At 43.0% G+C, this 57,441-nt stretch carries 55 protein-coding genes, 2 tRNA genes, 1 other RNA gene and 3 pseudogenes (2 of these 61 running past the window's edge); 39 read left to right on the top strand and 22 right to left on the bottom strand.

The genetic code is table 11. The features are described from left to right. Positions 1-1,127, top strand: the end of a protein-coding gene (locus tag H3V01_RS07665) for a two-partner secretion domain-containing protein (RefSeq protein WP_198186397.1). It extends 8,395 nt beyond the left edge of the window; only the last 1,127 of its 9,522 coding nucleotides appear in the window; its start codon lies off the left edge, out of view; its stop codon occupies positions 1,125-1,127. 18 nt (positions 1,128-1,145) lie between these two features. Beyond that, complete coding sequence (locus tag H3V01_RS07660; RefSeq protein WP_198186396.1) at positions 1,146-1,322, top strand: hypothetical protein; 177 nt, start codon at positions 1,146-1,148, stop codon at positions 1,320-1,322. A 1,129-nt stretch (positions 1,323-2,451) separates the two neighbouring features. On the opposite strand, the gene H3V01_RS07655 is transcribed toward H3V01_RS07660, so the two are convergent. Next, complete coding sequence (locus H3V01_RS07655) at positions 2,452-2,964, bottom strand: ClbS/DfsB family four-helix bundle protein (protein ID WP_198186395.1); 513 nt, start codon at positions 2,962-2,964, stop codon at positions 2,452-2,454. Between the two features lie 339 nt (positions 2,965-3,303). On the opposite strand from H3V01_RS07655, the gene ubiU reads away from it, so the two are divergent. From ubiU to ubiT, 3 genes are read left to right on the top strand one after another with little or no spacing between them, the layout of a single operon-like run. Beyond that, positions 3,304-4,314 (top strand): ubiquinone anaerobic biosynthesis protein UbiU, encoded by a 1,011-nt coding sequence (gene ubiU, locus H3V01_RS07650; protein WP_078475417.1) that lies wholly within the window; start codon positions 3,304-3,306, stop codon positions 4,312-4,314. A gap of 16 nt (positions 4,315-4,330) precedes the next feature. Further along, on the top strand, positions 4,331-5,254 hold the full coding sequence (locus tag H3V01_RS07645; protein WP_198186460.1) for a U32 family peptidase: 924 nt from the start codon (positions 4,331-4,333) through the stop codon (positions 5,252-5,254). Further along, positions 5,241-5,678, top strand: coding sequence for a ubiquinone anaerobic biosynthesis accessory factor UbiT (gene ubiT, locus H3V01_RS07640; protein ID WP_037391978.1), 438 nt, complete (start codon positions 5,241-5,243; stop codon positions 5,676-5,678). Before H3V01_RS07645 ends, ubiT begins: the two co-directional genes overlap by 14 nt. A gap of 75 nt (positions 5,679-5,753) precedes the next feature. Here the strand turns inward: ubiT and ubiG are convergent, their stop codons facing one another. The 4 genes from ubiG to H3V01_RS07620 all read right to left on the bottom strand — a co-directional run bounded on the left by ubiG (position 5,754) and on the right by H3V01_RS07620 (position 11,079). Further along, the gene (gene ubiG, locus H3V01_RS07635) at positions 5,754-6,503 is read right to left on the bottom strand and encodes a bifunctional 2-polyprenyl-6-hydroxyphenol methylase/3-demethylubiquinol 3-O-methyltransferase UbiG (RefSeq protein WP_198186394.1); all 750 of its coding nucleotides are present in this window, start codon (positions 6,501-6,503) and stop codon (positions 5,754-5,756) included. 5 nt (positions 6,504-6,508) lie between these two features. After that, positions 6,509-8,173 (bottom strand): ArnT family glycosyltransferase, encoded by a 1,665-nt coding sequence (locus H3V01_RS07630; RefSeq protein WP_037391980.1) that lies wholly within the window; start codon positions 8,171-8,173, stop codon positions 6,509-6,511. Between the two features lie 112 nt (positions 8,174-8,285). Further along, entirely contained in the window at positions 8,286-9,698 is a 1,413-nt protein-coding gene (locus H3V01_RS07625) for an amino acid permease (protein WP_219999562.1), read from the bottom strand. A 310-nt stretch (positions 9,699-10,008) separates the two neighbouring features. Next, positions 10,009-11,079: a metallophosphoesterase gene (locus tag H3V01_RS07620; RefSeq protein ID WP_198186393.1), complete on the bottom strand. Its 1,071-nt coding sequence runs from the start codon at positions 11,077-11,079 to the stop codon at positions 10,009-10,011. A gap of 306 nt (positions 11,080-11,385) precedes the next feature. Between H3V01_RS07620 and H3V01_RS07615 the strand changes: the two genes are divergently transcribed. Beyond that, positions 11,386-11,461 (top strand) — tRNA-Arg (locus tag H3V01_RS07615). Positions 11,462-11,774: 313 nt separating this feature from the next. Beyond that, positions 11,775-12,668, top strand: a complete 894-nt coding sequence (locus tag H3V01_RS07610) for a DMT family transporter (RefSeq protein WP_198186392.1) — start codon at positions 11,775-11,777, stop codon at positions 12,666-12,668. Positions 12,669-12,763: 95 nt separating this feature from the next. On the opposite strand, the gene H3V01_RS07605 is transcribed toward H3V01_RS07610, so the two are convergent. From H3V01_RS07605 to H3V01_RS07595, 3 genes are all read right to left on the bottom strand, one after another. Then, positions 12,764-13,087: a rhodanese-like domain-containing protein gene (locus tag H3V01_RS07605; protein WP_198186391.1), complete on the bottom strand. Its 324-nt coding sequence runs from the start codon at positions 13,085-13,087 to the stop codon at positions 12,764-12,766. 794 nt (positions 13,088-13,881) lie between these two features. Beyond that, on the bottom strand, positions 13,882-14,109 hold the full coding sequence (locus tag H3V01_RS07600; RefSeq protein WP_025331461.1) for a ChaB family protein: 228 nt from the start codon (positions 14,107-14,109) through the stop codon (positions 13,882-13,884). Positions 14,110-14,446: 337 nt separating this feature from the next. Continuing rightward, positions 14,447-15,103, bottom strand: coding sequence for a protein-L-isoaspartate O-methyltransferase family protein (locus H3V01_RS07595; protein WP_037393349.1), 657 nt, complete (start codon positions 15,101-15,103; stop codon positions 14,447-14,449). Between the two features lie 590 nt (positions 15,104-15,693). On the opposite strand from H3V01_RS07595, the gene tpiA reads away from it, so the two are divergent. The 12 genes from tpiA (at position 15,694) to H3V01_RS07535 (ending at position 27,771) form a co-directional block, all read left to right on the top strand. Next, positions 15,694-16,449, top strand: coding sequence for a triose-phosphate isomerase (gene tpiA, locus H3V01_RS07590; protein ID WP_198186390.1), 756 nt, complete (start codon positions 15,694-15,696; stop codon positions 16,447-16,449). A 14-nt stretch (positions 16,450-16,463) separates the two neighbouring features. Next, the gene (gene secG / locus H3V01_RS07585; RefSeq protein ID WP_025331458.1) at positions 16,464-16,826 is read left to right on the top strand and encodes a preprotein translocase subunit SecG; all 363 of its coding nucleotides are present in this window, start codon (positions 16,464-16,466) and stop codon (positions 16,824-16,826) included. A 19-nt stretch (positions 16,827-16,845) separates the two neighbouring features. Continuing rightward, positions 16,846-16,931: transfer RNA gene (locus tag H3V01_RS07580), tRNA-Leu, on the top strand. Positions 16,932-17,167: 236 nt separating this feature from the next. Beyond that, positions 17,168-19,192, top strand: coding sequence for a prolyl oligopeptidase family serine peptidase (locus tag H3V01_RS07575; RefSeq protein WP_198186389.1), 2,025 nt, complete (start codon positions 17,168-17,170; stop codon positions 19,190-19,192). A 248-nt stretch (positions 19,193-19,440) separates the two neighbouring features. Next, positions 19,441-19,680, top strand: a complete 240-nt coding sequence (gene acpP / locus H3V01_RS07570) for an acyl carrier protein (RefSeq protein WP_025331393.1) — start codon at positions 19,441-19,443, stop codon at positions 19,678-19,680. A 95-nt stretch (positions 19,681-19,775) separates the two neighbouring features. Next, the gene (gene fabF / locus H3V01_RS07565; protein WP_025331392.1) at positions 19,776-21,023 is read left to right on the top strand and encodes a beta-ketoacyl-ACP synthase II; all 1,248 of its coding nucleotides are present in this window, start codon (positions 19,776-19,778) and stop codon (positions 21,021-21,023) included. Positions 21,024-21,349: 326 nt separating this feature from the next. Next, positions 21,350-22,327, top strand: a complete 978-nt coding sequence (locus H3V01_RS07560; protein WP_198186388.1) for an NAD(P)H-dependent glycerol-3-phosphate dehydrogenase — start codon at positions 21,350-21,352, stop codon at positions 22,325-22,327. A 94-nt stretch (positions 22,328-22,421) separates the two neighbouring features. Continuing rightward, positions 22,422-22,754: a hypothetical protein gene (locus H3V01_RS07555; protein ID WP_037393362.1), complete on the top strand. Its 333-nt coding sequence runs from the start codon at positions 22,422-22,424 to the stop codon at positions 22,752-22,754. Next, positions 22,747-23,049: a cell division protein ZapA gene (locus H3V01_RS07550; RefSeq protein WP_025331389.1), complete on the top strand. Its 303-nt coding sequence runs from the start codon at positions 22,747-22,749 to the stop codon at positions 23,047-23,049. The genes H3V01_RS07555 and H3V01_RS07550 overlap by 8 nt, the downstream gene beginning before the upstream one ends. Before the next feature lie 6 nt (positions 23,050-23,055). After that, positions 23,056-23,235: non-coding RNA, 6S RNA (gene ssrS, locus H3V01_RS07545), on the top strand. Positions 23,236-23,692: 457 nt separating this feature from the next. After that, positions 23,693-27,139, top strand: coding sequence for a DNA polymerase III subunit alpha (gene dnaE, locus H3V01_RS07540; protein ID WP_198186387.1), 3,447 nt, complete (start codon positions 23,693-23,695; stop codon positions 27,137-27,139). Positions 27,140-27,462: 323 nt separating this feature from the next. Continuing rightward, positions 27,463-27,771: a GIY-YIG nuclease family protein gene (locus tag H3V01_RS07535; protein WP_025331387.1), complete on the top strand. Its 309-nt coding sequence runs from the start codon at positions 27,463-27,465 to the stop codon at positions 27,769-27,771. 38 nt (positions 27,772-27,809) lie between these two features. Here H3V01_RS07535 and H3V01_RS07530 read toward each other — a convergent pair whose 3' ends face one another. Next, positions 27,810-28,826, bottom strand: a complete 1,017-nt coding sequence (locus H3V01_RS07530) for a L,D-transpeptidase (protein ID WP_198186386.1) — start codon at positions 28,824-28,826, stop codon at positions 27,810-27,812. A 116-nt stretch (positions 28,827-28,942) separates the two neighbouring features. Between H3V01_RS07530 and rlmD the strand changes: the two genes are divergently transcribed. The 3 genes from rlmD to H3V01_RS07515 all read left to right on the top strand — a co-directional run bounded on the left by rlmD (position 28,943) and on the right by H3V01_RS07515 (position 31,760). Further along, positions 28,943-30,256, top strand: a complete 1,314-nt coding sequence (gene rlmD, locus H3V01_RS07525) for a 23S rRNA (uracil(1939)-C(5))-methyltransferase RlmD (RefSeq protein WP_198186385.1) — start codon at positions 28,943-28,945, stop codon at positions 30,254-30,256. 166 nt (positions 30,257-30,422) lie between these two features. Continuing rightward, positions 30,423-30,998, top strand: coding sequence for a YceI family protein (locus tag H3V01_RS07520; RefSeq protein WP_084587169.1), 576 nt, complete (start codon positions 30,423-30,425; stop codon positions 30,996-30,998). 315 nt (positions 30,999-31,313) lie between these two features. Then, a complete protein-coding gene (locus H3V01_RS07515) occupies positions 31,314-31,760 on the top strand; it encodes a GNAT family N-acetyltransferase (RefSeq protein ID WP_025331383.1) in 447 nt (148 codons plus the stop codon). A gap of 97 nt (positions 31,761-31,857) precedes the next feature. On the opposite strand, the gene H3V01_RS07510 is transcribed toward H3V01_RS07515, so the two are convergent. The 5 genes from H3V01_RS07510 to H3V01_RS07490 are packed head-to-tail and all read right to left on the bottom strand — an operon-like array spanning position 31,858 to position 34,678. Continuing rightward, positions 31,858-32,619: a peptidylprolyl isomerase gene (locus H3V01_RS07510; RefSeq protein WP_041881155.1), complete on the bottom strand. Its 762-nt coding sequence runs from the start codon at positions 32,617-32,619 to the stop codon at positions 31,858-31,860. A 55-nt stretch (positions 32,620-32,674) separates the two neighbouring features. Then, on the bottom strand, positions 32,675-33,541 hold the full coding sequence (locus H3V01_RS07505; RefSeq protein WP_025331381.1) for a peptidylprolyl isomerase: 867 nt from the start codon (positions 33,539-33,541) through the stop codon (positions 32,675-32,677). A 39-nt stretch (positions 33,542-33,580) separates the two neighbouring features. Next, positions 33,581-33,856, bottom strand: a complete 276-nt coding sequence (locus H3V01_RS07500) for a BolA family protein (RefSeq protein ID WP_025331380.1) — start codon at positions 33,854-33,856, stop codon at positions 33,581-33,583. Continuing rightward, the gene (locus tag H3V01_RS07495) at positions 33,849-34,142 is read right to left on the bottom strand and encodes a YciI family protein (protein WP_025331379.1); all 294 of its coding nucleotides are present in this window, start codon (positions 34,140-34,142) and stop codon (positions 33,849-33,851) included. The genes H3V01_RS07500 and H3V01_RS07495 overlap by 8 nt, the downstream gene beginning before the upstream one ends. Next, positions 34,142-34,678: a septation protein A gene (locus tag H3V01_RS07490; RefSeq protein ID WP_025331378.1), complete on the bottom strand. Its 537-nt coding sequence runs from the start codon at positions 34,676-34,678 to the stop codon at positions 34,142-34,144. The genes H3V01_RS07495 and H3V01_RS07490 overlap by 1 nt, the downstream gene beginning before the upstream one ends. Positions 34,679-35,109: 431 nt before the next feature. Here H3V01_RS07490 and H3V01_RS07485 point away from each other — a divergent pair, with 431 nt between their 5' ends. The 10 genes from H3V01_RS07485 (at position 35,110) to accD (ending at position 46,178) form a co-directional block, all read left to right on the top strand. After that, positions 35,110-37,476 (top strand): FimV/HubP family polar landmark protein, encoded by a 2,367-nt coding sequence (locus H3V01_RS07485; RefSeq protein ID WP_198186384.1) that lies wholly within the window; start codon positions 35,110-35,112, stop codon positions 37,474-37,476. Positions 37,477-37,946: 470 nt separating this feature from the next. Beyond that, positions 37,947-38,798 (top strand): tRNA pseudouridine(38-40) synthase TruA, encoded by an 852-nt coding sequence (truA, locus tag H3V01_RS07480; RefSeq protein WP_198186383.1) that lies wholly within the window; start codon positions 37,947-37,949, stop codon positions 38,796-38,798. 37 nt (positions 38,799-38,835) lie between these two features. Beyond that, positions 38,836-39,459, top strand: coding sequence for a phosphoribosylanthranilate isomerase (locus H3V01_RS07475; RefSeq protein ID WP_198186382.1), 624 nt, complete (start codon positions 38,836-38,838; stop codon positions 39,457-39,459). A 701-nt stretch (positions 39,460-40,160) separates the two neighbouring features. Beyond that, positions 40,161-41,363: a tryptophan synthase subunit beta gene (gene trpB / locus H3V01_RS07470; RefSeq protein WP_174830623.1), complete on the top strand. Its 1,203-nt coding sequence runs from the start codon at positions 40,161-40,163 to the stop codon at positions 41,361-41,363. 18 nt (positions 41,364-41,381) lie between these two features. After that, positions 41,382-42,560, top strand: coding sequence for an MFS transporter (locus tag H3V01_RS07465; RefSeq protein ID WP_084548352.1), 1,179 nt, complete (start codon positions 41,382-41,384; stop codon positions 42,558-42,560). A gap of 89 nt (positions 42,561-42,649) precedes the next feature. Further along, positions 42,650-42,925, top strand: a complete 276-nt coding sequence (locus H3V01_RS07460) for an ACT domain-containing protein (protein ID WP_025331370.1) — start codon at positions 42,650-42,652, stop codon at positions 42,923-42,925. 9 nt (positions 42,926-42,934) lie between these two features. Next, positions 42,935-44,296 (top strand): PFL family protein, encoded by a 1,362-nt coding sequence (locus H3V01_RS07455; RefSeq protein ID WP_078475379.1) that lies wholly within the window; start codon positions 42,935-42,937, stop codon positions 44,294-44,296. Positions 44,297-44,330: 34 nt separating this feature from the next. Continuing rightward, entirely contained in the window at positions 44,331-44,453 is a 123-nt protein-coding gene (locus H3V01_RS11165; RefSeq protein WP_255516605.1) for a hypothetical protein, read from the top strand. Continuing rightward, complete coding sequence (trpA, locus tag H3V01_RS07450; protein ID WP_198186381.1) at positions 44,453-45,238, top strand: tryptophan synthase subunit alpha; 786 nt, start codon at positions 44,453-44,455, stop codon at positions 45,236-45,238. The genes H3V01_RS11165 and trpA overlap by 1 nt, the downstream gene beginning before the upstream one ends. Before the next feature lie 67 nt (positions 45,239-45,305). Continuing rightward, the gene (gene accD / locus H3V01_RS07445) at positions 45,306-46,178 is read left to right on the top strand and encodes an acetyl-CoA carboxylase, carboxyltransferase subunit beta (protein ID WP_025331368.1); all 873 of its coding nucleotides are present in this window, start codon (positions 45,306-45,308) and stop codon (positions 46,176-46,178) included. 110 nt (positions 46,179-46,288) lie between these two features. Here accD and H3V01_RS07440 read toward each other — a convergent pair whose 3' ends face one another. Together H3V01_RS07440 and H3V01_RS07435 are read right to left on the bottom strand one after the other, a co-directional pair. After that, positions 46,289-46,636 (bottom strand): DUF488 domain-containing protein, encoded by a 348-nt coding sequence (locus tag H3V01_RS07440; protein WP_037393389.1) that lies wholly within the window; start codon positions 46,634-46,636, stop codon positions 46,289-46,291. 219 nt (positions 46,637-46,855) lie between these two features. Continuing rightward, complete coding sequence (locus H3V01_RS07435) at positions 46,856-47,710, bottom strand: DsbC family protein (protein WP_037393391.1); 855 nt, start codon at positions 47,708-47,710, stop codon at positions 46,856-46,858. A 299-nt stretch (positions 47,711-48,009) separates the two neighbouring features. On the opposite strand from H3V01_RS07435, the gene H3V01_RS07430 reads away from it, so the two are divergent. The 4 genes and pseudogenes from H3V01_RS07430 (at position 48,010) to H3V01_RS07420 (ending at position 50,723) form a co-directional block, all read left to right on the top strand. Next, positions 48,010-48,807 (top strand): 3'-5' exonuclease, encoded by a 798-nt coding sequence (locus H3V01_RS07430; RefSeq protein WP_084548356.1) that lies wholly within the window; start codon positions 48,010-48,012, stop codon positions 48,805-48,807. 58 nt (positions 48,808-48,865) lie between these two features. After that, positions 48,866-49,729 (top strand): prephenate dehydrogenase, encoded by an 864-nt coding sequence (locus H3V01_RS07425; RefSeq protein WP_037393395.1) that lies wholly within the window; start codon positions 48,866-48,868, stop codon positions 49,727-49,729. Positions 49,730-50,378: 649 nt separating this feature from the next. Then, a pseudogene (locus tag H3V01_RS11160) lies at positions 50,379-50,519 on the top strand (ACT domain-containing protein); the annotation flags it as partial. Further along, positions 50,511-50,723: an ACT domain-containing protein gene (locus H3V01_RS07420; RefSeq protein WP_255516630.1), complete on the top strand. Its 213-nt coding sequence runs from the start codon at positions 50,511-50,513 to the stop codon at positions 50,721-50,723. The pseudogene H3V01_RS11160 and the gene H3V01_RS07420, both read left to right, overlap by 9 nt. Positions 50,724-50,848: 125 nt before the next feature. Here the strand turns inward: H3V01_RS07420 and H3V01_RS07415 are convergent, their stop codons facing one another. The 5 genes and pseudogenes from H3V01_RS07415 to H3V01_RS11075 all read right to left on the bottom strand — a co-directional run. Next, positions 50,849-51,118, bottom strand: a complete 270-nt coding sequence (locus tag H3V01_RS07415; RefSeq protein WP_025331362.1) for a hypothetical protein — start codon at positions 51,116-51,118, stop codon at positions 50,849-50,851. 60 nt (positions 51,119-51,178) lie between these two features. After that, the gene (locus H3V01_RS07410) at positions 51,179-52,387 is read right to left on the bottom strand and encodes an MFS transporter (RefSeq protein WP_198186380.1); all 1,209 of its coding nucleotides are present in this window, start codon (positions 52,385-52,387) and stop codon (positions 51,179-51,181) included. Between the two features lie 231 nt (positions 52,388-52,618). Then, positions 52,619-53,500, bottom strand: a complete 882-nt coding sequence (locus H3V01_RS07405; protein ID WP_025331360.1) for a LysR family transcriptional regulator — start codon at positions 53,498-53,500, stop codon at positions 52,619-52,621. A 245-nt stretch (positions 53,501-53,745) separates the two neighbouring features. Continuing rightward, positions 53,746-54,162 (bottom strand): annotated as a pseudogene (locus H3V01_RS07400) (IS4 family transposase); the annotation flags it as partial. Then, positions 54,163-54,432, bottom strand: a pseudogene (locus H3V01_RS11075) (transposase); the annotation flags it as partial. 376 nt (positions 54,433-54,808) lie between these two features. Here H3V01_RS11075 and H3V01_RS07390 point away from each other — a divergent pair. Further along, positions 54,809-55,195, top strand: a complete 387-nt coding sequence (locus H3V01_RS07390; RefSeq protein WP_000460651.1) for a hypothetical protein — start codon at positions 54,809-54,811, stop codon at positions 55,193-55,195. Positions 55,196-55,265: 70 nt separating this feature from the next. Then, positions 55,266-55,889: an ArsR/SmtB family transcription factor gene (locus H3V01_RS07385; protein WP_001280391.1), complete on the top strand. Its 624-nt coding sequence runs from the start codon at positions 55,266-55,268 to the stop codon at positions 55,887-55,889. Here the strand turns inward: H3V01_RS07385 and tetR(B) are convergent. Next, positions 55,867-56,490, bottom strand: a complete 624-nt coding sequence (tetR(B), locus tag H3V01_RS07380; protein WP_000088605.1) for a tetracycline resistance transcriptional repressor TetR(B) — start codon at positions 56,488-56,490, stop codon at positions 55,867-55,869. The two genes, H3V01_RS07385 and tetR(B), sit on opposite strands and share 23 nt — an antisense overlap. A gap of 81 nt (positions 56,491-56,571) precedes the next feature. Between tetR(B) and tet(B) the strand changes: the two genes are divergently transcribed. Next, on the top strand, positions 56,572-57,441 hold the 5' portion of the coding sequence (gene tet(B) / locus H3V01_RS07375; RefSeq protein WP_001089068.1) for a tetracycline efflux MFS transporter Tet(B). The gene runs 336 nt beyond the window's last position; only the first 870 of its 1,206 coding nucleotides appear in the window; it begins with the start codon at positions 56,572-56,574; its stop codon lies beyond the right edge, outside the window.

The raw sequence follows: 57,441 nt of genomic DNA, 5'->3' as shown, positions 1-57,441 counted from the left end.
ACACTAATTCCGATAAGAAGTGGTCTGACAGTAATAACACCTCACTTGGACTTGGTCATGATAGTGATCACGACAGTAGTACTACTCATAGTGGTATCAATACCAGCAATATCATCATTACAGATGAAACAGCTCAGCAGCAGAAAACTGGTAAAACCGTAGCAGAAGCCATAGCAGCTATTCATACTGACACCAGCAGCGAAGATTATGCCGGTAAGGCTGGCTATTTGACCAACAACTTTGACAAGGAAAAAGTGCTTAATGAATTAAATATTCAGGTAGAAGTTACTAAAGAATTCCGTCAGAACAGCCTTGGATTAATCAACTCTTATATCGATTCCAGACAGGCAGAGCTGAGGAAAAAAATCAAAGAAGAAACATCAGAAGAAAATAAAACAGAACTGTATAAAGAGATTTATAAACTGCAATATCAGCGGCGTTTACTGGAAACAGTAGTCAATATACTGGCCGCTGATCCAACTGCTGCCATTACTCAGGGTACTTTACAGCTGGCAGCCACTAAATTACGTGAAGAAAGTCTGGCTAATTCCAGAAAATCGCCTGGAATAGTAATTAACAAGGAAACTGGAGAAGTAATGAATAATGTTTCCTATGATAGTGGATATTTTGATGGTGTTAAGCTTGGTGGGGTACGATTGCATTTAGATATTATCTGTGGTAGCGATAATGGACGCTGTGAAACAGATGATATGAACAATCTGAAAAAAGATGAACATGGTAATTATATATTTAAAGGAGATTCTAAGTATCCGACTTTTGCTGATCTAATGAAGGATACAACAGAGGTGGGTGGTATGTTTGGTCTTACCGGCGGCTTCCAGCCGGTGCAAGGTGGCTGGTATCTGCCCGGACTGACGATTCCGTATAATAAGGGTGATTTCTCTGATGATTTGATAGAATCCTTTGCCGGAACACATGATTATCTTGGCGGACAGATATGGGGCTGGTATGGGGATGACGGAAATACTTCACGCAACCGTAATCCGTTTCAGAATATAGCATCAGATACGACAACATATGTGGCGATACCGGCCTCAGCACCGGCTGCTTTGGCTGACTTTCTGAATTCAGATATGTTTCAGTTATTATACAAATTAGGAAAATAACAATGAAACTTAAAAGATTTGTTATGTTTCTGGGGCTATCAGAAGATAGATGCTATTGGCCATACCAATGTACAACAACAGGAATCTGATGTGATCTGTGGTGTAAGAGATTTAAGGAGCGATAATCTGGATTTAAAAATTCTGTATCGTGATATGAAAGAGAATCGAGTTACACCACGTCAGCATGGTTTATAATTTGCTGATATATAAAAAATTCTGAAAAATTGTACAAATAAGGAAAGGCTATCCGGATTTTGTAATTAAAAAACATTTCCAATAAACTAACTAAGCATGATTATTGAAAGGATATCAATGAACAGATGCGAGGCTGAGAAAAAAATAGTAATGATGCCTCGCATAACCATAATGAATTTTAGAATGCTGAAGGATTCAAAAAAATATGCTAGAAATTTAGCAAAAAGATAATGCATGCAGTCTGTTACAGAAAGCTCTCGGTACAGGAGTAGCAGCTACGGTCTGTAATTGTAGTAAAGTGATCCGTATCTGGGATTTCCACAAAACTATATATGGGAATACAGTAGTAGCTTCTAATCCAGATATTTACCGTGACTAAGAAACGTCTTTAGAAATGTAGCAGAATAAAATCTGTAATCAGCCTACGGTAATTTGTATGTTGTTGTTAATAATTTTGCTTTAGAAGTTATATCCGGCTGGATAACGTAAAAAATAATCAGAACCATGCAGATACTGATTCATGAAATCAATGGCAAACATTATTTTGCATTTGAAGAAAAGCAACTTAGGCAGAAATGAATCGCTAAAATCTGTTTACTTATATTTGTCGGTATCAGTATATGTCTGAGCGATTGCCGTGTAATGAACTGACAGAATAGTGAATATGCAGAGAGAGCAGTAATAAAACAATTTAAATGATGAACAACATATTTGTTCTGTGTATGAAAAACGCGGAATACCTACATATGCAACTTACTCTTCAATGCAACAGCAATAATTGGGGTCTGAGTTCAAAACAAAAAGTAAAAATTAATAATGTAAGCATTGATAGTCTGATATATCAGCCCTGAATTTAATTTAATTATTTATTCAGAAAATAGTTGAAATTTATAATTAATAATAGTTTTACAGGATAATATTTTGATCATTATTAAAAATAGCTGAGAATAAAATTTAAATTATTAGAATAAGTTAAACAAAATTATTTTAAAATAATAACTATTTTGCGTAAATATAATAAGAATATTGACATTATAGTTAATAATATTCTTATATCATAAAGAATAAGCTAAAATGATATAGTTTAATCTATCGGAATATTTTGATAAATTTTAAAAAATAAATAAGCTTATTCGGCAATTTGTTTCAATAATTTATTCAATCGTCCTGTGGCATTTTTATAAGGGGAGGAGGTATTAAACTGAATCATGCGTCCGCGTGTGTATTTTTCATGCCAGGGCGAGCCATACAGCTCTTCATTACTAAAGCTATCAATAAGTGAAATCAGATTCTTTTTGTTGGTCTCCAGAAGAGAGAGTAGCTGTTTGAAATCGGTGATGTCCTGATAATCACGATAAAATTTCTGTGCCAGTAATCCCAGTTGATTCCATTTATATCCTGCTTCCGGAAAGGGAATTTTCTGCCCTGACTGTTCCTGTTTATGCCATGACAGCACCAGTTCTCCCCAGCCAATTAAATAAGACACAAGCTGTGCAGCGCTCATCATTGTACCTTTAGCATGGCCTTCCATCAGAGGCAGATAGGCTTTCTGTTCAGGTACAGCAGCCAGCTTTTTGGTCAGTAGTGTATAGTTTTTGTTAATTGCTTCAATTAGTTCCTGTTTAGATTCAGGTATTGCCATTTGGTTCTCCCTACCTTCAGACATTAACTATATGAACTATGTGGTACAGCATAACATATTTTGTGGCAGATAAATGGAAATGCTATGGTGATTCGGAAAATAAAACTACGGCAAAAGGCAGCTTATTTAGACAATCATTCTTATGTTCACTGTTATCTTTATTAAACTTTTTATTTATTTATGTATCTATTGGTTAAATAAATATTAAAAATATTTTGATTTAATTTTTGCTTGTTTATTGTCAATAAATTCGATTGTATTAAATGTTTTAATCCTGCGTTTGTGCAGGTATTGATACCTGCTGATTGATGTTTTTATTTATGGGGTTGGTGAAAACAGATGAGTAGGAAAATACCTGAACTGGTGTGCCCGGCAGGTAATTTACCGGCGCTGAAAATGGCAGTAGACCATGGAGCGGATACGGTTTATATGGGGCTGAAGGATGCAACTAATGCACGCAATTTTGCTGGTCTGAATTTTGACTATAAGTCGGCCGCTGAGGGAATTGCTTATGCACATCAGTACGGGCGTAAGGTGCTGATGGCAATTAATACTTATGCACAGGCCGGCGATGTACTGAAATGGCAGCAGGCTGTGGATACAGCGGCTGAGCTGGGCGTGGATGCGGTTATTCTGGCTGATCTGGGAATGCTGGCTTATGCGCGAAAAACACATCCTCAGCTGGCATTGCATATGTCGGTACAGGGGTCGGCTACGAATTATGAGGCGATTAATCTGGCTCAGGAGCTGTTTGGTATCAAACGGGTGGTATTGCCGCGGGTGCTGACTTTACCTCAGGTGGAACAGGTAATTAAACATACTTCTGTGGAAATTGAGGTGTTCGGGTTTGGCAGTTTGTGTGTGATGGTAGAGGGACGCTGTCTGCTTTCAAGTTATGTGACGGGAGAGTCGCCTAATACTTTCGGTGTGTGTTCACCGGCAAAATATGTTCGCTGGGAGCAGCATAACAACGGGATGGATGCGCGGCTGAATAATATTCTGATTGACCGGTATGGTGTGGATGAGCCGGCCGGTTATCCGACTTTATGCAAAGGGCGGTTTCAGGTAAATCAGGAAACGTATTATGCGCTGGAAGAACCAACCAGTCTGAATGTTATAGAAATTTTGCCGCAATTGCTGGAAATCGGTGTGGCGGCGATTAAGGTGGAAGGCAGGCAGCGCAGTCCGGCCTATACAGCTCAGGTCACTAAGGTATTACGGCAGGCTCTGGATATGGCAATACAAAGTCCGGAACAGTTCAGTGTTAATCCGTTGTGGCAGCAGGCACTGGCCAAAGTCTCAGAAGGCCAGCAGGTAACGCTGGGTGCTTATAACCGGCCGTGGAAATGATAAGGGAATGTAGATGATGCAACAGGGTAAACTGGCTTTATCGTTAGGGCCGATTCTGTTTTTCTGGCATAAGCAGCAGATTGTGGATTTTTACCGGCAGATGGCTGAGCAGCCACTAAAAACGGTTTATATGGGTGAGACGGTATGTTCCCGCCGGCAGGAGCTGAAAGTAGCCGACTGGATTGATTTGGCTCATGATGTTGCTACCAGCGGGCATGAGGTGATTTTATCATCACAGGTGCTGCTGGAGAGTGAATCTGATTTAAAGCGGCTGCGTAAACTGACAGAACAAGCTGATTTTCAGGTAGAGGCTAATGATCTTGCTGCGGTGAGGCTGCTGCATGCAAAGGGAATTCCTTTTGTTGCGGGGCAGGCACTAAATATTTATAACGAGCAGACGCTGACATTGATGCAGTCGCTGGGGGCTTATCGCTGGATTGCTCCGGTTGAGCTGGGCGCAGACCGGCTGGCCAAGATGATTGCGGCAGTGCCGGATATGACCTGTGAGGTATTTGGCTGGGGAAAATTGCCATTGGCTTATTCTTCACGCTGTTTTACCGCACGGCATTACAATCTGAAAAAAGACAGTTGTGAATTTAAATGTCTGGAACATGCTGATGGTCTGCTGCTGAATACACGCGAAAAACAGGCTTTTCTGACTATTAACGGGATTCAGACAATGTCTGCCGGCTATCATTCTTTACTCGCCAGTTATCAGCAGCTGATGGCTATTGGTGTGAAGTATTTAAGAATTTCTCCGCAAAAAGAGTATATGGCGGAAGTGATTGAATTGCATCAGCAGGTTCTGGACGGAGCAAAAAAGGCAACTTCTGCTTTATCTGAGCTTAAAATGCATGCAGGTGATGTACTGGTGGATGGTTACTGGCATGGTAAAGCCGGAATTAATCAATGCGAAGGGATGATACATGCAGGTGCCTGATAAAGTAATGCCGGTATTTTTGAAAAAGATAATTTCAGTACTGCCGGCAAAACCACCGGCATGGGTATTGGTTAATACCTTAAATCAGTTACTCAGAAGAGAGATATTACTGGCAGATATGTCTTTGCTGGCCGGACGTCATTTCCGGATTGTGGTATCGGATTTGGGGCTGGATTTATGTTTCAGTGCCGACAACGAGCGTTTTATGGCTGCTGATGCTGCTGATGTAGTGGATTTGTGTCTGAGTGCTAATACCGCCGATTTTATGAAGATGCTGTTGCGGCAGGAAGATCCGGATACGCTGTTTTTCAATCGCCGGCTGAAAATTGAGGGTGATACAGAACTGGGCTTGGTGGTAAAAAATCTGCTCGACAGTATTGACTGGTCGACTGTTCCTGTTATGAAGTCACTGGTAGGGCAGTAGCTACAGGCGGTGATTCAGGAACAGTTACAGCAGCCGGTATCTGGTTATGATACCGGCTTTTTACATAGGCAGTTATTAATCTAAAGGACGGCGGCAGGCAATCATGTAATTGACATCCAGACTGTCGGTAAGGTGATAGCGTCTGGTTAACGGGTTGTAGGTAAAGCCACTGCTACCCAGCCATTCCAGACCAGCCTGACGACACAGGCGTGCCAGTTCTGCCGGTGTGATGAATTTGCGATGATCATGGGTGCCATGCGGCATCAGTTGCAAGATGTATTCTGCTGCAATGATGGCTTGCATATATGATTTGATATTGCGGTTGATAGTGGAAAAACAAACTACGCCGCCAGGTTGGACTAATTGTGCACAGGCATGCACTACACTGCCCGGATCGGGTACATGTTCCAGCATCTCCATACAGGTAACTGCTCCGAAGCCGGCCGGCATTTCTGCAGCTAAATCTTCTACACTGACCATACGGTAGCTTACGTTGCCAACATGTTCCTGCATAGCATGTAACTGGGCGATTTTCAGGGATTTTTTGGCTAAATCGATACCAGTAACGCTGCTGGCACCGGCTTTTGCCATGGCTTCACTCAGAATTCCGCCGCCACAGCCTACATCCAGTACATCTTTACCGGCCAGCCGGGCATAACTATCAATAAAACTGAGCCGCAAGGGATTAATGTCATGCAGAGGTTTAAACTCGCTCTCTTTATCCCACCACTTATGTGCCAGCTGGCTGAATTTGTCGATTTCGCCGGCATCAACGTTGGCGGGTGCGGCCGGCAGACTGGTTTGTTGCTCTACTGGAGTATTCATAATTGTTATTCCTTTGTTGCAGTGGATTTAACCCACAAGGCGATGATGTTGTTTTTTTCACGCGGACGGGCACCAGACCAGATTTCATGCCATTCAGGCGGCGGAGTGGTTTTGGAGTCTCTGCTGATCAGACGATAGTTACAGTGCGGATTATCCGGCAGCAGAGGAATCCAGCTATATTGCTGCCATGCAATACGCATGCTAAAGCTATTCTGGTTAACACTGATGCAGTCATGCATATTAATAAAAGCCTGTTGTTGTTCTTCGCTCAGACTGTTTTGCATTTGCTGGACAACCGGCCGGGCGGATTTGGCTGCATCCAGCCATGGTAAGAACAGAGTAAGCAGCAGAGACCACACCAGTAATACGCCGGCAGCCCAGTTAGTGACTGCCTGTCTGCCGCGGATATGCTGTCGGGTAATGGCCCATAGCCATAATGGTGTCAGTACGCAGGCAACAATTACCGGAAAGTAGTTTACATCGTAGCGGTAGTACGGGCTGAAATAAACTGCCCGTTCGGCCAGTTTGGCCGGCCAGCCGTAATTCATGGCAATAAAGCCCAGCCAGAGAAATACAGCCAGAAAGCCGAAAGCCATAATGCCGAACCAGTTGAGAAATGCTATGGCGTTGCGACGCAGGGCATCCAGCTGTGCTGCTCCTAATACAGCCAGCGGTGGCAGGAGAAATACTAATAAATCCTGATATTGCTGTGGCAGCAGAGCAAATACAAGCAGAGACAGGCTCAGCCAGATAATACCGAGAATACCCCAGCGCAGATTGTTCAGTTTACAGCGTGTAGCTGTCCAGATGGCTAATGGCCATGCAGGAAAAGCAAACCAGATAAGATTTTTCAGGTAATACCCAAGTGAGAAATGTGCCTCAAAATGGCGGAAACCGCCGAATGGTGCGAGGGCATGGTATTGCCACCACAAATTGAATATATTGGCAGCAGTCTGATGTAAGGCCAGTGGCCAGATCAGCATCAGCGGTAAAGCACAGAGCAAGGAGATGAGTAATACCAGATGGTAGCGCCTGCTTTGCCATTTCGAATGCAGCAGCAGGCTGAATGCGATCAGAATCAGCAATAGCGGCCAAAGTAAACTGCCGGTTAAAGACAGAACTGCCAGACCGCCGCCGAGCATCATGCTGGCCATCATAATACGTCGTTCCGCCAGCGCAAAACCATACCAGCACATGGATGCACCAAGACAGAGAATCATGCTGTCGTTAATAAAGTGTGCCGGAATCAGCAGACCGGTACATCCTAATAAAATCAGTACCGCAATCCGGCCATAGCCACGCCCGAGAAATTCGCGTGCGGAACCGCCAATACAGGAAAACGTGAGTACTATAAGGATAACATTGGTAAGGCGGGTGGCTTCATAGACATCCATCCGTTTCGGGCTGAATAAGTGCTGACATAAGACTGCCAGCCATGTATATAACGGAGAAGCTTCCCAGTTTATGTCACCAAAAATAGTCGGAACTGCCCAGTTTGAAGTTTGCCACTGACTGACGGTAGTAAACAGATAAGGTTCACCCGGTGTCCATAAATCATGATGCAGTACACCCGGCCACAGCCACACAAATACCAGTAACAGCAGCAGCCATGAACGTTTTTTGTTCATCTGAGGTGAACTGCCGGATTTTGCGGGGGTATAGGTAAGCATGTGATTCTGACTGCAATAAATAATAAGTAAACGGGCTTAATGTTAGCTGAAAATGCAGCAGGCAGCCAGTTGTGGCTGCCTGTAGTCTGTATGATTAATGTAAATACTGGTTTTAATCGATATGTTTGCTGAGATTCACCTTGTCGAGAGGTACTTTACGAGTATGGTAGCGCAACTTGTGATACAGATAGAATGCTGCGAATACCGGCAGCCCCATATAGGTAATTGCAAAGCGCTGCCATTTAAAATCACCATGCAATAGTAACTGGCTGTCCTGACCGATTATCACCAGAATACACAGTAAAAGCGCCAAAATGGGGCCAAACGGAAACCATTTGGCACGATAAACCAGAGAATTCACATCATTACCCTGCCGCACAAAAGCACGCCGGAAACGATAGTGGCTGATGGCAATACCTAGCCAGGCAATAAAACCGGTAAGACCGGATGCCGCAACAATGTATTCGTATGCACCTTCATCGACACTTTCCAGCAGGAAAATAGCCAGTACGACAATTGCTGTTGCCAGCAATGCCAGTACAGGTACACCGCGACGGTTTACTTCAGCAAAAGTGCGGTGAGCCATGCCGTCTTTACCCATTGCATACAACATACGGGTAGATGCATAAAGACCGGAATTGCCGGCAGAAAGAATAGAAGTCAGAATCACAGTGTTCATTATGGCTGCGGCAAAAGCCAGACCGGCACGCTCAAATACCAGTGTAAAGGGCGATTTTGCAACCTGATCCACATCTGCACCGAGCAGAGCATCGCTGTTATAAGGAATAAGCAGACCTATTACCAGCATGGCCAGAATATAAAAAATCAGAATGCGCCAGAAAACCTGTTTGATTGCTTTGGGAATACTTTCCTGCGGGTTTTCTGACTCACCGGCAGTAATACCGATAAGTTCTGTTCCCTGAAATGAGAAACCGGCAATCAGAAATACACCGAGTACGGTAAAAAATCCGCCCGACCAGCCATGTCCGAGAATCGGTGCGTCGCCGATAGTGAAATTACTTAAGCCTATATACTGGCCGCCAAGAATACCGAAAATAGTCAGTACACCCACGCCCAGAAACACAATTACCGTAACTACTTTAATCAGAGCAAACCAGTATTCTGATTCGCCGTAGGCTCGTACAGATAAAATATTCAGCAGAAACACGAGAGCAAAAAACAGCAGGCTCCAGCTCCATGCCGGCATAAAGCGCAATGGTTCCCAGTAGGTAATGACCAATGAAGCTATGGAAATGTCGGCTGCAACGGTAATCACCCAGTTAAACCAGTAGTTCCAGCCCAGTGCAAATCCCAGTGACGGATCCACAAAACGGGCGGCATAGGTAGAGAAGGAACCGGAGGTAGGCAGATAAGTTGCCATTTCCCCGAGCGAGGTCATCAGGAAATACACCATAACCCCGATAGCCATATAGGCGAGCAGTGCTCCTCCCGGCCCGGCATCGTGAATGGCACTGCCGCTGGCCATGAATAATCCCGTACCAATACTGCCGCCAATGGCAATCATTGACAGATGGCGGGTTTTCAGATGGCGTTTAACTTGATTGGAAGAGGAGTTGGCGTCTGTCATTCTGGTATTGAGTAAATAATCTCTGGTATACATGAATGTATGGCAGTATCCGGCATACATTCATTACTCTGATACCGGCATAATGATGCAACGGCACCATCTGAAACAATGTCCAGTGTGCTATACCAAAGTGGATTGCAGATTAATGTATAAACAGCATTTGCCGGAGTTATTATCCTTTTTGCATATACTGTTTTGCTGTAAAAACGTTCATTATAACAAATGTATTGTTGACTGGCAGGATTATTCAGCGATTGCGTTGAGCAGGGCAGTATTTACCACTATTTAACATGATAAGATTTTCCGGCCAGCGCAATGCGGCCAGATGCATCCGGCTGTCTGCCGGTAAGATGGCATTTTTGCGCTCACGCCAGCGGGCACCTATGGAAAAATCCACACAGAATACCTGTTGCTGTTTACCCAGCCAGTGAGTTGGCGGTTCCAGAAACAGATCTTTGCGATGTTCGGCCACGCCTGCTGTACCATACCAGCTGCGCCAGTAATGCCCGATAATTACCGCCACCGGATCAGTATATTGCTGCCACCACGGTTTTCTTACTGTAAATCGCCAGCGGCCGTTTATATAAAATGGTTGCTGAGTTAAAGCCTGAATACCGCTGGTCAGTGCACGTATGGGATTATGGCAGCTACGTAATAAATCATAATGAGCAACACCGGGCTGAAATGGCATGGTGTAGTTTTCATCTTCCAGTTCTGTTTTTAGCTGCTGTGTTTCCTGTATATAAGATTCGTACCATTCAGTCTGGCGGAAATCATCAAAAAAACGGTTCTCCCAGTAGTGATACTGTTTAATCAGAGATTTTTCGCCACAATGAATCAGTTTATCAATGCTTTCCGGCAGCCATGCGGCATGTACAATGCGTAAATCGTCGCGTTGCAGAATCAATGGCCATTGTGCCATGGTTTCCTGTAGTTGCCTGCGCTTGTCTTTCGGATAATGCTGCCATGGTGCAAAATATGTTTCGTCCTGCGGACGGTTGTCAAAATACCAGCCCGAACCGTCTTTAGGATCATCAATCAATAAATTCAGCTCATGATTGCCAATAATGGTAAATGCATTTTCAGCTGCGACTGCTTGAATTACCCATTCGAGTACAGCCGGACTATCCGGTCCGCGATCACATAAATCGCCGACAAATACCAGTTTTCTGCCATGTTTATGCCGTCCGTTCTCATCATAACCGAGAAAATGCAATAATTGCTGTAAAGCTTCCCACTCGCCATGCACATCACCAATAACATCCAGTGCAGTACTGGCAGGAAGAGGACGTATAAATGAGCATGAATCAGAATACATATATGTGGCCTGTTAAACAGACCTGACAGCTGTCTGTAGGGATATTTCTTTGTTATAAAACAAAATTTAATGCACCAAAGTTATTAAACATAGCACAAAAATTTTACGTATGCCAAATTTACTGCAATTAATCTCTCATTTTGTGTGATTATTACCAGTTTGAATAAAAATATGAATAAAATATTTAATTTCATATGGTTGCTTTTTAGAAACAGGAGGAGGATAATTTTTATGTTATATGGGTATAGATTGCTTTTGCCAAATTGTCTGATTTGGGCTAAAATCTGCCACTCTTAATATTTATCAGCATCCATAGCTCAGTTGGAAGAGTGTCGGTTTCCGAAGCCGGAGGTCACAGGTTCGATCCCTGTTGGGTGCACCAGAATTTTTTAAGGGCTTTTAGTTTTGCTAAAAGCCCTTAAATTTTATGTGTATCAATTATTTTTGTTGATAAAGATATTTGATTTTAAATAACCTGTTACATTCTTTAATCATCAAATTATAATTGTTGCTATCATAATGTATTCATAATTATCTATCATATTGTTACAAAGATATTGAGTAATACATTCTGAACCATTTGCCTTACCGGAAAAAATTTATTAATTATTTAATTTAATATCAATAAAAGTTCAAACTGTTTTGGATAAAAAAATTCTGATGGTATTTGATTTGTATAAATAGAGAGATTTTTCATGCTAGTGTCAAAAAAAGCCCAGGGACATTTGATTGCGTTGTTTACGATATTTATCTGGGGAACAACCTATATTTCCACCAAGGTTTTACTAGCAGAATTTAAACCTATAGAAATTCTATTTTTCCGATTTATGCTGGGTTACTTTACTCTGTGGATTCTTGCTCCTCATTTTTTGAGCTGGCAGGGCATAAGGAAAGAGCTTTTGTTTATGGCTGCCGGTTTTTGTGGAGTCACCTGCTATTTTTTGTGTGAGAATATTGCATTAACTTATACAACAGCTTCTAATGTGGGGGTAATCGCCAGTCTGGCTCCGGTATTTACCGCCATTTTAGCGATGTTCTTTTTAAAAGCAGAAACACCTTCTCTGCGTTTTTATATTGGCTGTCTGCTGGCAGTTTTTGGTGTGGTCTTAATTAGTTTTAATGGTAAGTTTGTTCTTTCTCTGAATCCGCTCGGTGATTTTCTGGCAGTTGTAGCCTGTCTGTTCTGGGCTGGCTATTCGATTTTAACCAAAAAAAGCAGCAGTTTTGATTGCAATATTATTTTACTTACCAGACGCTTCTTTTTTTATGGTTTGATTCTGATGTTGCCTGCATTGTATTTATTTAATTTTGAATGGGGACTAGTACGTTTTTACAAGCCAGTTAATATGCTTAATATCCTGTTTTTAGGAGTAGGTGCTTCTGCAATCTGCTTTGTTTCATGGAATTATGCAGTTAAGTTGGTCGGGGCTGTTAAAATCAGTATTTATATTTATTTAGTACCTGTTATTACAATAATCAGTGCGGTACTTATTTTGAAAGAATCATTTAACTTAATTGCTGCTGCAGGTACATTGCTGACACTAAGTGGTGTGGTATTGTCACAGGGTAAGAGGAGTAAAAAGCAGTAATTACTATGTATTCTGACAATAATTAGAATTTTACTGTGCCAAAAAAAGCTCCGTGAATTAAGGAGCTTTTCAATTTAAAATGTCAATGCTGATAATTAATAGGTTGGTACACTTGCATCTACTTCATGTGACCATGCATTGATACCGCCGTTGAGATTATAGAGATTTTCGAAGCCGGCTTCCTGCAGATATAAAGCTACCTGCATGCTGCGCATACCAAGGTGGCAATATAAGACGATGGGTTTATCATCCGGTAATTCATTCTGACGTAACGGAATCATATTCATCGGAATATGTATAGAGCCGGGTATGGCTGCATACTGAACTTCATTATCTTCCCGAACGTCGAGTAAGACAAAATCCTGACTTTGCTGTTGCCATTGCTGCAATTGAACAGCGTTCAATGTTTGGATGCTCATATTATAAACTGATGTATGTAATGTCATTTATGGTTTAAATTATAGAAACTGATTTATTTCTCAGATTCTATTCGTACGTATTCAACCATAAAATTGGATAAGTTATCTACCTCAATGTATTCTCTTACTATAGTAAGAGTAATTTAAGCGTTTAGATTGTTACGATTATATTATTTAATCAAAAATCTTCCGTTTGTTTTTTGTCTTAAACTGAGTCAGCATTCATAATTTAAAGCTCTTGCTAAAATGGTGATAAAAATCTTCATTTGAAAGTTTCTGACAAAACCGTTTTGAAACTCCATCATGGTTTTATCTCTTTTCAGTTTATTCTGTCTGACTTTTTAGTATGTCCTATTTCTAATAAGAAATTCACTGTCTCAGTATGTGGTTTTAGAGGAAAGTAATGCCTATACCGCGCTAATTACGACAATGTTTTGTTAAATGGCATATATATAATCACTATACTTTGTTCTAGTGATGGTTGATAGTTATCAGACGATAACTGAAAGAAAATAAAACCTAAGTAGGTTTTGGTTTGATACATGAAATGTAATATTGACTAGTACTTCATTTAGCAGGAAAAAGTCTGGCGGTCAGGATGGTAAAAGAAATGTGTTCTCATAATTATCATTTGAGATACACACTATGCTTTGGAAAAGAGACTTACACCTGCATCCCGACAGTGTAATTAAAATAGAATCAACAAATTGATTGCCTTAAATGCAGGTTTGTGCTGCTTTTTTGTCGTTTACTCTTGCAGATTATTGCTGGTGGTATTAAGGCAATCACAAAGATTATTTGGGCTGCCACTTGCCATCTTTACCTTTATGGTAAGTTTTTTCTACTGCCGCCCACGCAACTTTATATGCAATGGTTTCGGCATCGCTGTTATCGCGGCGTTTTTTCGGATCCTGATATTCCTGAATTGCGTGATTAAAAGCTTCTTTGAAAATATCCTGTGCATGTTCAGGCAATGCCTGTTTTACTGCTGCCGGTAAGTCTGCGCGGGTTTGATAAGGCATGATTCTGCTCCTGAAGATAAAATTATTTTAAATATTACCAGAGCAATGAAATAAGTATTCGAAATTTCGGAATATCTTTTTTATTTTACAGTTTTTAAAACAATGTGTTGCTGTTTTTCAATATACTGGCTTATGGTTGCCGGGATTGCTATTTAAAGTAGTATCAGACAAAAAAATAAAAAATAAATTTATCTGTTAAATACTGATATTAATTAAAGTTTGCGGATGATTATTGATAGCCTGTCAGGTGTATATTGCCTTAAAAAAAAGAATTTTCTGATAGCAGCACAATTTTCAAAATGATAAATTGCGCTGCTTATTTTGAATTAAAGTTTGTTCAGAATTTAAACTGACTTGGTGCAGGTATTTCTAAGCTATGTAGAGCTGGTGCTACAGTTTCAAATAAAACAGTTTCTCTAAGCTGATTATTCTGACGTTCAAATAAAATAGCACGCATTACCGGCGCTTCACCGATAATAGCAACCATGCGCCCATCCTCTGCCAGCTGATCCAGTAATAAATCAGGTAGTTTGGGTAATGAACCGCCAACATAAATGGCACTGAACGGTGCGCCGGGGAGTTTGTCCGCCAAGCCATCACAGGTTTTATAGCTGATATTGGTATAGTCCATATCGCTAAGTATTAACTGGGCGCGCTGTTGTTGTTCAGCATCAATATCAACACTGATTACTTTACCTGCCATTTTTGCCAGTATGGCTGTAGCATAGCCGGAACCTGTGCCGATTTCTACTACAGTATCGGTCAGATTAAGTTTCAGTGCCTGAATCATTCTGGCCACGACTTTGGGTTCAAGCATTTTGCCACCGTTAGCCAGCCCGAGAGCCTGATCTGTATAGGCTACTTCCTGCTGCTGAGGCAGGACAAAACGTTCACGCGGAATGTCGGACAGGACATCCAGTAAATCAAAATCTAATACGTCCCAAGGACGGATTTGCTGCTCAACCATGTTATAGCGGGCGGTATTGAAATCCATGTCTGCTCCGAAATGCTGATACCCGCCGGGCGGGTGAAATAGTAAGTAGGTTTAGAAAGCAATATGCTCTGTTATTAGGCTTATTGTATACGAATATAGTTTAAGTGAATTATAAAACTATTTACGGTGCGGCAGTAGGGTATTGGTGAATCAATTCTGCTGTTCGGATTACAGGTAGTCAGACAGAATCATGTCTGATGCTTTTTCTGGCATGGAAAAAATCATACGGCTATTTATTCAATACGATATAAGATAATTGTTTTTAATTTGTTTTTATCTGTTTTTTTTGGCAGATAAGTAGATTTCCTTATGGCTGTTTTCTATTATTTTCTTTCTATTAGAAGATAGAAAGAATAAATCTGGTCAACAGAATTATTTTGATGAAGTTAAGACAATATTTACCTTGGGTTAAATGTGTATAGTTGCAGTTAAACATGTGCTTAATTCTGAGTAATGATAAGGCACAGATGGTAATTTTCCGTTACAATGCCGCCATTTTAAAGCTGAAGCTAATTTATGGCATGAATAATAGCTTTCTGTCATAGCCATACGCTCAGATTTGGCATGTTATTTGTCTTAAGGGAAAATATATGTGGCAGCAAAAGTGGGTAATAGGCAATTGGAAAATGAACGGCAGTAATGCAGCTAACCGCACGCTGCTGCAAGGATTGTTTCAACCTGTAAACGCGGCTGCGGCACAGGTATATTGTGGTATTGCCGCCCCGAATGTTTATCTTGCCGGTATCAGAGAATTTGCTGCCAATACAGCACTGGCTGTAGGCGCGGAAGATGTCAGCCGGTTTGCTGTTAATGGTGCTTTTACCGGTGAAGTAAGTGCACAGATGCTGGCTGATGTCGGAGCACAGTTTGTGCTGGTCGGACACTCGGAGCGCAGACAGTATTTTCAGGAAGATAATACTATTCTGCTGGAAAAGATGCAGAACAGTATTGCAGCAGGATTGCTGCCTATTTTGTGTGTCGGTGAAACACTTGCCGAACGGGATGCCGGACAGGAAGAGCAGGTAGTAGCTGCACAGTTGTCTTTGCTGGCAGAGGCAGATCTGAGTGAAGTAGCGGTGGCATATGAGCCGGTATGGGCTATAGGGACGGGGAAAGTTCCGGTTACAGAACAGATTGCCGCCATGCATGAGTTAATTTACCGGCAAATCTTGTCTTTATGTGGTAAAGATGTTAAAATCCGCGTCCTTTATGGCGGTAGTGTCAATGCGGGCAACGCGGCTGAAATTCTGGCTGTGTCACATGTTGACGGTGCTTTGGTTGGCGGTGCCTCATTGCAGGCTGACAGTTTTGCCGCTATTATTCAGGCTGCATATGCGCCTGCTTGATAAAAGTTGATATCATGGAAGCATTTAAAACCCTTATTTTAATCGTGAATATTTTCGCGGCGCTGAGTGTTATTGTGCTGGTGCTGATGCAGCAGGGCAAAGGTGCTGATGCGGGCGCGGCATTTGGTTCCGGTAGTGCTCAGGGTGTTTTTGGTGCAGCCGGCAATGCAAATTTCCTCAGTCGCAGCACTGCAATTGCTGCTACTGTATTCTTTGTTACCTGTTTAGCTTTAGGCTATATTTCCACACACCGGCACAGCGGGCTGGATTTTAGTAATGTGAAACCGAAGCAACAGGTAGTAGTACCGGCAGCTACACCTGCCAGTGCGCCAGCCGTACCGGCAAAACCGGCACAAAAACCGCTGATACCGGAATAAACAGTTTTTACAGTTAATTGCCGACATGGTGAAATTGGTAGACACGCCATCTTGAGGGGGTGGTGACCTCAGGTCGTACGAGTTCGATTCTCGTTGTCGGCACCATATAAAAATTAACAATTTATATTTTGTACATCGTATATACGAATGTGTGTGGCTAGTAAAAAGCATAATGAAATTATATTGTTGATTTTATTTAAATAATAGGGCAGCCTGTCTGGGCTGCCCTATTTGTTTATATTTATATCTGTATACCGTCTGATTCGTCCGGCCAGATAAACAGTCTGCTATATCAGAAGTGTTATATGGATTAAAAGATATAAATTATTGGAAAAATAAAGATGACAGATGCTGATCCTTTTGTGCATTTTGAAGACCTGGATAGTGAACTAACTCAGACTTTTATTCACCAGGCAGATGCAGCTGCTCAGGCTGAGTTTGCATCGAGTGATGAATATACAGCGGTGCGTGATGATATTGTGACTATGTTGCAGGATGAGCAGCAAATTCCTTTTTGTCAGGAACACCGTGCACGTATGTATCATTTTTATCAGTCAGCGGAATTTCCGAAGGGTGTGTACAGGGTATGTTCTGCGGCCAGTTATCGTGCAGGCTTGCCTGAATGGGAAATTTTGTTTTCAGTAGCTGATTTTGATTCTCTGCTTAACGATGATGTGTACTTACAGGGAGTGGCTCATTATGTGCAGGCACCGGAGCATGTATTAATCAGTCTGAGTGCGGGCGGATCTGATGCTGCTTATACAATCGAATTTAATCTGGCTGAGCGTAAAGTTGTCGAAGGCGGTTTTCATTTTCCGCTCAGTAAAAGCATTATTAGCTGGCGTGATACTGAAAGCGTATGGGTATGTCCGGCCTGGGATGAGCGGCAGTTAACGCAGACGGGCTATCCCAGGCAAGTGTGGCTGATGCGCCGCGGACAATCTTTTGCGGAAGCACTGCCGATACTGGAAATGGCCGCAGAAGGCATGATGGTTAATGCCTGGCGTTATCTGGATAGCCAGGGCGCACCGATTGATTTACTTGAAGCAGCAGAAGGGTTTTATCACAAACAGTATTATCAGGTACTGGCTGATTTTAGTGTTAAACCGCTGGGATTGCCGGATGATTGTGAATTGATGGGTTATCTGTACGGGCAATTGCTGGTGCAGTTACGCAGTGACTGGCAGCGGGCAAATAAATCCTATCCGGCAGGCAGTCTGGTGGCAGTGAAGTTGCATAAAGGTGAGCTTGGCGCGGCTGAGCTGATTTTTTTACCAACTGAAACTCAGGCTATTGAAAATATTGAAACTACACGACGGTTTGTGTTGGTGTCCATACTGGATAATGTGCATAGCCGTTTGCTGGCGTGGCATTTTGCAGATAGCCGCTGGCAGGAAATTACTTTGCCGAATTTGCCGGAAGGTGCACTGGAAATTACTGATCAGCCGTGGGGCGGTGATGTGGTGTATCTGGCAATCAGTAATTTTCTTGAGCCTCTGACTTTATATACGCTGGATATACATCTGGGTGAGTTGTGTGTTATGCGCCGCCAGCCACGGCAATTTAATCCGCAAGGAATGCAGGTACGGCAATTTAATGCAGTTGCAGCTGATGGCACATTTATTCCTTATTTTCATGTTGGTAAACAAATCGGTGAGGATACGCCAACAATTGTTTATGTGTATGGTGGTTTCGCTATGCCGCAACTGCCGTATTATCTGGGCAGTATTGGCAGGCACTGGCTGGCCAGAGGCTATGCTTTTGTGCTGGCAAATGTCCGTGGCGGAGGTGAATTCGGACCATTATGGCATCAGGCTGCTCAAGGGATTAATAAACATATCAGTGTTGGTGATTTGCTGGCTGTGCTGCATGATTTATATAAACATCATCGAGCTGTGGCAGCACATACAGCGATACAGGGCGGTAGTAATGGTGGTCTGGTAGTAGCATCTGCTTTCTGCCGTGAGCCGCAGAGTATGGGAGCAATGGTGTGCGAAGTGCCACTGACAGATATGTTGCGTTACCCTTATCTTTCAGCAGGTTCTTCGTGGATTGATGAATACGGAAATCCTGAAAATTCTTTGGAAAGACCGGCATTAAAGCTGCTTTCTCCTTATCATAATTTGGGTGATTTGCAACACTATCCGCCGGCATTGATTACTACTAACCGGCACGATGATCGTGTGCATCCGGCACATGCACTGAAATTCTATGCACGTCTGCGGCAGCTGAAGCAGCGGGTATGGCTGGCAGCACCTGATACTGGCGGGCATGCTGGTGGCGGGACACAGGAAAATACAGCAGCGGAGCTGGCTCTGATTATGAATTTTTTATATAAAACTATTGTTAATAATGATTCAATATAAATCATATTGCTTGTCGCAAAAAATCAGGCTGTGCTAATATGGCTGCCGCTTGCTGTTAAATTTGCACTTGGGTGATAAGTAAAAGTGCGGTGAAAATCACTGAAAACCACGGAAAAGACGGCAAAAAACAATTTAAATGGAAAACTCTATTTTTATTAGGTACAATAATATCAACAACTAAAAAAGTTGATTTATTCAATTAACCCTGTCCGCACTTACTGCCGGGCAAAGAAAAGAAAGATCAGTCAATGGATAATAATATCGAACAACGTGTGAAAAAGATTGTTGCAGAACAATTAGGCGTGAGTGAAGCTGAAGTAAAAAATGAATCTTCTTTCCAGGAAGATCTGGGTGCTGACTCACTGGACACCGTTGAATTGGTAATGGCTCTGGAAGAAGCTTTTGGTTGCGAAATTCCGGACGAAGAAGCTGAAAAAATTACTACCGTACAACAAGCTATCGACTTTGTTGGCGCTCACTTGAATTAATTCCGTTTAGTGTTGGTCAAATTCAAATTCCTCTGTCGAAATAAGGCGCTTTTTTCGTCTGATTCGGTAGAGGTTTTTTTCTTACGAGCAAAATTATGAGTAAAAAAAGAGTAGTCATTACCGGCCTGGGTCAGGTATCTCCTGTGGGTAATGATGTAACCACAGCATGGCAAAATCTACTTGCAGGTAAAAGCGGCATTGGCACTATTACCCATTTTGATGCTTCGTCTTTAGTTTGCCAGATTGCCGGTGAAGTTAAGAATTTTGATGTAACTCAGTACATCAGCGCAAAAGAAGCACGCAGAATGGATTCGTTTATTCATTTTGGTGTAGCTGCTGCGATGCAGGCAATTGCAGATGCCGGGCTGGATGACATACCAGGGCTGGATAAAACCCGGGTAGGGGTGAATATCGGTGCCGGTATCGGTGGATTACCTGCGATTGAAGCAACGGCACGGACTGTTGTGGAACACGGGGCACGTAAAATTAATCCGTTTTTCATTCCCAGTTCTCTGATTAATTTGATTTCCGGTCATGTTACTATTCTTAAAGGTTATCAGGGACCGAGCTATGGTATGGTTTCAGCCTGTACCACCGGTGCGCACAGTATTGGTGATTCTGCCCGTCTGATTAAGTATGGTGATGCAGATATTATGATAGCCGGCGGGGCAGAGGCGGCTATTTGTGAGCTGGGTGTAGGTGGTTTTGCTGCAATGAAAGCATTATCAACCCGCAATGATGATCCGGCTACAGCATCCAGACCATGGGATAAACAGCGTGACGGCTTTGTGATGGGTGAAGGTGCCGGGGTAATGGTGCTGGAGGAATATGAGCATGCACGTAAACGCGGTGCCAGAATCTATGCTGAACTGGTGGGCTTTGGTATGAGTTCAGATGCATATCATATTACTGCGCCCAATACTGAGGGGCCAGCACTGGGTGTGACACGTGCTCTGAAAGACGGTGGTTTAAATCCTGAAGATATTGATTATGTGAATGCTCATGGTACATCGACCCCGCTGGGTGATGTAAATGAAACCAATGCATTAAAACTGGCTTTGGGTGAGCATGCTAAAAAACTGGTTGTGAATTCAACTAAATCCATGACCGGCCATCTGCTGGGTGGTGCCGGCGGTGTGGAAGCGGTATATACAGTAATGGCTATTCATACCCAAAAATCTCCGCCAACAATCAATATCTTTGAACAGGATATTGAAGCGGGATGTGATCTGGATTATTGCGCCAATGAGGCGCGTGATTTGCCGATTCGTGCAGCTATTTCCAATTCGTTTGGTTTTGGTGGTACGAATGGTTCACTGGCGTTCAAACGCTTTGAGGATTAATCATTTTTAAATGTATTTTATGAGCACAGGTTGTCTGACAACAGGCAGCCTGTGTTTTTCTATTCATGCAGCTATGATTGAATTGAGCGGATTAATACCCGAAGCGCTCTTTGCAGACTGGTGCATGATGTGAATCAGCTGTATTCTGCTAATTTGGTACGGTATTTCAGGCAACCTGAGTCTGAGTTTTTGGATACAATATGTTTCGTTAAAGCTGTTTGTGCCGGTAATGAATGAAATGCCGTATTTGTAAGTTATCTGGCTTCTGAAAGTATTGAGAAACAGGGCAGTTATTTGCTGATAGTTTGTTAAAGGGAATATTTGACATGAATATTGGTGTGCTGGGTGCAGGAGCGTGGGGAACGGCTCTTGCCATTCACTTTTCTCTGCATGCACACAAGGTCTGGTTATGGACACACAATATCCGGCATGTGCAGCAATTACAGCAGGAGCGGGTAAACAAACGGTATCTGCCTGATTTTGTTCTGCCAGAAAACCTTTCTGCTGTTGATGCGTTTGCGCCGGCAGATTTAATCATTATTGCCACACCGGTATCTGCTTTGCGGGAAAGTGCCCGGAAGCTGGTTGAGGCCGGTATGGGTAAAGTACCTGTTATTGCAGCCTGTAAAGGATTTGAGCAGCAAACCGGCTTGTTACCGCAGCAGGTACTGGCAGAGGTTATGCCCGAGAATAACTGCATCGGTGTGCTGTCCGGACCAAGTTTTGCACAGGAACTGGCTCAGCAGTTACCTTGTGCTGTTACGCTGGCATCGGAAAATTTTGCCTGGATTCAGTCTCTGGCGGCTGCACTGAATAATACTGTTTTGCGTTTATATGCGAATGCTGATGTGATCGGGGCGGCAGTAGGCGGGGCGGTAAAGAATGTCATGGCTATTGCAACGGGGATTGCAGATGGTCTGCACTACGGGATTAATGCTAAAGTGGCATTAATGACACGGGGTATGGCAGAAATATCGCGTCTGAATCATGCTCTGGGTGGTCAGGCAGCAACGTTAATGGGTTTGTCCGGTATGGGGGATTTGATTCTTACCTGTACGGGATCACTGTCGCGTAATCGCCGGGTAGGTTTATTGCTGGCAGAGGGTAAATCACTGCCTGAAGCATTAACTGAACTTGGACATGTCGCCGAAGGTGTATATACTGTAGAAGAGGTTTGCAGGCAGGCGGATTCACTGGGGGTTGATATGCCGATTGCCAATATCCTGAAACAGCTGTTTCATGGTCGTACTGAGGTACAGGCAATGGCAGAAATTCTGATGGAAAGAGCGCCTAAAGCGGAATAATAATTATTTGTTATAACGAAAAAAAACCGGATTAGCAGTACTGAGAAATCAGGTAATTCATGCTGCATTAATTAAGGACGGAAGCGGGTAGGGAATGGAAAATCAATTAGAACAACTGGAAGATAGTGTTAAGCGGCTGGTAATACAATTCAATTCTCTTTTGGCAGAAAAACATCAGCTGACTCAGCAGCTGGCAACTGCAAAAGAACAGTTACACAAACAAAATGAAGATTTTCAGTTAGAACGTGAACGGATACGTAGTCAGCATGAGAAGGAAAAATTTCATTTACAGGAAAGCATGCAAACTACTATTGACGGGCTGATTGCTGAAAAGAACCGCACTACTTCGGTAGTGAAAGCATCCAGTGATGAGCTGCTGCGGCTGCTGCAACGGCTACCTCAAATGCAGGAGGATTTAAATGGATGAAATTCAACAGGTTCGTGTGGAAATTCTTGGTCGTCCTTTTAATATAGGCACGCCCAGAAGTGAACACGAAACGTTGATGCAGGCAGTAAAAATGCTGAATGAAAAAATTACTGCTATTCAGAGTTCCGGAAGAATTGTTGAAACAGATAAAATTGTAATTATGGCTGCGCTCAATCTGGCTCACGATCTGCTCAAACTGACCGTGCACGGAAATTTGGCAATTGGCGATTATGAGCGTAAAATGCAGGATATGATACAGTTGTGTGAAAGTACACTCACACTTGTGGTAAAATAAAGTTTTCTTCCCCTGCGGTGTTCGTAAGGACATATATTCCTTTGAACCAATAATTCGCTTTTTTGGCGGTTGGGTAATGGTGGGCGTGAGCATTCCCTGTGAATGAACCCGAAGCCATTCGATACTGCCAGCCTTGTCCTCAAGGTTCAAGCGGATGGCGTCCAAACCGGCACCTGCGGGGGAAACTTTCATAAACAGGCTGTCTGATGATTCAGGCAGCCTGTTTTCATTAGGCGATTTGCCGGATGTGTCGGTTAGCTGCGTAGCACTCGCTGAATTTCCAAGCTCCGGCGGCTTAGTTGAATGACAAAGGTTTTATGGGTAGTTTGGTGGCCGGATATATTTCTTTCAACTGTAGAAGTATGAATTAATGCTTTTTGGTCTGTATATTTATATTACTACCCGCTTTACTACTGCTGAATAATCAACTAGCCAGTTTTTAACCCAGATTATTGCTGTTTACTTGAACAAATCAGGTAAAATTAACGCTGTAATAATGTGCTTGTGCACTGGCTGATCCACTGAATGCTGTTATTTGTAATTTTCAGTATATTGCTTAGAAAGCTGAAAGTTCAGCCGGCCGGTTTTCTCTCATTTTATTTCGGATAAACCAGATAATAATTGTTCTGGTATGAAAAGTACTATGTCCAAAAATTTTTCCTATGTTCCATTGCGTCTGCATACTGAATTTTCTATCGAAGACGGTATTGTACGGATTAAAGAGGCAGTTAAAAGAGCCAGTGCTTTGGGAATACCTGCATTAGGTATCAGCGACCTGATGAATGTATTTGGCATGGTGAAATTTTATAAGGCATGCCGTAATGCGGGAATCAAGCCGATTATGGCGGTAGATGTGCGTCTGGAGAATCCGGAACAGCCGGACAAGCCTTTTCGTCTGATGCTTGTGGTTAAAAATCATGCAGGTTATTTGCGTCTGAATGAGTTACTGACAAATGCTTATGTGGGTGAAGACCGCAATCCACATCAGGCAATAGTACGTCAGCAGTGGCTGGCAGAAGGAGACAATACTGGCTTAATCTGTCTATCCGGAGCACAGTATGGTGAAATTGGTCAGGCTTTACTGTCACAGAAACCTGAGCTGGCTGCACAAGCTTTAATTAAATACCGGCAATGGTTTGGTGATGGTTTTTATCTCGAAGTTCAGCGTTTGCCTGAGCGGCCGGAATGGGAAGCAGTGGTAGCCGGTAGTGTGGCACTGGCGGCTGAACATCAGATAGCCGTGGTGGCAACTCATCCGGTACAGTTTATGGATACTGATGATTTTCAGGCACATGAAGCACGGGTTTGTATTGCCAGCGGATATGTACTGGCCGATAAACGCCGTCCGCATGATTTTGTGCCCAGTCAGTATTTTGTTACGCCTGAAGAGATGGCGGCACGTTTTGCCGACATACCTGAAGCTTTATCTAATACGGTGGCTATAGCTCAACGCTGTAATCTGACGCTGACATTGGGGAAAAACTATTTGCCGCTTTTTCCGACACCGGAAGGGATGACGCTGGACGATCTGCTGGTTCAGCTGAGTAATGAAGGATTACGTGAGCGCATGGCATTTCTGTATCCGGATGAAGCTGAACGGGCACACAAAATGCCGGAATATCAGCAAAGACTGGATTATGAGCTGGGAATTATTATTCAGATGCAGTTTCCTGGTTATTTTCTGATTGTGCAGGACTTTATTAACTGGGCTAAGCAAAATGGCTGTCCGGTAGGTCCGGGACGTGGTTCCGGGGCCGGTTCGCTAGTGGCGTATTCATTGAAAATTACTGATTTGGATCCGTTGCGTTATAACCTGCTGTTCGAACGTTTTCTGAACCCGGAACGGGTATCAATGCCAGACTTCGATATCGATTTTTGTCAGGAAAACCGTGGTCGGGTTATTCAGTATGTACGCCATAAATATGGTGTGCCTGCGGTCAGTCAGATTGTTACTTTCGGTACGATGTCGTCGAAATCTGTAGTACGCGATGTCGGGCGTGTGCTGGATTTACCGTTTGGTTTGTGTGACCGTTTGTCCAAACTGATACCGGTTGAAGCAAATAAACCACTCAGTCTGACAAAAGCAATGGAAGCAGAACCGCAAATCCGGCAACTCTTGCAGGAAGAAGAAGCTGAAGAGCTAATGACGCTGGCATTGAAACTGGAAGATCTGACGCGCGGTTTGGGTATGCATGCAGGTGGAGTGCTGATGGCTCCGGGAAAAATTGCCGATTTTTGCCCGATTTATCAGGCAAGCGGTGATGATGCGTCTCCGGTTTCGATGTTTGATAAGGATGATGTTGAGCAGATTGGTTTGGTGAAATTCGATTTTCTCGGACTGCGCAACTTAACCATCATCGAAATGACGCAAAAATTTATTCTGGAAACCACTGGTCAGAAGGTTGATGTTAATCATATTCCGCTGGACGATGCAGAGACGTATGCCAGTATTTTTGCCAGAGGTAATACAACAGCAGTATTCCAGTTTGAGTCGGTGGGTATGAAAAAGATGCTGGTGACAGCACGTCCGACCAAATTTGAAGAAATTATTGCGTTTGTGGCTCTGTATCGTCCGGGGCCGATGGATCTGATTCCGGATTTTATCCGGCGTATGCATGGTGAGGAAAAAGTAGAGTATCTGCATCCCAATCTTGAACCGGTATTAAATTCTACTTACGGGGTGATGGTTTATCAGGAACAGGTAATGCAGGCGGCACAGGTTTGCGGCGGCTATACACTGGGTGGTGCCGATTTGCTGCGTCGTGCTATGGGTAAGAAAAAAGTTGAGGAAATGGTGAAGCATCGCGCCATTTTTGAGGCTGGTGCCGCTGAAAAAGGCATAGATAAGCAAACGGCCAATGAAATTTTCAATTATATGGAAAAGTTTGCCGGTTATGGTTTCAATAAATCGCATGCTGCGGCTTATGCTCTGGTGTCTTATCAGACTGCATGGCTTAAATGCCATTATCTGGCTGAGTATCTGGCCGGTACGATGTCCAGTGAATTGACTAACACGGATCAGCTGAAAATTTTTGTTGATGATGGTATTGAAAACGGGATTACTTTCCTGCCACCGAGTATTAACGAATCCTTTTACCGGTTTACCCCGAATAATAAAAAACAGATTCGTTATGCACTTGGAGCAATTAAGGGAACTGGCGAAGGTGCTGTAGAGGCCATTGTACGTGCGCGCGAAACAGGTGGCGCATTTACAGATTTATTCGATTTTTGTCAGCGAGTAGATCGCCAGCATCTGAATCGCCGTACGATTGAAGCTTTGGTGCGCGCCGGTGCCTTTGATGAATTGAATCCGAATCGGGCTCAGTTGCTGGCCAATATCGGTCTGGCGATGGAGAATGCTGAGCAGGTGACTGCCAATGCGAATCAGGGCGGGCTGTTCGATATGGTTGAAGATGCTATAGAGCCTTTACAAATGGAAAAGGTGGCACCATGGTCATTGGCGGTAAAGCTGGCCGAAGAGAAGCAGGCAATGGGTTTTTATTTTTCCGGCCATCCGTTCGAACCATATGCTGATAAAGTACGTGCACTGGTTAGCAGCAAACTGGCAACACTGAAACCGTCTAATAATAAGCAGAAAGTAGCCGGATTTGTTACCGGTGTCCGCTATATTATGGGAAAACGCGGCAAATTTGCTGTGGTGCAGCTTGAGGATGGTACCGCTAAACAGGAAGTTGTAGTAGCGGGGCAGGCACTGGAAGAATACGGAGCCAGCCTGAAAGCAGATCAGGTATTGATTATGGAATGTAAGGTTGCTGTTGATGAATACAATGGCGGTGACGGATTACGTATCACTGCTGATGATGCATTCACGCTGGCGCAAGCCAGCGCCCGCTATGCACGCAGTCTGCATTTACACATTACTGCAGATACTCCTGTCGGACAATTGGCCAGATTACTGGAACCATACCGTGAACAGCAGGCTCATGTGCCACTGAAATTTTGCTGCCGGCATCAGCAGGCATATGGTGAATTGCGTGCGGATAGAAACTGGCTTATCAAGCCTGAGGCTACCTTATTTGATGAACTGTATACCTTGCTAGGCGATGAGGCGGTACAGGTGAGTTTCTGAGTGTAAACCGAAAAATTGAGCGTATTTATGTACGATAAGTACTCTCTTGTCTGAGTGTATGATAAAAATAATTATTTTAAATTTTATGTGTTATTGGTAAATGTTTAAGAACATCGGCGAAGCGCGGCCAGGTGTTCGGCCTGTATTCAGTATCTGTAAAATTTGAAATTATCGGTTTTTGCTTAAAATCATATTATTTTATTGCTGTGAATTAAGTGTGTTTATTATTAACACGCTGTATATCATAATTTTTACCGGAGTTTGGAATAACTGAATTTCAATCAGTCCGAGATTGCGGTTTATACTGAACTATGAAGCTGATTTTGTCTGCATCTGTTCTGAATGCATTACCACCCTTACCTCAGACAGATGCTGATTGGGCTGTCTATTTTTTATACTGTGCTAATGATACATTTTATTGCGGGATAACCAATCGGCCGTTAAAGCGCTGGCAGGCGCATTATGCGGGTAAGGGGGCAAGATATACACGCATGTATCCGCCACTTGAGATGCGTCTGATTTGCCGGAACATTACTAAAGCCGCTGCAGCACGATGTGAATATCGGCTGAAGCGGCTTAAATCTTCAGACAAGGCAGTTTTATGGCAATTGCTGGAAAATTATCTTCCTTAAAACTGAGTTTATATATCAGTTAAACTGCTAGTCCGATGTTACATCAGAGAATCAAAACCCTCATCGGATGAGGCAGGAATGGTAGTAATTGGAACCTTCTTTACTGATGTGGGTTGTTTTTTTGCAGGTGTGGTGGTTGGATGTAACGGAGTAATATTTTGTTGCTTAGGTGTTTCGTCCGTGTCCTCATCTACTTCAATACTACTGCTTTCTGGTGTGATTTCCTGTTTAGAATTGATATTGTCTGGATTAACGTTTTTGAATTCTACAGTTTCACCTTTACCGCTTGTCCACTGTAGTGAGCTCAGATTGCCGCTAACTTTGGTTTTGCCCGTACTGCAGGTAAGACAAATCAAAGTATTGGCCGGTTTGCCCAGAGCATTGTTTAAACGTTGCTGGTCAACCCGAAGCTGATGCTGTTCTGCCCATGAACTGATACTCTGGTTTAAGAGCTTTCTGTTCAGGTTTCGTTTATTATAAGGATCGCGATAAACGGCAATCCAGATATCATTTTGTTCATCTGTGTTAACTGATACCTGCTGGTAAATGACGGCAGCATCAGCACCGCTTTGTACTGTTGCGGCAAAATCCAGTGCATTCGGGCTGCGTAAACGCACACAGCCATGACTGCGTACACCAGGTACGCTGCTGGGTACATTGGTACCATGAATGCCAAGCCCCAGCCGCGGTTCACCGAGACGGACAAATACGGGACCAAGCGGGTTATTCGGGCCGGGTGGTACAGATTTTTGTACGGCTTTACCGCTTGCCGCCATTTCTTTTTGAATACTGCGCGGGACACTCCATGTAGGATTAGATACTTTGGCACCAATTTTGTATTCACCCAGCGGTGTTTGTGTGCTGGCTTTACCTACAGTTATCGGATAAGTTTTAATTAATTTTCCGTCCTGAAACAGAAATAGCCGCAGTTGCGGAACATTCAGGATAACTTGCTGTCCTTGACTGGGTACTGCGTAGTCAGGCATGGGAATGGCAGCATATGCACCTGTGGAGATAAGGGTAGTGGCCACTGCATAAAGTATTGGTTTTAACATTATTCTTAAAATCCAGTATGGCAATATGGATATAATCATAACGTAATTTGTCTGTAATGTGAGAAATTAAATACAATTAAATTTATTTAAGTTCATTTCTGGCTTGAGGTTATAGCTTGGAACAACGATTTACAGCACAAATTACAGACTGGAATCAGGAAGGCCGCGGCGTTGCCCGGGTAGACGGTAAGGCGGTATTTATTGATGAGGCATTACCGGGTGAATTAGTAGAATGGCAGCCGGTGCGGATAAAAAAATCCTATACTGAAGGTAGAATTAGCCGAATACTGATGCCGGCTAATGCTCGTGTACAACCGCCTTGTGATTATTATGCTCATTGTGGCGGTTGTAACAGCCAGCATATTGAGTTTACTGCTCAGGTGGCACTAAAACAGCGTGCATGGCTAAGTCAGATGCGGCGTCTGGGTAAGGTTTTGCCTGATGAACTGATGCCGCCTGTCTATGGCTTAGCATGGCATTATCGCCAACGAGTGCGATTACGTGCAGTCTATGATAAAGGCCGGTTAAAGCTGGGTTTTCAGGCCAGACAAAGCCATGCAATTATAGATATTGATTATTGTCTGGTATTACCTGAGGTAATGTCGAAAGCTTTAAAACCAATTAAGCTGTTTTTACAAAACTGGTCTGCAAATACGGTTAAGGGCATTATGCTGCATCAGGGTAATGATGCTATCGCACTCACTATACTGGCTGATGAGTTAAACCAGGCCAAGCGTATGCAGATTGATGGTCTGCTGCAACAGTTACAGCAGCAAAGCGGTTATGTGTGGCAGTGCTGGTTACAAAAAGGTAATAAAACCACTTTAATATCTTCATCTGCGACTTCGGTTCTTGCTTATCGTCTGCCTGAATATCAAATTGAGATTCCATATCAGCCTGAAGATTTTACTCAGGTTAATCATGTGACTAATGCGCTTATGGTACAGCGGGCAATGCAATGGTTGCAGCCATGTGCCGGCGAGCGGATTATTGACTGGTTTTGTGGTTTAGGGAATTTTAGTTTACCGATTGCACGGATGCAGGCAGAGGTGCTGGGTATTGAGGGTGTTGCTGCCATGTGTCAGCGTGCTGCGCGTAATGCCAGGCATAATGGTTTGGCCAAACTTGTACGTTTTCAGCAGGCTGATCTTTTTGCTATGAGTACGCAGCGTCTGCGTGAGCTGGGTTATGCGCATAAATGGTTGCTTGATCCGCCACGTGCAGGTGCTCAGGCATTGATACAGTCTTTAAATGAAATTGAGGAGCGGCTGTTACCACGCCGGATAGTTTATATTTCCTGCGATCCGGCTACTCTGGCACGAGACGCAGGTTTACTCGTTAAGCGCGGTTACCGTTATCGCGCCGGCGGTATTATGAATCTGTTTGCGCAAACAGCACATGTGGAGTCGATCGCTGTATTTGACTGGTAAAACAATAATAATGAAACAGGTAAAATTATCTGTTTAGTTAAAAGTAGATGAATATCCTGTAATTATTTCATGATAAGAAATAATATTTTTACTCTTCGAGATGTTGTTATCTGGTTATTCACGTTAATATTGTTGCTGTCAGACTAATGTTTAGAGGTGTTTCTTCATGAATAAATTGGCCAGTATTTTGATGGCAGCGTTGCTGGGAATAACCGTGCCGGCTGTAGCTGCAAATTATAAAATCGATCCTTTGCATGCCAATGCCCGTTTTACACTTGATCACTTTGCAACCTCCAGTAATGTGGGTGGTTTTTATAATCTTAATGGTGAACTCCAATATGATGCAGGTGCGAAAACTGGCTCTGTAGATATAACTATCCCGCTCAGTACTCTGGATACTGGCCGCAGTGAGTTCACGAAACACCTGCAAAGCGAAGCTTTTTTTAACGCGGCAAAGTATCCGAATCTGCGTTTTTCTTCACAAGACTGGATTTTTGATAAGCAAGGCAAAGTCAGAGCATTACGCGGCCAGCTGACAATGGTTGGACGCACTCATCCTGTGACATTACGGGCAACTAAATTTAATTGTTATAAAAGCCCTATGACTCAGTCTCAGGTATGCGGCGGTGATTTTGAGGCTATTATTGATCGCTCACAATGGGGGATCGATGAATATCTGACGGCCATACCAGCCAGCCGGTATGTTAAAATTAATATTCAGATTGAAGCAGCCAGACAGTAAACTAACTGGGTAATTTGCTCGGATTATCTGTTTTAATAGCAGATGATCCGTTTGTGCTATGCACAATATTCAGTTTTTAGCCGGTTAGGTATTTAATATACCGGATTTGTAATACTTAACCGAGTGCATTTTGATTAAAAGGGTTGCTTCTATTGAAAATAATATTAGATCACAGAGCGGATTTTAAGCTAGAAACTGTTATAAAGCTGAAATATTGATTCAAAGATTTGATATTGGTACTTTGTTAATATTATGATTAGAGTTATGGCGTGAATAATCAGATATTTGTTTTTAATGTAAAAGGTGGAAATCGTTATGTGGTGTATCAAAAAATTTAATGAAATTTCATCACACGATTTTTTTCATATTGCTCGCTTGCGTATCGATACTTTCATAGTAGAACAACAACGTATTTATCCTGAGCTGGATGATTGGGATTTGCAGGCTAAACATGTTTATTATCAGCGGGACGGGCAGATACTGGCATATGCACGAATGTTTCTGGCTGGTGTTCACTTTACTTTTGGACGGTTTGTGATACATCCAACGGTACGCGGTACCGGATTGGGTGATCAGCTGGTTAAGCTCATTCTGCATTACGCAAAAAATCATTATGCTGAATATCCGGTTAAAATTGAGGCTGACCGGCGAGTACTTAAATTTTATCAGCGGCATGATTTTCAGATACAGGGAACACCCTATATTTCTAATGGAATCCCTTACGTACAAATGCTGTATCAGCCAAAAAAAACAACGGGCTGAACAGAGTCGGTTATCAGAACTTGTTTATTGAGGTGATTAATATTCTGACAATAGAAAAAACCGGTACGATTGTACCGGTTTTATTTTTCAGCAAAACTTATTGTTCATTCAGACTAATACCATTTTTTTGTAAAAGCTGATTAATTTGTTCCTGTACCTTTTGCTGTTTGGCCTGTTCACGCAACTGCTCTTTAATCTGATTAAATGCAGGTGCGTTAGGAGCCTGACGCATACCGGCTACTTTCAGCAGAAAAAAATGACCATCAATGTTGATAACATTAGGTGATATCTGACCATTTTTCAGCTGAGAAGCTAACTGAGCAAATTCAGGCGGTAACTGTTGCGGGTTCATCCAGTTGCTGGCAGGAGCTTCCGGATTAACCTGTTTGTACAGGGTTTCGTAAGCCAAACCTTTTTTCAGTTTAGTTAAGCCTTCTTCAGCCGCTTCTTTGCTTGGAAAAACAATTGGCAGTAAATTGATTTCCTGACTCACTTGTTCATATTGCCGGCGCAAATCACTGTCGTTGATTTCAGTTTTGGCAGCCAGATAATCCACATACTGGGCAGCATAAAATTGTGCCTGTACATTTTGCCATGCAGCCTGAGTATCAGGTTGTTTATCGAGCCCGGCCTTAATAGCTTCAGCTTTTAATATTTCAGCTGATTGCAGGCGCAAGGTGATTTCTTTCTGAATTTCTGCCTTATCTGGTGCCGGAGCATCTGGCTGAGTCTGCATCTGACGCTCAATCTGTTTCAGCATAACGTTAATACGCTGGCTGTCAATTTTGGGCGCATCAGCAAAAGCGAGCCCGGCCGCCATGATACTCAGCCCGGCCAGCCAAGGAATGCTTTTTTTCATGTTGAGTATTCCTTATTTTATCTTCTGATTAGTCAATCAAACCAGAGTTAAATTATTATTTGATTGTTGCATTTTTATAAAGCTGATCAATTGCCTGTGCTATTAAAGCGCTTTGCAGACGGCGTGACAGAACAGGTGTCATTTCTTTCTGACTCGGCAGTTTAACATTGCGCTTATCGTTTACATAGAATACAGCATATATATTGCTGTTACCCTGTACTGGTGTGGCAGTGTACTGACCTTTTTTCAGGTCTTTAATGGCGTTATAAACCGGAGTGGCACTTTCCTGTAAATCTTTAATGGCAACGTAACCTTTAGGAATGCCTCCGTTTTCGCGACCGGCAGGATCAATAGTGTATTCTTTAGCTACAGTGCTAAAGTTTTTATTCGCTTTTAACTGAGCAATGGCCTTATTTGCAGTATCAGCATCACGGGTAATGATTTCACCTAATTGTACTTCCTGTGTGCCGCTGTAATATTTGACCATGTCGTTATATGCGTTACTTACATCCTGAGGTTTTACCGGATTGTTTTTTGCCACGTTGGCCAGATAGGCCTGAGTCAGCAAATTGTCTTTAAAGAAAGACCATTCTTCTTTGAAACCCGGTTTTTTATCATCGCCCAGACGTTTGGCTTCAGCTTCAGCCTGACTTAATGCTTTCAAGTATTCAGGGTCTTTATCCAGATTCTGATTTTTTGCAGCCTGAATCAGCAAAATACGGGTAATCAGGCGGTTGGTAATATTTTTACGCAATTCAGGGGAATCCTGAATCTGATTCTGGCTTTCCTGTACCAGTATGGCTACCTGGTTATCGACTTCTTTGCTGTCAATTTTGGTTCCGTTAACAGTGACTACTGTCTGAGCAGCAGCCATACCGGTTAATCCAAACATAATGGCAGCAGCAATAAATTGTTTTTTCATGGTTAACTCTCTTTTAGTTTAAGTAGATAAAGTAGATTATTATCTGGTTAAATATTCAATGTTTGTGCATGCCCTGATGCTTAAAGCATGAATGGTATTTGTTCTGAATAAATCTTCAAGTAATTGATGGATCTTACGCTGTCGGGCCAGGCGTGATAAACCGATAAAAGCATCGCTGACAATCAGCAGGCTGTAATGTCCGCCACCCCTGTGACCTTTATGTCCTGCATGTAAATGACTGTCATCGGTCAGTTCCAGTTGCTGCGGAGCCAGTATTTGCAGACGCGTTTGAATAATAGTCTGAATATCAGTCATTTGGCAGAATTTTTTTAAAAGGGCGGATGAGAATTTCTTCAAATACTCCGGCATCAACGTAAGGATCCTGCTCAGCCCATGCCTGAGCTTCATCCAGAGATTCAAATTCGGCAACAATCAGACTGCCGGAAAAATGGCTGTCATCGTCCGGGAGGGGATTGGGGCCTGCCAGAACCAAACGGTTTTGTGCCTTTAGTTCTTCTAAACGCGCCAAATGTTTTGGCCGTGCTTGCATACGTGCTTCGTGACTGTTATCGGCATCAGTGGCCATTAACATAAACAGCATTACAACTCATCCTTTTTAGTATACTGACTAATATATACTGCTTGTCCAATAAGAAATAAAAATAATATGGTGGTACTGCCAAAGAGTTTGAAATTAACCCATTGTGCTTCTGTAAAGGTATAAGCCACCCAGAGATTAAGCGAACCCAGTGCCAGCAGAAATACTACCCAGATATAAGTAAGTTTACGCCATGCAGGTTCAGGCATATTTATTTCTTTGCCAATGGTACTTTTCAGTACATTTTTACCACACAAATGTGAAATCATCAGACCGGCGGACATAACCCAGAACAGGACGGTCGGCTTCCACATAATGAAGTGCGCATTTTTTAAAATTATAGTCGCTCCGCCCAGTATGACGACCAGTAACAGACTAACCCACTGCATTGTTTGCAGGCGCCGGTATTTAAACAGGCACCACACAGCCTGAATAATACCTGCTGCGACGGCTACTTCGGTGGCAAGAATAATATTTTTAGTTAAGGCATAGGTAGCAAAGAAAAGAATGACTACCAAAAATTCAAATGCAGCTTTCATTATCAGGACTGGATATCTTTATTTTCCGGTTACGGGTTAAATTAAAGGTGACAGATAGATGCCATGATACCCTGAGTTTTTACACTTGGCACGTGTTAAAGCAAGGTATTAAACAAAATTTAACTATTGTTGTATATTGGTTTCAGACCTTCCTGAGTGTGGTTAGTATGAAAATGTCCACAGATAAATACAGTTAGAAAGCAAATCAGGTACAGGTAAGTTGGCATTAAAGTGTCGCAAAAGCTATTATAGCGTGAGATAATATAAAAACAGGTTTAGTGAAAGTTAAACGCCAATTGCATTTATTTAAGTATACTTGTAGAAATTTTCATAATGAATAGGCACACGCCTGACGGCATTGGTGCATTACCGGTGAGGGTACGGGATTGAAAAACGCAAATAATTTAAAGATCATCGCACTGTCTTTATGTATGTTGGCCAGTGCACCTGCATGGGCAGGTCTGGGTAGCTTACAGGTTAATTCGGCGCTGGGAGAGCCGTTCTCAGGTAGTATTGTGGTAACTGGTGATGAAGCCAAAGCAGCATTACACGGGCGACCTGCTGTTTCCGGAGCTCCGTTACAGGTGCGTGTATCAGCACAAGGACAGAATGCCGTAATTCATTTGCGCTCCAGTAAACCTGTGCATGATCCGATGCTGACTTTCAGTCTTGTTACCGGCAGTCAGGGGCGGCAGTATACTGCGTTGCTGGATCCACCTGAACGCCATCATTCAGCAGGAAAAAATAAAGCAACCGGCAAACATCATAAGCCTGTACATTCTGCACCAGTGCGTTCTGCAAGAGAAAAATCAGCAGCACGGGCTACTGTCGCACTGCAAAATGGTCTTGCTTCCGAAAATGCGGTAGTGAAATATAATGTCGATAATAATGAAACCTTGATGGATGTTGCGCGTAAGGTACGGCCGCAGGGACTGAGTTTAGAGCAGACTATGCATGCTATACAGGTTGCCAACCCGAATGCTTTTCGTAACGGTAATCCTGATTTGATGTATCGCAATATTAGTCTGGATATTCCTTCTACTTCACAGCTGAAAAAGTTATCCAAAGTACCACTTAAAACAGCTGTAAAACCGGAAGTGACACAAAATACAACACCGGCGGTAACAAAAGAAAAAGACAATCCCAAAGTAGCCGCTAATACCGGAAATACCGCCGCGTCGGAAGCTCAGACTAAAGAAAATACTGTTAAAGCAGAAACATCAGTAGCTTCTTCAGTTCCTGCTCAGGCTTCAGCCACTATTCAGGCTTCAGAAGTTGCTCAGGCTTCAGCTCCGGCTGCAAGTGCGGCATCTGTGGTGAAGGCAGTACCAGTACAGCCTAAGGTTAATACACAACCTGTTCAGCCTGCAGAAGAAGAACCGGCGGAAGAATCCATGCTGCCTTCATGGTGGCCATATGCTCTGGCCGGTTTGGCCGGTGTTCTGTTAATTGCTGCCTTACTCTGGCAACGAAGCAGAAAACGCAACAGTATAGAATACAGTACTGAGTATGATGAAGATTACTCTGATGATGAAGATGATGATGTGGTATTTGAGACTGAACCTTCTGAAGTCACTCAGTCTACGTCTACATCTGTACCAGCTACTACAGCTAAAACAGCTGCGGCTGCTACAGCAGTAACGACTACAGCCAATGCTGCTGCAGATGACGACGACTGGTCGTGGCTGAATGATGCCGCTGCATCGGATCAACCGGCTCAGGCAGATAATAAATCTGCTCCTGCTAAGGAAGTACATTCAGAGCCTGTATCACAGGTGCCTGATAAAAAAGTAACAGAAGCCAAGCAGGAAGAAGACGATACTGACTGGCTGAATTTCAATTTCACTGATGATACACCTGCAACTAGCGCAGATACGGCTGCACCGTCATCTGCTGAACTGGATAGTAATGACGATTTATCATGGCTGGATCAGATTGATGAAACTGAACAGCCAGAAGTTCTGACCTCGCATGAACCGGCTGTTACAGAACCTCAGGAAGAGGTGGCAGACAATACGGATTTTGAATGGGTAGTTGCAGAAGAGCAACATCCGGATGAATCTCAGGCTGAAGCACATCAGGATTTTGTGTTACAGGATAACGCATCATCAGACAGTGATGATTTACAACCGTCAGATATATCCTTCAGCTCTGATTTAGATGCCGTACAGCCCGAACAGCAGTCTAAACCGGCAGCATCAGAAGATGATTCATTAAATTCTCTGGCTGATTTGCAGTGGGATGAAGACTTTAAATTTGATGATGAATCTAAACAGGATACTTCTGCCCCTGAAGAAGTGCATTCTTCTATTGAGCAGACTTTGGCTCCGCATGATCAGCATGCATTTGCAGCAGAAGATGATGCTATTTCCACAGATATTGATTGGGATTCATTAGGAATAAGCGATGATTCCGACAATCAACCTGTTGTTGCTCCTGAGGCCGGCACGGAAGAAATTGATATTCCGTCCATGGACTTTGCGCTTGAAGACGATAAATCTGAACCGGCACCAGCTGTTAATGCAACTGCTGCACCAACAGGGCCGACCTCTTCATTTGCTACCGGTGATGGTGGGCAGGACTGGCTGGAACAATCAGCTGAACCTGAGCAGGTTGATAAACCTCTGACTCCTGAACAGCAGGCTATTCCATTACAAGCCAAGCTGGAACTGGCAAAAATGTATCTGGAAATGGATGATGCAGTTACTGCTCGTCAGACGTTGCGTGAATTGGTTGATGAAGCTAATGGCGCGATACTGGCAGAGGCACAAAATCTGTTACAGCAATTAGGTGGCTAATTCTCCTTGCTTTGGTTGAATTGTCAGCTGCATTAATTTCTGTATCTGAAACACTAAATAGCCGAATTCTGTTTATGGAATTCGGCTATTTTATTTGCTGTAAATTTGCCGTATTTTTTAATATATATCACGCATATAAATTTCAGTTATTAATTGATTTTATTGCAGGTTATAAATTTTCTTTTAAGGTGTATCAGCTTATGAAACAAGCTGAATATAATTGTTAAGAAATAGGGTAGTGGTGCGTAATGACGCGCAGAAACGGGCATTGCAGCCAGATAAAATCATTCTGAACTAATATATATTCTGATTTGACTGGACTATTAATAATGTAAGCGATTTATTACCAGGCAATTTTTTATTGCTGCTTTGCAATGAGCAATTACATAGGTTTCAAATATGAAAGCAGTTAACGGCTATGCGATAATATTGTATGTGGTTGATGTGATTTATTTGGATTAGAAACAGGCATGGTTGCTAACAGAGAAGAGAATCAGGTAATTACCCATGAAGGTAGTTTGCCTGTGCAGCGCTGGGCATTAACTCTGGCTTATGATGGGCGTGCCTTTCATGGCTGGCAAAAGCAGCCGGATGGTTTGTATACTGTTCAGTCGGTTCTGGAAGATGCTTTGAGTTCCATTGCTGCTGAACAAATCAATGTTGTGGTAGCAGGACGTACCGATGCCGGTGTTCATGCAACGGGGCAGGTGGTACATTTTGATACGTGTGCGCTGCGAAGTGCCGAAGCATGGTTGCGTGGTACGAATACAGCGATGGATAAAAATATTCGTATTATCAAAGTACAACCGGTAGCCGCTGAATTTCATGCCCGTTTTGACGCATTCGGGCGGCGTTATCGTTATATGCTTGAATCCAGCCGAGTACGTATGCCGCAACTGCGTAGCCGTGTCGGCTGGACTCACTATCCGTTAAATATGGCGCTAATGCGTGAAGCTGCGGCAATGCTGGTGGGAGAACATGATTTTTCCAGTTTCCGTTCCAGTGACTGTCAGGCTAAATCACCGGTAAAAACTTTATATAAACTAAACCTTGTCGGCTGCCCGGAATTAATGGCGATCGATTTTTATGGCAGTGCGTTTTTACACAATATGGTACGTAATATTGTTGGTGCTTTGGTGTATGTGGGTGCAGGTAAATTGAGTGTGGCCGGCTTTGCTCAATTGCTGGCAGCCAGAAGCCGGCGGCTGGCACCGCCAACATTTATGCCGGACGGATTATATCTGACCGGTATTGATTATCCACAGCAATGGGGTGTGGAAACAGCTGCTTTACCCGTATGGTTGTGGCCATATCTGGATTAATGCCAATATTGCGGCCAAGTTTCTAAAGGGGCAGAGGATGAAAATTCGAAGCAAGATTTGCGGGATGACCCGCGCTGAAGATGCAATGCTCGCTGCCCGGCTTGGGGCAGATGCAATCGGACTGATATTTTTTTCTGGCAGTAAACGCTGTGTCTCTATTGAGCAGGCGCAGGCAATTACTCAGTGTATTCCTCCGTTTGTAACAGTAGTCGGGTTGTTTGTTAATGCTGCTACAACTGAAGTACAGGAAGTGCTGAGGTATGTGCCTCTGGATGTTCTGCAATTTCACGGGGATGAAAATGCTGAATTCTGCCGTCAGTTTCAGCGTCCGTATATTAAGGCAATAAGAGTAGGTGAAACAGCTGATATTGAAGCTGCGGCAGCTACATATACAGATGCCCGTGCTTTACTGTTTGATGCAGCTGTTGCCGGGCAGTATGGCGGTACAGGTCAGACTTTTGACTGGCAGATGCTGCCAGACAGGCTAGATATTCCATGGATACTTTCTGGTGGTCTGAAGCCGGAAAATATTACTTCGGCAATCAGACAAAGCAAAGCTATGGCTATTGATGTATCCAGTGGTGTGGAAGCATCGCCCGGAATTAAAGATGAGCAAAAAATGCGGGCTCTGATGGCGGCAGTTAATCAGTTTTCTGAATAAGTAATAATCTGATTTTATAATAAAAAATAAGAATTTTTATGCGGTATTTATTATTGCATAGGAACTAAAAGCAATATCCGCAAGTCTGATTTTTATTCAGTTTATTACTGAGCAATAAAAATATATTTATAAGGAAAGTGCGGTTCTGGTTTTGAAGATGAAAAGCCGGAGAGTGAAATCATCCTGTTTGAATATTATTTTTGTACTCAAACAAATATGGATGAAATGATTGAGCTTGTGGATATTTTGGTGCTGAAACTGGCTATTTTACGTTCTATTGACAGATCATCATAATAGACCCGATAAAAATAATACTAATCAGTATGAATGATTTGTTTTTTTCGGTTTAAAACAGAAGTATAAAAGCAAATTTTGCATCGTGATTCTATTTTCCCAGATTTTTATTGGAAGTAATGTTTTGATGTTGGTGCTAGATTATCAGACAGCCGATATTGGTTTATTAAGATTAGATTTTTAAATGATGACAGGTATAACAATAAGTATGTAATCATAATTCATGTTGTTATTTTAAGCAGCTCTTATTTATGAAATTAATAATCTGCATTTTTTATTGGCACAGAAGCAGAACTAGTTTATTTATTCCAGATTAAGTATGGATAACGGGATAATGGATTTAAAAGGTGATAATATGGCCGGAAAGTTTTACTTTGCGGGTAAATTGTCGCTCAATGGAAAAAAATATGGAAAATTATCACTATCCTGACGAACAGGGCTTTTTTGGTGAGCACGGCGGGCTGTTTGTATCGGAAACACTGATTGCAGCTTTGACTGAATTAAAACAGGTTTATTATGCAGCGAAAGCTGATCCGGCATTCTGGGCACAGTATCATGAGGATTTAAAATATTATGTAGGCCGCCCCAGTCCGGTTTACTATGCACGGCGCTTGTCTGACTATCTGGGCGGAGCACAGATTTATCTGAAACGGGAAGATTTAAATCATACCGGTGCACATAAAATTAACAATACGATTGGTCAGGCTTTGCTTGCACAGCGAATGGGTAAAAAGCGCGTTATCGCTGAAACCGGTGCTGGTCAGCATGGTGTGGCCTCTGCTACGGTAGCCGCGCGTTTTGGTCTGGAATGTACGGTGTTTATGGGTACTGAGGATATTCGCCGTCAGGCACCGAATGTGTACCGGATGAAGCTGCTTGGTGCTCAGGTGGTTGGGGTGGATTCCGGCTCATGTACGCTGAAAGATGCCATGAATGAAGCATTGCGTGAGTGGGTGGCACGGGTGGATGATACCTATTATATTATTGGTACCTCAGCCGGTCCGATGCCTTATCCGGAAATGGTGCGAGATTTTCAGTGTGTTATCGGAAATGAAGCAATACAGCAGATGCAGGAAGCTATCGGTCGTCAGCCTGATGTAGCAGTAGCCTGTGTCGGCGGCGGTTCGAATGCTATTGGTCTGTTTTATCCTTATATTAATGTGACTGAAACTCGTCTGGTAGGGGTTGAGGCAGGTGGTCTGGGCTTATCCGGTTCTCAGCATGCCGCGCCTATCAGCTCGCACAGCCCGATGGGGGTATTGCACGGATTCCGGGGTTATCTGATGCAGGACGAAAACGGACAGGTGATGAATACTCATTCTGTTTCCGCCGGTCTGGATTATCCCGGTGTGGGTCCGGAGCATGGTCTGCTGCATGATATTGGCCGGGTTGAGTACGAAGCCATGGGTGATGAAGCTGCGATGGAAGCATTTCATTTGCTGTGTCATAAGGAAGGTATTATTCCTGCACTTGAATCCAGCCATGCGCTGGCATGGGCAGTAGCCAATGCACCGAAAATGAGTTCGGATGAAGTCATTCTGGTGAATCTGTCCGGCCGAGGGGACAAAGATATTAATACGGTTGCCCGGCTGGACGGAATTAGTCTGTAGTAAATATTTATTGTATGTATGAATAAGAGTATTAAACTGTCTTCCGGTCAGATTTTTATGATGGCTCTGGCCATCGGTCTGGCCGTAGCCAGTAATTATTTTGTCTTTCCGCTGATAGAAGTAACTGCACGCTATTTTGGTATGAATGTTGCCAGTAGCGGCATGCTGATTACGCTGACGCAGCTTGCTTATGCGCTGGGGCTGATTTTTCTGGTACCGCTGGGTGATTTGCTCGATAACAAAAAGCTGATTGTATCGCTGTATGTTGTAGTAGGTATCAGTGCGCTGCTGATAGCATTTGCTCCTGATTTATGGCTGTTTATTGCCGGTCTGGTGATGGTCGGCGCCTTTTGTACAGTGGCTCAGGTGCTGATGCCGCTGGCCGCCAGTCTGTCAGAACCCGAACAGCGCGGGCGGGTAATCGGTACGCTGATGAGCGGGCTGTTACTGGGTATTCTGTTGTCACGTACTTTTTCCGGTATGGTTGCCCATTGGTGGGGCTGGCGTACGGTATATATGCTCGGTGCGGCAATGCTGCTGTTAATGGCACTGATTTTGCAATGCAAACTGCCTCATGTCCAGCGTGAACACAGTACTCTGGGTTACTGGAAAACGCTGGTATCGGTTTGGTCGTTATTATGGCGTACACCGTTATTGCGGCAGCGTGGTGTACTCGGGGCGCTGGATTTCTGTTTGTTTTCAGTGTTGTGGACACCATTGACGTTATTGCTTAGCCATGCGCCTTATCATTTCAGTTTGAGTACAATTGGTTTATTTGGTTTATTTGGTGCGCTGGGGATATTTGGTTCCAATGTAGGGGGCTGGGCTGCGGATAAAGGCCACACTTATGCGATGACAATAGTTTGTGCCTTACTGTTTTTGCTTAGCTGGTCACTATTGTATGCCGGAGGGGTGCATTTATGGGCATTGATCGGCGGGGTAATTTTGCTGGATTTTGCGATTCAGGCATTACATATCAGTAACCAGTCGCTGATTTATCGTTCTGATCCGGCGCTCAAAGGCCGGATTACTTCCGGTTATATGAGTATGTATTTTATCGGTGGTGTACTCGGTTCACTTGCTTCTGCTATGGCTTATGCACACTATGGCTGGAACGGGGTTTCGTTGCTGGGCGGAGGAGTGGCAACGCTGATTTTGCTGTGTGCACTATTCTTTAAATGTGAACGTATATCTTAAATCTGTGCTGCTGAACTGATCTGGCTGCCGGCTGGCGACGGATTAGTTTCTGTGGTTGGTAATAATTATTATTGTGAATAGGATTATTTATGTCTAATCATGCTGTGATGACAGTGATTGGTAAAGACCGTATTGGTATAGTTGCTGAGGTAGCCACGCTGCTGGCAGAGCATCAGGTTAGTATTGTGAATATCAGTCAGCAATTAATGGATGATTATTTCACTATGATTATTCTGCTGGATGCGGAAAAATGTACTTTACCGCGCTTAGAGTTCAGTAAATTTCTGGATAGTGAAGGCGAAAAACGAGGATTGCACATCCGTGTGCAGGATGAAGCATTGTTTAATGCCATGCACCGGATTTAGGAGTTATTTATGTCTTTTTCTATTCAGAATAATGAAATTCTGGAAACTGTACGAATGGTATCCGACCAGCATTTCGATGTGCGTACGATAACTATTGGCATTGATTTGCATGATTGTATTGATACAGATATCAAGCGCCTGAATGAAAAAATTTATGCCAAGATTACCCGTGTCGGTAAAAATCTGGTACAGACGGCAACTGAGCTATCGGCTAAATATGGTGTACCAATTGTGAATCAGCGCGTTGCTGTCACACCTATTGCTCAGATTGGGGCTGCTACCGGTGCTGATTCTTATGTATCGATAGCACAGACACTGGACAAAGCGGCAAAAGCCATTGGTATTTCGTTTATCGGCGGCTTTTCTGCATTAGTGCACAAAGGAATGAGTGCTGCTGATGAGATATTAATCCGATCAATTCCTGAAGCTATGGCCTGCACAGATGTCGTATGCAGCTCGGTAAATATCGGTTCTACCCGTGCCGGCATTAATATGGATGCTGTACGGCTGATGGGGGAAACCATCCGCCAGACTGCGGCAATCACGCCGGAAGGTTTTGGCTGTGCCAAGCTGGTAGTTTTTTGTAATGCGGTAGAAGATAATCCGTTTATGGCCGGTGCCTTTCATGGTGCGGGAGAAGCAGACTGCGTCATTAATGTCGGTGTATCCGGACCGGGCGTGGTATGTGCTGCGTTGCAGAATACACAAGGGCTGTCCCTTACAGAAGTTGCCGAGCTGGTGAAAAAAACCGCATTCAAGATTACTCGCGTGGGTGAACTGATCGGCCATGAAGCCAGTAAAATGCTGGGTATTCCGTTCGGTATTCTGGATTTGTCTCTGGCACCTACTCCGGCAGTGGGGGACAGTGTTGCCCGGATTCTGGAAGCGATGGGGCTGAGTGTCTGCGGAACGCACGGCACGACTGCGGCGCTGGCATTACTGAATGATGCAGTGAAAAAGGGCGGTATGATGGCTTCCAGCGCAGTAGGCGGACTAAGCGGTGCGTTTATTCCGGTATCTGAAGATGAAGGTATGATAGCAGCGGTAGAAGCCGGTGTGCTGACGCTGGATAAACTGGAAGCTATGACGGCGGTGTGTTCGGTCGGGCTGGATATGATTGCGGTACCGGGCGACACTCCGGCCAGTACATTGGCGGGAATTATTGCTGATGAAGCTGCTATCGGCCTGATTAATAGTAAAACTACAGCAGTGCGGGTGATTCCGGTTACCGGTAAGGATGTCGGTGATTACGTAGAGTTCGGCGGTTTACTCGGTCGAGCTCCGGTTATGCCGGTGAAATCCGGTTCCTGTGAGGTATTTATTAATCGTGGCGGACGGGTACCGGCACCGGTGCAGTCAATGAAAAATTAAGGGATGTGCTGTACCGCATGGTATGATGCAGGCTATGATAATCAGCACTGGCAGTGTTGCAGGCAGATTAAATCTGGCTGTCCGCAGGGAGCGGCAGGATGATGGCTGGCTGAATCAATACACTGCTAAAGTGTTCGGAAATGAGTTGAGAACATAATGAGTAGAATTCAACATACGTTTGAGCAGTTGCATGGACGGACTGCTCTGGTATCGTATATCACTTGTGGTGATCCAAATCTGGCTACAACAGTACAGCTGATGAAAACGCTGGTAGCCAATGGTACAGATATTATTGAACTGGGTGTGCCTTTCTCGGATCCGATGGCCGACGGACCAGTGATTCAGTCAGCTGCCGAGCGTGCTTTACGCCAGAATGTGTCTCTGAATGATATATTTCAGGTGGTTAGTCAGTTCCGGCAGGAAAATCAGACAACACCAGTGGTGCTCATGGGTTATCTGAATCCGGTTTATCATATGGGTTATGAACGTTTTGCCAGTGCTGCTGCGCAGGCTGGTGCGGATGGTGTGCTGACAGTAGACTGTCCGGCTGAAACAATTGATGATTTGCATGAGCAGCTCAGGAAATACGGGCTGGACTGCATTTTTCTGATTGCCCCTACTACCACAGATGAGCGGATTAAACTGATTGGCAGTAAGGCCAGTGGATTTGTTTACTATGTATCACTTAAGGGAGTGACCGGTTCATCACAGTTGGATACGGCCGAAGTTTCGCGTAAAATTGATCATTTACGCCAGTTTATACAGGTGCCTATCGGTGTGGGTTTTGGTATTCGCGATGCCGACAGTGCCCGCCGTATCGGAGCAGTAGCGGATGCCGTAATCGTTGGCAGCCGCTTTGTGCAGACAATAGCCGAGCATACTGGCCATGAGGCCGAAGCTCTGGCTCCTGTTGTCGCTGAGCTCAGACAGGCTCTGGAGTAATCTGTGTAACATCCTAATTCTGTATGGCGGCCTGTTCCGGCTGCCGGCAATAACCGGGAATAAAAGAATGAGTTGGTTAGATAAAATCCTGCCGCCTAAGATTAAAAAAGATGCAGCGGTTAAATCCGCAGGTATCCCTGAGGGATTGTGGCAGAAATGTCCGTCCTGTGCGGCAACTTTATATGCCACGGATTTGAAAAAGAATATGGAAGTGTGCCCGAAGTGCGGATATCATAATCCGGTGTCAGCACGGGAACGTATCAGTATGATGCTGGATGAAACCAAACAGTATGAAATTGGTAAAGACATTAAACCAGTAGACATTCTCAAATTCCGTGACAGCAAGAAATATACTGACCGCTTAAGTGCTGCCCGTAAGCTGACGCAGGAAGATGATGCGCTGCTGGTGGTACGCGGAACCATGAATGGTGTACCTGTGGTTGTGGCCGCTTTTGAATTCAACTTTATCGGCGGTTCAATGGGTTCTGTTGTCGGTGAGCGTTTTGTTCGCGGCGTACGTGAGGCGGTAAAACATAACTGTACCTTTATCTGTGTGGCCGCTTCCGGTGGTGCACGCATGCAGGAAGGTCTCAATTCATTAATGCAAATGGCTAAAACCTGTGCTTCATTACATTTGCTTGCTGATAAATCACTGCCTTTTATATCAGTATTAACCAATCCGACTATGGGCGGTGTGTCTGCCAGCTTTGCGTTTATCGGTGATGTTGTTCTGGCTGAGCCGAATGCTCTGGTTGGATTTGCCGGTCCGCGGGTGATTGAACAAACTGTACGTGAAACTTTACCGGAAGGCTTCCAGCGTTCGGAGTTTTTACTGGATAAAGGGGCAATCGATCAGATTGTTGACCGGCGTGAATTAAAAGATCGAATTGTTCGACTGATTGGTTTGTTACGCTCAGAAGCCAGTGCGGATGCCGCCTGACACAGTTTGTGTATCTGTATAATAGAATAATGGTTATAGCAATGCCCTGATATGTTTTTCAGGGCATTTTTATTGATAGAGACTAAAAGAATACATCAGTTAATTTTGAGCTATGCCTGTAACTGTGCCAGTAATACCGGTACATGGCTGTGGGCAATATCTTTGGCCGCCGTAAGCAGCCATAGTTGCTGATGCTGCTCATGCAGTTGCTTCAGTGTACGCAATGCTTCCTGTTGTTGTGGCAGGCTGAGTTCCTGCTGATACAGCCGGCAAAATTCCTGATAATGATTTTCAGGATTCTGGTGCAGCCATTTTCTGAGCTGGTCGGACGGGGCAACAGCTTTAATCCACTCAACTCCGCTTAGTCTGATTTTGCTGATACCGCGTGGCCACAGGCGGTCTATTAATACTGCCGGCTGCTGATGCTGATAGGTATATACACGTTGAATGTTATACATGGCGATTGAGTTTAACTCTGTAAATTATCAATCATAATTTTTAATATCTGTATCGGCAAGCATGGCTGTGTACCTGTAGCAGAATAGGCAGGCTGATGTGGTAAAAAACTAATAATCAATATCGGCCAGCATCATGGTTCTAATGTAATAATCAGTATTGTGTATCGTAACAGAAAATTAAAAAGCAGCCGGTGTGGCTGCTTTTTTCTATGAATAATGCTATTTCTGATTTTTATTCAGTTCCTGCTCTAACTCATTTTTAAGCATTAGCCCGGAAATGGTTTTGCCATTCGGGAAAACCAAGGTAGGTGTGCCATCAAAACCATATTTATTGCCCAGTTTTATGACGTCAGCTACCGGATTATCACAATTAGCCACAGCAGCAGGTTCTTTACCCTTGCGCATCCACTGAGTCCATGCGGTTGTACGCTCTTTCTGACACCATATCTGTACAGCTTTTTTCTGTGCATTTGGATGTAAATCAGGCACCGGCATCAGGAAAGTATAGACAGTGATATTGTCTATCTGGGCAATTTCTTCTTCGAGTTTTTTACAGAACGGGCAGTCAGGATCGGAGAATACAGCCATTACTCGCTGACCATTACCGCGGACCTCTTTAATTGCTTTTTCTAATGGCAATTCTTTAAAGTCTATTTTGGACATATCGCTGACTCGCTGTTCGGTAAGATTTTTCCGGTGTTCCAGATCAATCAGATTACCAATCATAACATAGGCAGCATTTTCATCAGTATAAATAATCTGATTGCCGGTAATGACTACTTCATAAATACCTTGTAACGGTGTGGTATATACACCCTGTATATTTAATTCGGAACCTTTGAGCATTTTGCTCATTTTACTGGCCAGATTGGCATTTATTTTTTTACTGATTTCCGCATCAGCAGGACGACCCGCGTCAGTTACATTATTGGCTGCTGATACAGATGCAGTTGTACTACCTGAGGCCGACTTTGCCGCAGAATCAATATTATGTACAGGTGTACCGTCGCATGAAGCAATTAGCGGTATGGCCAGTAGGGGTGCAAGCCATTGCCATAGATAAGATTTTTTCATATTGAAATTCTTTTTCTGTCTGTTAATGTATGCCCTGACTGAGAAAGGCATAAAAGTATCCAAGTGGGAAGTTTTGCTATTTTATCGCTAAACAGGATAAATCCGGCAGAACGCCAGACTAGCTGAAAACAACGAAATCTATAGTCTGTTTTATCTGCTTTTATGCCAGGCCTGTCCGGCTACGCGTTAGTATAAAGCAATCATGTTATAAGTGTAATGTTGTTTTGTAGTTAAACGGCTGGCGCAGCCAGTGGCTTCATGCCACAATACTTATCCGATAATTAATGTGAATTCTTGCTATGACTCCGATTTTGGCTTTCGACATAGAAACTGTGCCGGATGTAGCCGGCATTCGTGTTCTGAATCATTTGCCGGCAGAGGTCAGTGATGCTGATGTGGTGGAATTTGCCTTGCAGCAGCGACGAGCCAAAACCGGTAACGATTTTATGCAGCTGCATTTGCAGCAGGTAGTGGCTATTTCCTGCTGTATGCGCTGGGGTACGGATAAAATTCATGTGGGCAGCATCGGAACACCGGAAGACAGCGAAGAAACTTTAATTGCGCGTTTTTTTGAGCTGATTGAAACTCATACACCTCAGCTGGTGAGCTGGAACGGCGGCGGCTTTGATTTACCAGTTTTACATTATCGTGCTTTGATTTATGGCATCAGTGCGGCACGCTACTGGGATATGGGCGAGGGTGATTTTGGCGACAGCCGAGATTTTAAGTGGAATAACTATATCAGCCGCTATCATGCACGCCATTGTGACTTAATGGATTTACTGGCTTTATATCAGTCCCGTGCCTGTGTACCTCTGGATGATATGGCCAAACTATGCGGTTTTCCGGGAAAACTGGGTATGGACGGTAGTAAAGTCTGGGCAGCTTATCAGCAGGGCGAGCTGGCACAGATCAGGCACTATTGCGAAACCGATGCAGCCAATACTTATTTAATGTATCTGCGCTTTAATCTGTTACGCGGTTTTCTGGATGCAGACGAATATGAGCAGGAAATCCGTTGTCTTAAAGGTTATCTGAGTACGCAACAGGCAGCACACTGGCAGGAGTTTCTGAGTGCATGGGGCAGATCGGTCTGATTATCAAAACAAATAAGCCGAAAACTGAAATGATGATTTGTATGAGATGTTTTCTGAGATGAATATGCGCAGGCTGGTGCTGGTCGGCGTGGGGCTGATTGGCGGTTCGCTGGCACTGGATTTAAAACGTGCCGGACTGGTTGCTGAAGTAGCCGGTATTGATATCGATGCCGATAATCTGACCCGAGCACTGGAACGGCGGGTAGTTGATTATACCTATACGCAGATTAATGCAGAGAGTGTGGCAGAAGCCGATATGGTGCTGATAGCCACTCCGGTGAATACTTTACCGGCAATTTGCCGTCAGCTAGTTCCTTATTTATCTGAGCATTGTATTGTTACTGATGTGGGCAGTACCAAGCAGCTGGCATTAAAAGCCTTTGCTGCTGAATTACCGCATCATTATCCGCGCTGTGTGGCCGCTCACCCGATTGCCGGTTCAGACCGGCATGGTGCACTGGCGGCGCAGTTTGGTTTATTTGCCGGAAAAAAATGTATTGTTTGCGCTCATGAACAGCAGGATGAAGCTGCATTACACACAGTTGTTGCTATGTGGCAGGCTGTGCAAGCGCAGATTTATCATCTGGATGCGGCACGACATGATGCAATTTTTGCCGCTGTCAGTCATTTACCGCATATGCTGGCTTATGCATATGTGCACCAGTTGGCCGAAGCAGCAAATGCCGATGAATTGTTGCAATTTGCCGGCAGCGGGTTTCGGGATTTTACCCGCATTGCAGCCAGTAATCCGCAGATTTGGACAGATATCTGTCTGGCTAATCGTCAGGTACTGGCTGGCTTACTCCAGCAGCAACAATATGAACTGGCATATTTACAGGACTGTCTGCAACAAGGGGATGCACAAAAGTTGACTGCTTTTTTTGCAAAAGCACAGAAAATACGCGAAGACTGGCATAATTAGTGTTCATGAACCGAAGTCAGCGGTAATATTGTCTGATGACGATTTGGTTTGGGCTAAGTTATGGTTAGATAAAGTGTTTTTTTATGCTGTTTGCGGGAAAAGATATGTGCAGTTAATGAATTTTGCGGTATTTTTAATTAAAATAACTATATTTTGTCGAATTAATACAAAATATGACTTGCTATGCATGCGTAGTTGAGGCATAATTCGCTTCGTTAAATCAGCTCCTAGTTGGTTTAACAGTTTCTCCTCTATTTCTCCTTTGTAGACTTGGCGCACACTTAATCGTGTGCGCATTTTTTTATCTTTTTTTCTTTATGCTAATGGAATTTTAAAGCAGATGGTGTGTATTAATATTTTTTTGATGGCTGGAGTAAATATAGCCTGATGTTTAGTTGCTTTCAGCTTCGGTGACAGAATTGTTCATTACGGCCTGAGTAAGTGAATTTACCAGACAGATATGATTACTGATAATCAAAGGTATTCGGTGCTGTCATGCAAATAGAATTAATGCAAGGATAAACTCTTTTGACCAGTTTAGTCATTAAATGACCGGTTTGATTGTTTCTGAGGATACTTTGATATGGACGCTAATATCTCTGGAGAAAGTAATCTGCAAATTTTGCTGTAATCTGCTTCACCGCAGCATAATCCGGGCAAATATGTATTTTGTACTGTACAGCAGCCTGCACCAGCATTGCTGACCGCTGCTGTGGCGATTATGCAGGAAAACGAAGGTACTACGCTGGTTTTACCGCAGGCAGTTGCTGATGAGTATCAGCTGAATTATGAATATATTGCTGGCTGGATTACATTAATGGTGCATTCTTCGCTGGCTGCTGTCGGGCTGACAGCTGCTTTTGCGCATGCACTGGCACAACAGAATATCAGTTGTAACGTTATAGCCGGTTATTATCATGATCATATTTTTGTATCTGATGATGATGTGCAGCAGGCTTTGGTTATTCTGAATAATCTGGGTCAGGCATCATAGTTAGCTTATGCAATAGATAAAACTATGAATGATGATGTTCAATAACAGTGCTGGTGGTTTTGTTGAGCGGAGAAAGAATATAATTTTGATTGTTTTTATGCTTTGCTGAAACCAAGTACAGGTATTCAGGAGCTTATCAGTACGTAACCAAGCTGCGTAGCTGTAACACTGACTTGCATTCGTTCTTTTAACGTAGGGAGTGTTTTTAATGTTTGGGCAGCAATCGTATCGACCCATTGATGCCATTCGGCATTAATTTTAGGATGATCATTCCAAAAGGGGGTGTCGCCAGAGACTAAAGGTTGTAATGCCTGACTCACTGTTGATGGATTTGGAAAATGTTGCATAGCCACTTCTGCTGTGTTTGCAAGTGTTGTTTGTACAAAAGTTAGCATAAACACTAAAGCCGTAAACTTGAATTTTATTTGTGATCCTTTTTATCTATATGAGATTGATTAAGCAAGGTTGCCTGTTGCTTTTTTATATAAACTAAAACACAAGGCGGTAATGATGGCACCCATAATACAAATAATCGTGGCCGTGATAAAAATGCCACTAAACCCTAATTGGTCAAAGGTCATTCCACCAACACCAGCCGCTAAACCAATGGAAAATTGAATCGCGGCAACCGATAATCCACCAACCAGTTCAGCTTTATCAGCAAGCGTTCGAGTGATCCACGTTGACCAACCAACAGGGATAAATCCAAACACAAATCCCCAAGCAATCACTAATGTAGTATCCATAGCCACATTATCAGAACTTAAAAACCTATATTTAATAAATAAGAGCATGGCTATAGCGGCTAAGACTAAATGAATGGCGATCATCACAGGTCTAAAAAATCGGCCAAGTAGTAAACCCGCAACAAAAGTTCCGATGCAATTGGCGATACCAAACACCAATAAAATAAGGGTTAACGGACCGGCTTGTAGTGCTAAATTGTGCTCTAAAAACGGTCGCAGATAAGTAAAAAAGAGGTGATAACCTCCATAACTAAAAATTGTACCGATAATGCCAAGAAAACACCAATTTTGCTTAAATAGGGCAAACATATTTTTAAAATTAGTGCTTTCACGCGGCGGTAAAGATGGTAGGGTAAGCCGTTGCCAAACTAGCGCGATAAAACTTAACGCCGCAGCAATAAAAAACACATTACGCCAACCGACTAAATGACCTAAATAACTGGCAAGAGGCAGTGAAATAATCGTTGCAACCGACACTCCGGCATAGACAATACTTAATGCCCGAGGAATATCTTTACTCGGCGCTAATTGTAATACTACAGCAGATGCCATTGACCAAAATCCGCCAACACAAATCCCTAATAGCGCTCGACCAATCAGCATAATGAAATAATTAGGCGCAACAGCAATGAACAAATTGGATAATACTAATAAAATAGAAAAAGTGAGTAATACTACCCGACGATTAATATTTTGGGTCATGGGTGCGAGAACCAGACTGGTGACTACTGCAAAAATCCCCACCATTGTGACGCTTTGGCCTGCTTGACCTTCAGTAATATTGAAATCTTGTGCGATAGGTGTTAATAAGCTAACGGGAATAAATTCCGCGGTAATCAAACTTGTTACCCCGATAAATAGCGAGAATATTGCTCCCCAATACGCCATACTTGGGGAATTTAATGTGTTATCTGACATGGTTAATCCCATTATTCTATTAAAGACGAATGAATTGAATGGTTGTTGAATGGGTCATAGTCTAAATAGCAGCTAAAGATATGTAAATTACTTATATTTTATGGTTATTTATGCTTTAAAAGCATGGGTATAAGCTGTATTTAATGTCATTAATATAAATAAAAAGAAGTTATAAGAATAAGCTCAGCAAAATAGGAGAATCATTTTGCTCACTTCTATATTCAGAGGGATTTATTGAGAAAAAGCCTGTTTCATTCGCTGTAAACCGATTTCAGCAGCTTTTGAAAAAATTTGATAACGTTTCCAAACTATGTGAATATCAACCGTTAATTGTGGCTCTAAAGGTTTAAAACAAAGATGACTATTACCAGTCGTGTTAATCAGCTTATCAATACTTAATGCATAACCCATGTTTTTTTCGACCATAAGTGAGGCATTGTAAAGTAGGTTATATGAGCCAATCACATTGAGTTTATCTAAATCACGTTTTAACCAGCGCGTAATTCGGATATCGACTTCTTTCTGTTTAGAGATAATAAGTGGCAAGTTCCATAAATCGCTAGGTCTAATCACATCTTGATGCGCAAGTGGACTATCTTTACGCATTAATACTCCCCAAGTATCTTTTTCGGGCAATAGTAACGACTCATATTTGCTAATATTTTCCACACCAATTAATAATCCAAAATCGAGTAAGCCTTTATCGATACGTTCTGTTACTTCATCAGCATCACCACTATAAATATGCACATGAATTTGCGGATAGTCATGTTGTAATGCCTTAACAACCTCAGCAATTAATCCCATGGCATGGGTTTCACCACAGCCAATATAGATATCGCCACTGATTTCCTCAGCTGAAGTTTGAAACTCTAATTCAGTTTTTTGCACTAATTCTAAAATTTCTTCAGCACGTTTGCGTAAACGCATACCTTCATCGGTTAAGGTAATTTTACGACTGCCTCGAATAAATAAGGTTTTACCCAATTCTTGCTCTAATTCAGCCAGTTGACGAGATAATGTTGGCTGAGTCAGATGTAAATACTCAGCAGCCGCAGTGATACTTTCCTCTCTAGCAAGAGCTAAAAAATAACGTAATACTTTAATATCCAAAATGACCTCACATACAACTATTTTTTATGCTTAAAAAGTATAACAATAATTAAATTATAGGAAAGAGGCATGTTGTTTTTATGTACAGTTCGAATGTAGAGTTATGTATAGTTAAAATGTAGACCATACATATAATTTTACCGGTCAGTAAAAAATAACCATGCTAAGTGTTAACGCTACTATAGTTGTCTTTCTGTATTTAAAAACAGAGGTTTTTGCTAAATAAACAGAACAGAGCAGACAATGACAATGAGCGGTGTGGTGTTACTCGGTAGAATGCTCGCAAGGTCGGCTAGAAATTGGTCATGAGCTTTCTTTGAACATTGCTCTGAAAGCGGGAACGCTTTCTCATAAAGAGTAACAGAACGACCGTGTAGTGCGACTGAAGCTCGCAATACCATAAGTCGTTTTTGCTCACGAATATCAGACCAGTCAACAAGTACAATGGGCATCGTATTGCCCGAACAGATAAAGCTAGCATGCCAACGGTATACAGCGAGTCGCTCTTTGTGGAGGTGACGATTACCTAACAATCGGTCGATTCGTTTGATGTTATGTTTTGTTCTCGCTTTGGTTGGCAGGTTACGGCCAAGTTCGGTAAGAGTGAGAGTTTTACAGTCAAGTAATGCGTGGCAAGCCAACGTTAAGCTGTTGAGTCGTTGAGTCCGTGTCGAGCGCTGATTTTTTCGGCCTTTAGAGCGAGATTTATACAATAGAATTTGGCATGAGATTGGATTGCTTTTAGTCAGCCTCTTATAGCCTAAAGTCTTTGAGTGACTAGATGACATATCATGTAAGTTGCTGATAGGTTTCCAGTTTTCCGCTCCTAGGTCTGCATATTGTACTTTTCCTCTTACTCGACTTAACCAGTACCAACCCAGCTTCTCAACGGATTTATACCATGGCACTTTAAAGCCAGCATCACTAGTGATTGGGATCTAATTAGACAGATAACTTATCTCATATCATTGATTTAAAACAATTATAATAAGTTATAAATTACGCTGTAAAAAATATTTAGGAGTGTATGCCGTTTGATTTTATATTAATATCTGTATTTAGTTTTAAGTGTCGGTAGGTTTATAAGAGACTTGTGAGATTGATATTTTATAGTTTTGTCTTAGCCTCATATTTATCACTTCACGACTGCTTTTTATTGGTTTGTTTTAGAAACATATTAAATAACATTAGTTTTTTTATGATGATTAGATAACCATCTATAAGAAGGGCGAGAGTCAATATTTGATTTTTACAAAATTAGTATTGCTCATATTACTCGCGAATATTCATTTAAAAAGGACAAGGATAATGTTTGATGTTCACGTTGTTTTAGATAATCAAATAGGACAATTAGCATTACTAGGAAAAACATTAGGTAATAAAGGTATTGGATTGGAAGGGGGAGGGATATTTACGGTTGGTGATGAATGCCATGCTCATTTTCTTGTTGAACAAGGAAAGGAAGCTAAAATAGCGCTAGAGCAAGCTGGACTGTTAGTACTTGCGATCCGGACACCATTAATTCGTAAGTTAAAACAGGAAAAACCGGGGGAACTTGGCGAAATAGCACGAGTATTGGCGGAGAATAACATTAATATTTTAGTGCAATACAGTGACCATGCTAACCAACTGATATTAATAACGGACAATGATAGTATGGCTGCATCTGTTACGCTCCCTTGGGCAATAAAGTGAACTTGCGATGGCTAATTTAATACGAAAAGAGGTTACCTTTGAGTCCTCAATAGCCGCGATAGGGGCGGCTATGTCTGACATTTCACGAGTTAAAATACTCAGTGCTTTGATGGATGGGCGAGCTTGGACGGCCACTGAGCTAAGTTCTGTGGCGAATATATCAGCTTCAACGGCGAGCAGTCATTTATCTAAATTATTAGATTGCCAGCTAATCACAGTAGTAGCTCAAGGCAAGCATCGTTATTTTCGGCTAGCAGGAAAAGATATTGCTGAATTGATGGAAAGTATGATGGGGATCTCCTTAAACCATGGCGTACATGCCAAAGTTTCCACGCCAGTGCATTTACGAAAAGCACGTACTTGCTATGATCATTTAGCTGGCGAAGTTGCCGTTAAGATCTATGATTCCCTTTGTCAACAGCAATGGATCACTGAAAATGGTTCAATGATCACATTAAGTGGTATTCAATATTTTCATGAAATGGGAATTGACGTTCCTTCCAAACATTCACGTAAAATCTGTTGTGCGTGTTTAGATTGGAGTGAACGCCGTTTCCATTTAGGTGGGTACGTTGGAGCCGCATTATTTTCGCTTTATGAATCTAAAGGGTGGTTAACTCGACATCTTGGTTACCGTGAAGTTACCATCACGGAAAAAGGTTATGCTGCTTTTAAGACCCACTTTCACATTTAAGTTGTTTTTCTAATCCGCATATGATCAATTCAAGGCCGAATAAGAAGGCTGGCTCTGCACCTTGGTGATCAAATAATTCGATAGCTTGTCGTAATAATGGCGGCATACTATCAGTAGTAGGTGTTTCCCTTTCTTCTTTAGCGACTTGATGCTCTTGATCTTCCAATACGCAACCTAAAGTAAAATGCCCCACAGCGCTGAGTGCATATAATGCATTCTCTAGTGAAAAACCTTGTTGGCATAAAAAGGCTAATTGATTTTCGAGAGTTTCATACTGTTTTTCTGTAGGCCGTGTACCTAAATGTACTTTTGCTCCATCGCGATGACTTAGTAAAGCACATCTAAAACTTTTAGCGTTATTACGTAAAAAATCTTGCCAGCTTTCCCCTTCTAAAGGGCAAAAGTGAGTATGGTGCCTATCTAACATCTCAATGGCTAAGGCGTCGAGCAAAGCCCGCTTATTTTTTACATGCCAATACAATGTAGGCTGCTCTACACCTAGCTTCTGGGCGAGTTTACGGGTTGTTAAACCTTCGATTCCGACCTCATTAAGCAGCTCTAATGCGCTGTTAATCACTTTACTTTTATCTAATCTAGACATCATTAATTCCTAATTTTTGTTGACACTCTATCATTGATAGTGTTATTTTACCACTCCCTATCAGTGATAGAGAAAAGTGAAATGAATAGTTCGACAAAGATCGCATTGGTAATTACGTTACTCGATGCCATGGGGATTGGCCTTATCATGCCAGTCTTGCCAACGTTATTACGTGAATTTATTGCTTCGGAAGATATCGCTAACCACTTTGGCGTATTGCTTGCACTTTATGCGTTAATGCAGGTTATCTTTGCTCCTTGGCTTGGAAAAATGTCTGACCGATTTGGTCGGCGCCCAGTGCTGTTGTTGTCATTAATAGGCGCATCGCTGGATTACTTATTGCTGGCTTTTTCAAGTGCGCTTTGGATGCTGTATTTAGGCCGTTTGCTTTCAGGGATCACAGGAGCTACTGGGGCTGTCGCGGCATCGGTCATTGCCGATACCACCTCAGCTTCTCAACGCGTGAAGTGGTTCGGTTGGTTAGGGGCAAGTTTTGGGCTTGGTTTAATAGCGGGGCCTATTATTGGTGGTTTTGCAGGAGAGATTTCACCGCATAGTCCCTTTTTTATCGCTGCGTTGCTAAATATTGTCGCTTTCCTTGTGGTTATGTTTTGGTTCCGTGAAACCAAAAATACACGTGATAATACAGATACCGAAGTAGGGGTTGAGACGCAATCGAATTCGGTATACATCACTTTATTTAAAACGATGCCCATTTTGTTGATTATTTATTTTTCAGCGCAATTGATAGGCCAAATTCCCGCAACGGTGTGGGTGCTATTTACCGAAAATCGTTTTGGATGGAATAGCATGATGGTTGGCTTTTCATTAGCGGGTCTTGGTCTTTTACACTCAGTATTCCAAGCCTTTGTGGCAGGAAGAATAGCCACTAAATGGGGCGAAAAAACGGCAGTACTGCTCGGATTTATTGCAGATAGTAGTGCATTTGCC

Origin of the sequence: Snodgrassella sp. M0351 (genome assembly GCF_016100575.1) — a bacterium.
In the GTDB taxonomy this organism is placed as follows: Bacteria; Pseudomonadota; Gammaproteobacteria; order Burkholderiales; family Neisseriaceae; genus Snodgrassella; species Snodgrassella alvi.
The sequence above is the reverse complement of the archived record's forward strand: the minus strand, read 5'-3'. Positions and strand labels throughout refer to the sequence as shown.

What these genes read in the sequence shown, in the direction of transcription:
- H3V01_RS07465 (WP_084548352.1), top strand. Translation starts at nt 41,382, where the DNA reads ATGAATAAGAGTATTAAACTGTCTTCCGGTCAGATTTTTATGATGGCT.
- tpiA (WP_198186390.1), top strand. Translation starts at nt 15,694, where the DNA reads ATGTGGCAGCAAAAGTGGGTAATAGGCAATTGGAAAATGAACGGCAGT.
- H3V01_RS07630 (WP_037391980.1), bottom strand. Translation starts at nt 8,173, where the DNA reads ATGCTTACCTATACCCCCGCAAAATCCGGCAGTTCACCTCAGATGAAC.
- trpA (WP_198186381.1), top strand. Translation starts at nt 44,453, where the DNA reads ATGAGTAGAATTCAACATACGTTTGAGCAGTTGCATGGACGGACTGCT.
- H3V01_RS07455 (WP_078475379.1), top strand. Translation starts at nt 42,935, where the DNA reads ATGTCTTTTTCTATTCAGAATAATGAAATTCTGGAAACTGTACGAATG.
- H3V01_RS07505 (WP_025331381.1), bottom strand. Translation starts at nt 33,541, where the DNA reads ATGAAAAAACAATTTATTGCTGCTGCCATTATGTTTGGATTAACCGGT.
- H3V01_RS07440 (WP_037393389.1), bottom strand. Translation starts at nt 46,636, where the DNA reads ATGTATAACATTCAACGTGTATATACCTATCAGCATCAGCAGCCGGCA.
- H3V01_RS07415 (WP_025331362.1), bottom strand. Translation starts at nt 51,118, where the DNA reads ATGCTAACTTTTGTACAAACAACACTTGCAAACACAGCAGAAGTGGCT.
- H3V01_RS07495 (WP_025331379.1), bottom strand. Translation starts at nt 34,142, where the DNA reads ATGCTGTTTATGTTAATGGCCACTGATGCCGATAACAGTCACGAAGCA.
- H3V01_RS07625 (WP_219999562.1), bottom strand. Translation starts at nt 9,698, where the DNA reads ATGATTGCCATTGGCGGCAGTATTGGTACGGGATTATTCATGGCCAGC.
- H3V01_RS07610 (WP_198186392.1), top strand. Translation starts at nt 11,775, where the DNA reads ATGCTAGTGTCAAAAAAAGCCCAGGGACATTTGATTGCGTTGTTTACG.
- ubiT (WP_037391978.1), top strand. Translation starts at nt 5,241, where the DNA reads ATGCAGGTGCCTGATAAAGTAATGCCGGTATTTTTGAAAAAGATAATT.
- H3V01_RS07510 (WP_041881155.1), bottom strand. Translation starts at nt 32,619, where the DNA reads ATGAAAAAAAGCATTCCTTGGCTGGCCGGGCTGAGTATCATGGCGGCC.
- H3V01_RS11165 (WP_255516605.1), top strand. Translation starts at nt 44,331, where the DNA reads ATGATAATCAGCACTGGCAGTGTTGCAGGCAGATTAAATCTGGCTGTC.
- secG (WP_025331458.1), top strand. Translation starts at nt 16,464, where the DNA reads ATGGAAGCATTTAAAACCCTTATTTTAATCGTGAATATTTTCGCGGCG.
- H3V01_RS07550 (WP_025331389.1), top strand. Translation starts at nt 22,747, where the DNA reads ATGGATGAAATTCAACAGGTTCGTGTGGAAATTCTTGGTCGTCCTTTT.
- H3V01_RS07390 (WP_000460651.1), top strand. Translation starts at nt 54,809, where the DNA reads ATGTTTGATGTTCACGTTGTTTTAGATAATCAAATAGGACAATTAGCA.
- H3V01_RS07575 (WP_198186389.1), top strand. Translation starts at nt 17,168, where the DNA reads ATGACAGATGCTGATCCTTTTGTGCATTTTGAAGACCTGGATAGTGAA.
- ubiG (WP_198186394.1), bottom strand. Translation starts at nt 6,503, where the DNA reads ATGAATACTCCAGTAGAGCAACAAACCAGTCTGCCGGCCGCACCCGCC.
- H3V01_RS07600 (WP_025331461.1), bottom strand. Translation starts at nt 14,109, where the DNA reads ATGCCTTATCAAACCCGCGCAGACTTACCGGCAGCAGTAAAACAGGCA.
- H3V01_RS07620 (WP_198186393.1), bottom strand. Translation starts at nt 11,079, where the DNA reads ATGTATTCTGATTCATGCTCATTTATACGTCCTCTTCCTGCCAGTACT.
- H3V01_RS07645 (WP_198186460.1), top strand. Translation starts at nt 4,331, where the DNA reads ATGCAACAGGGTAAACTGGCTTTATCGTTAGGGCCGATTCTGTTTTTC.
- ubiU (WP_078475417.1), top strand. Translation starts at nt 3,304, where the DNA reads ATGAGTAGGAAAATACCTGAACTGGTGTGCCCGGCAGGTAATTTACCG.
- fabF (WP_025331392.1), top strand. Translation starts at nt 19,776, where the DNA reads ATGAGTAAAAAAAGAGTAGTCATTACCGGCCTGGGTCAGGTATCTCCT.
- truA (WP_198186383.1), top strand. Translation starts at nt 37,947, where the DNA reads ATGGTTGCTAACAGAGAAGAGAATCAGGTAATTACCCATGAAGGTAGT.
- acpP (WP_025331393.1), top strand. Translation starts at nt 19,441, where the DNA reads ATGGATAATAATATCGAACAACGTGTGAAAAAGATTGTTGCAGAACAA.
- H3V01_RS07435 (WP_037393391.1), bottom strand. Translation starts at nt 47,710, where the DNA reads ATGAAAAAATCTTATCTATGGCAATGGCTTGCACCCCTACTGGCCATA.
- H3V01_RS07490 (WP_025331378.1), bottom strand. Translation starts at nt 34,678, where the DNA reads ATGAAAGCTGCATTTGAATTTTTGGTAGTCATTCTTTTCTTTGCTACC.
- H3V01_RS07605 (WP_198186391.1), bottom strand. Translation starts at nt 13,087, where the DNA reads ATGAGCATCCAAACATTGAACGCTGTTCAATTGCAGCAATGGCAACAG.
- H3V01_RS07520 (WP_084587169.1), top strand. Translation starts at nt 30,423, where the DNA reads ATGAATAAATTGGCCAGTATTTTGATGGCAGCGTTGCTGGGAATAACC.
- H3V01_RS07425 (WP_037393395.1), top strand. Translation starts at nt 48,866, where the DNA reads ATGAATATGCGCAGGCTGGTGCTGGTCGGCGTGGGGCTGATTGGCGGT.
- dnaE (WP_198186387.1), top strand. Translation starts at nt 23,693, where the DNA reads ATGTCCAAAAATTTTTCCTATGTTCCATTGCGTCTGCATACTGAATTT.
- H3V01_RS07595 (WP_037393349.1), bottom strand. Translation starts at nt 15,103, where the DNA reads ATGGATTTCAATACCGCCCGCTATAACATGGTTGAGCAGCAAATCCGT.
- H3V01_RS07655 (WP_198186395.1), bottom strand. Translation starts at nt 2,964, where the DNA reads ATGGCAATACCTGAATCTAAACAGGAACTAATTGAAGCAATTAACAAA.
- H3V01_RS07460 (WP_025331370.1), top strand. Translation starts at nt 42,650, where the DNA reads ATGTCTAATCATGCTGTGATGACAGTGATTGGTAAAGACCGTATTGGT.
- H3V01_RS07430 (WP_084548356.1), top strand. Translation starts at nt 48,010, where the DNA reads ATGACTCCGATTTTGGCTTTCGACATAGAAACTGTGCCGGATGTAGCC.
- trpB (WP_174830623.1), top strand. Translation starts at nt 40,161, where the DNA reads ATGGAAAATTATCACTATCCTGACGAACAGGGCTTTTTTGGTGAGCAC.
- H3V01_RS07530 (WP_198186386.1), bottom strand. Translation starts at nt 28,826, where the DNA reads ATGTTAAAACCAATACTTTATGCAGTGGCCACTACCCTTATCTCCACA.
- H3V01_RS07385 (WP_001280391.1), top strand. Translation starts at nt 55,266, where the DNA reads ATGTCTGACATTTCACGAGTTAAAATACTCAGTGCTTTGATGGATGGG.
- H3V01_RS07515 (WP_025331383.1), top strand. Translation starts at nt 31,314, where the DNA reads ATGTGGTGTATCAAAAAATTTAATGAAATTTCATCACACGATTTTTTT.
- H3V01_RS07485 (WP_198186384.1), top strand. Translation starts at nt 35,110, where the DNA reads ATGTTGGCCAGTGCACCTGCATGGGCAGGTCTGGGTAGCTTACAGGTT.
- H3V01_RS07500 (WP_025331380.1), bottom strand. Translation starts at nt 33,856, where the DNA reads ATGACTGATATTCAGACTATTATTCAAACGCGTCTGCAAATACTGGCT.
- accD (WP_025331368.1), top strand. Translation starts at nt 45,306, where the DNA reads ATGAGTTGGTTAGATAAAATCCTGCCGCCTAAGATTAAAAAAGATGCA.
- H3V01_RS07555 (WP_037393362.1), top strand. Translation starts at nt 22,422, where the DNA reads ATGGAAAATCAATTAGAACAACTGGAAGATAGTGTTAAGCGGCTGGTA.
- H3V01_RS07560 (WP_198186388.1), top strand. Translation starts at nt 21,350, where the DNA reads ATGAATATTGGTGTGCTGGGTGCAGGAGCGTGGGGAACGGCTCTTGCC.
- H3V01_RS07410 (WP_198186380.1), bottom strand. Translation starts at nt 52,387, where the DNA reads ATGTCAGATAACACATTAAATTCCCCAAGTATGGCGTATTGGGGAGCA.
- H3V01_RS07475 (WP_198186382.1), top strand. Translation starts at nt 38,836, where the DNA reads ATGAAAATTCGAAGCAAGATTTGCGGGATGACCCGCGCTGAAGATGCA.